The sequence below is a fragment of the Phyllobacterium sp. A18/5-2 genome (genome assembly GCF_025452215.1).
Taxonomy (GTDB): Bacteria; Pseudomonadota; Alphaproteobacteria; order Rhizobiales; family Rhizobiaceae; genus Phyllobacterium; species Phyllobacterium sophorae.
The window spans coordinates 428529-485193 of the sequence record NZ_CP104968.1; the positions used below are offsets into that span (position 1 = coordinate 428529).

Here is a 56665-nt window from a genome sequence, read left to right on the forward strand (position 1 = left end):
CAGCGGCAAGCTGGATTCTTTCTTCTTTGCGCACCTCTGTCGGCTTTGCAGTGGTCGGTGCGATTATCGGCGAATATCTTGGCGCGTCGGCGGGCCTTGGCTACCTGATCGCCCAGGCAGAAGGCAATTTCGATGCAGTCGGCGTCTTCGCCGGTATCATCATCCTGGCAGTGTTCGTTCTCGTGATCGACCGAATACTGGATGTGGTAGAAAATCGCCTCATCAAATGGCGGCCCAATGCCTCGGAGGAACGGGCAGCTTAGTTGGAATAGTTGATGCAGCTTTAAACGGTGGCCGCCACATGAAGCGGCCACCTGTACAAATTTATATTCAGGCAACAACCGTTCCTTTGAAAATACCGATGATAGCACTTTGCGCCACTCCCACCGATATCCAATGCCTCGGGCGCAAACGTTAGCTCAGCGCCTGCCATAACGTAGCGCACATACCTGTAGTCATGGATGAACCTGATCTCATCGCCGCGCCAGTCCCGCGCCAGATTCATCGTGCATCTTTCGGATTTCACTACGGATCGTTCAGCCACGCCGAGCCGAGTGGACGAACCCTTTCTCGAGCAAAGCGTTGCGACGCCAGAGCACGTCGGTTATTTCTTCCCGCGTGGTGCGGACATTTTTGGCATCAATGTGCTAGGCTCTGTCTCGATCCGCAAATTCCTCACGAGCCGCCGCGTGGTGCGCGCCATTCGGACGTTCAACCTGACGCACATGAACCGGGGGCGGAACGCCTATCAGGCGAGCCATTGCTACAGCGTGGCGGATTACATGCAGGCAGATTGAGGGGGTCTTTAATGCGCGCCATCTTGGCGAACTCGCAGGCGCCGTCGCCGCCCATTTCGCGAGGTCGAAAAGACAACGGAGGCGCACTTGCACTTGACTGTCTCGGCCTAACGACGGCGCCAACCTCGGCCAGTGTGCGCCTTCAATGGCGCCGTTCGAGCTGCGTCGACCGCCTTCCAAAAGCAGACATAGTTATGCCGCCGAAGTTCAGCCGACTATTTTTCGGCGCACGCGTTCGAACACTGCCCCGTCCGTCACGGAAAACCCTCCTACACCTTCCGTCTCTATAGGGGCGCTGCGGGACAGGCTGTGCAAAAACCTGATCAGGAGATGGCGCCGCCACGGCCGCTGTCTGGTAAGCCGACCTCCTGAAATTTGCTTGGGGTGGAAAGGGACGTCGAAGCCCTCGCCGCTTCCGGACCTCGGATTATGGCGTGGACTCTCATGGACGGGTCCGGGCAAGCAGCACCTCTGACAGTGGACAGTAAATCCGTTACTGCGCCTTCTTGAACAGGTCCTGGAAGATCAGCTGGCCCCAAATACTGCCGCGTGCATGCACCAGCGCGCCACCCTCGTTGAGCTTTCCCAGCTTGACGGGCGCGAACCCGAGTTGTTTGGCCAAGGCCGCCACGGGAGCGGTCGCGTCCTCGTCGTCGCTCGAAAGAAAGACGACCCGGTGGCCGCCCTCGACGATCGGATCGGCGGCCAGGGTGGCCGCAATCAGGTGATTGAAACCTTTGACGAGCTTGGCGCCGGTGAATGCCTTCGCGATGACGGCGGAGGACGGGAGACCGTCCAGCTCTTCAGGGACTGGAAACACGTTCGCCGCGTCGATGACTGTCTTGCCTTCCCAGCTCGGCAGAGCCTTCGCAACCTCGCGGTGCTCCCAGAACGGGATTGCCAAGATGATTGTGTCGGCCTCGAGTGCATCCCGCAGCGACTTGGCGACGACCGTGGGTCCAATCGCCCGAGCCTGCGGCGCCAACGCCTCGGGCGGCCGGCGGCTCGCGACGGTCACGTCGATGTTTTTACGGGCGAAGGCGTGGGCGAGGGCCTGGCCTATCTTACCGAATCCTACAATCGCGTAGCTCATAATGCTTCTCCGATCCGTGTTGGTATTGATTCCCCGGCCTTCAACGGCGCTGGGTTATCCGTTCTGCTGTGTGGCGATCTTTGCGTAGACGTCCCGCCGTGAACGACTTCCGCGCGGCCGGCCCGACCGTTCAGCGCTGCTAGTTCCCGCCGATCAGCCGCTTCCCGCGATCCGGCTCGATTTCAGATGGCCGAGAAGCCGCCGTCGACAGACAATTCCACCCCATTCACGAAGCTCGAATCGTCTGAAGCAAGAAACAGCGCAGCCGCTGCAATTTCCTCAGGACGACCCATCTTTCCCCGCGGGATCAGGGATTCGAACATCTGCTTCGCCTCCTCGGTGAGGACTTGGTCCTGCATCGGTGTTGCGATCGGCCCCGGGTGCAGCACGTTCACCCGGATATTCCTGCCCTTCAGCTCATTGAGCCAACCGCGTGCGAATGCGTGCAACGTCGCCTTGCTCGCCGCATAAACGCTGTAACCAGGAAAACCTTTCACCGAAGCAACTGACCCGGTCATGAAGATCGATCCGCCATCGTTGAACAGCGGCAACGCCTTCTGAACCGTAAACAGTGTGCCGCGCGCATTCAGGTTGAAGGCCGCATCGAAGTGTTGCTCGGTAATCTCGCCCAGTGGGACGGCTTCGCCCGTGCCAGCGCTCGCGTATAGGACGTCGATCTTGCCCTTTTCGCGCTTGACTGTATCGAACAGGCGGTCGAGGTCGTCGAGATTGGCCGCGTCGCCGCGCACGCCAGTCACGTTCCGGCCGATCAGCTGGACGGCCTCGTCCAGCGCGTCCTGTCTCCGGCCCGTGATGAAAACATAGGCGCCTTCTTCAACGAAGCGCTTGGCGCTCGCCAGCGCCATGCCGCTCGATCCGCCCGTGATGACTGCAACCTTACCCTCAAGCTTTCCCATGACTTCTCCTTTCGTCGTGTCGGACAGCGTCTGCCTCCGAGAACCTCGAAATGGGTCCACCGGCGTCAAATGTTGAGTGCGGAAGCGCGCACATCGGTGGTGCGAAATCGATCCGGCTGGACAACTGACGCCAGCCGTGACGATCGGTGTCCGCCGTTCGGAATTGGGCCGCGCTCGTCGACATGGGCTATAATGACCGCCCGTACTGCTATTCGATGTGTTAGATACGGGCTTTGGAAGGCGCACCGCACGGTGCGGGATTGCACCATGATTGACTGGGATGACGTTCGCTACTTTCTTGCCGTCGCGCGCGGGGGCTCGGTCCGAGCCGCCGCCGAGGGCCTCGGGGTGAACCACACCACAGTGCTGCGGCGCATTGCCCAACTGGAGGAGCGGCTGGGGGCACAGATGTTCGAGAAGCTGCCCTCGGGCTACCGCCTGACGGCTGCGGGCGAGGAGGTCCTCGAGTTCGCGAACCAGATGGAAGCGTCGTCGCACCAACTGGAGACGCGCGTCTTCGGTCGCGACCAGAGCGTGCGCGGGCTTCTGCGGGTGACGTTGGCACCGACCCTTGCGACACACCTGCTCATGCCCGACTTCGCTGAGTTTGCGCGTCTGCATCCGGACATCGAGATGGAAATCTTGTCGTCCGGCGAGTTGGCAAATCTGACCAACAGAGAGGCCGATGTCGCCATCCGCGTCGTCTACGACCGCAAAACCCTGCCGCTCAATCTTCACGGCCTGAAGGGACCGGAGCTGTTCGGCGGCGTCTACATGTCTCGCGATCGACTAGCCGGGTGGCGTGCGGGTGCGCCTGATCCCATCCGGTGGATCGTCATAAGCATTCATGGAATTCCGGATTGGGCCAGCGAGGGTGAGGTTCGTACCACGGGGGTTCCGTTCAGGACCACGGACGGCGAGGCGCAGATCGTTGCAGTACGGCGAGGGCTCGGGATGACGACATTGCCGTGCTTCGTCGGAGATGCCGACCCGCTACTGGTGAGGGTGCCGGGCACCGACCTGCACGTGTATGGAACGCTCTGGCTTCTCACGCAGGGGGAGACACGCAAGACGAAGCGCGTGCGGCTCTTCACTGAGTTCGTATCCCGCAGGCTCGCCGCGTACGCGCCGCTTCTCGCGGGGCTGTCTGTCTCGCGCGACTGATGCGCAGCAGGGCGCCGGGCGACGCTTGCAGTGACAAGTGCCTGGAAGCGGACATCCCCAGCGAGCGACTTGGGTCGATAGCGCCGCCCGCCTTCCGCGATCCGGACCTTCACGAGGTTCGGAGACATCCATCCCGCCGAAGGGGCCTCTACACTGGCGGCTTTATCCCAAGTCGCTCCCGAAAGTCGTCGTTCCGGTACCGGCCCCAAGTTCGCCCGGAACGACTACAATCTAGTGGTCGGGAAAAGTCGTCAGTTCAGTCGAATCCTGTGTGTCTCACATGGGCCGAGGTTGTCGAGGTTTCCCAACCTTGCACTCGAGCGCAGCCCTGTCCCAATCACCAAGTTCAGCAGCGGCGCGATACGTGCTTTCCAAAAAGGTCATGAGCATGTCTTCTGGATTGTTGGCAAGCCGGACCGCATCATAGGGCAGCAGAAATTCTCCGAGGTTTTCATCGTAATATGCGGCTTCAGGAGAAATTCTAGTAGCTGCAAAACCGGTCGGCATCGGGTATGCATAGGAATAGAATGCGGGAAAGTCGATTGCACCCCCACCTGGCCAGAAGCCAGCTGACGAGACTTCGTGGCTGTAGGCCTCGCGGGTGATCTCGTCAGGCAGGGCCGGAATACCACCTGGATGTGAGGGCGCGTGTCGACCGGAGAAGCGTGTCACGGCAATGTCAAAACTTCCCCAGAAGAGATGCACCGGGCTCACCTTGCCGAGATACGCCGTACGGAAGATCTGGAGCACGTTCGTCACTGCCACACACGCCCTGAAGAACCGTGTCACAGCATTGGCATCGTAGGGGCGTTCCATCCTGTCTTCGGCAAACGGAATAGCCTCCGGAATCTCGTTCGGCCTGCCATGGAACTCCGGCGTCCCACCGAGAGTACGAATGAGATCCAACACGCGCCCATGAAAGAAGGCGACCGACATCGGCTCAAGCGAGAACCGGGCAATGCGTCCATCGGTTGCTCGTCCGACCACCTCATGGTTGATCAGATCGAGGCTCAATTCGATCCCGCCCGGTCCATCTGGCACTAGGCCGGTCGTGAAACCGCGAGCGTCAGTGTAAAGGGTCGCATGCCAGGAATGGTTCACCCACGGTGAGCGGGCGAGCCGATATTTCCCTATGATCTGAATATAAAGATGCAGCGCGGAACACGTACTGCGCCAAGGACGGTACGGTATATCCGGCCACCTTTCCTGGATACGTTCATTCATTGAGCCAACCTAACTCGATGGAGCTTGAATAGAATCTCATTACCGCCCGTATTCATATCACCATAGATGCTAGCAAAGAGGAAGCTTCTTGCTGGCGGCGACGGCGTGGGGGGCAAGGGGAGACGACCTCTCGGGGCAACGTAGTGGGCCCGGCCTGCCGCTGCACGAATGTCGCCTTCCGAGACGTAGCTGTACGATCCCCACTTCGACGTCGCATCTTTCTGCTTGCCGCCGTATTTCACCAGGGACGGGGCCGCCGGAATGAAGGCCCAGCTTTAGGGAACCGGCAAGGAGCCAGTCAGCGACTGACATTGGGTCGTTTGCCGAATGTCCGCTTCAGCCAAATGTATTTCGAAAGCGGACCGGCAGATTTCGGCCCAGACTGGAACAGCTATAGAAGGCTCAAGCGAGAACCGGGCAATGCGTCATTCCCGCAGACACACGAATGACGCAAGCGCGCACAGAAGCGGACATTGATCCAGTTAGTCGCTCGGTGTTATGTCGCTTAGGGCACAGGTCTTGTCAGCGGTTGGTTTGATCTATGTCAGCGGCAGGTTGCAGGCCTTTCTGGTTTGGAGTCACATCAGCATGGAATCACACGACGACGACCTTAAAAATTTCGAGGCGCATGGCGCTGCGCCTCTGCCCGTTACGAGCGATCAGGGCTTCGTGGATCACGACGGCGCTCGAATTTGGTACGCGACATACGGGTCCGGCTCTCCCGTGATCCTGCTGCATGGTGGCCTCGGCCATAGCGGTAATTGGGGCTATCAAGTTGCAACGCTGGTCAGCTCCGGCTATCGCGCCGTGCTCATTGATAGCCGCGGCCACGGCCGCAGCACGCGCGATCAGCGGCCTTTTACATATGAGTTGATGGCATCCGACGTGCTCGCCGTGATGGACGCGCTGCAGTTGGAAAAGACGGCCGTTGTGGGCTGGAGCGACGGCGCGTGCATCGCTTTAATCCTCGCAGTGAAAGCACCCGAGCGGGTTGCCGGTGTATTCTTCTTTGGCTGCAACATGGACCCCAGCGGCACAAAGGAATTCGAGCCCACTCCGATCGTGGACCGGTGTTTCAGACGGCACGCCAAGGACTATGCCGACCTATCGGCCACGCCGGACCAATTCAATGTATTTGTCGAAGCGGTCGGCCAGATGATGAAGAGCGAACCTAACTATTCTGCAGGCGACTTGACCCATATCCATGTGCCCGTTGCGATCGTGCAAAGCGAGCACGACGAGTTCATCAAGCCCGAACATGCCGAATATCTCGCGCGGAGCATTCCGGCAGCGGAATTGATCATCCTGTCCGGCGTGAGCCACTTCGCACCCCTGCAAAGGCCAGAGCAATTCAACGGCGTGATGCGTGCTTTCCTCGGCAAGGTTCTTTCTTGAAGGAAGATGAAGCTGGTCGGCGGCTCGCAAGTCAGCTTTCGGGTTACGGCTTGCTGTAGGATTGCTCCGCAGTAGGGGCAGAGAAGGGACAACACCGGCCGTCTGGATGCCTAAGATGCAGAGATTACCTGCTATCATCCATCTATCCCATTGAGAACAGTTCAAAACCTGTCCAGGTCGAGCCGCGGCGCGATGCGCTGCGGCTCAGATAGCCGGTTGTCCCTTAGAACGGCCCTCGGCATCTGCAGCGGCTCTTGTCCACGCTGGACGATGGCGCGTAGCCTACATAGTGAACAAGGGTCTTGCTTCAAGGCCGGGGTCATCGCCTAAAAAATTGCCCGAATCGGAATCTTACAAGACGATGGCGTTCTTTGTCGCGAAACTATGGGTTGTGGATTGCCAATAGTTGCGCGATCGCACGCTATCCCCAGATCCCAAAGGAGCATCAGCATGGCGGAACATGAGGTGGTAATAGCGGGAGCAGGACCGACCGGCCTAATGCTGGCCGGTGAGCTGGCGCTGGCGGGCGTCGATGTCGCAATAGTCGAGCGGCGTATTAACCAGGAAGTTGAGGGCTCACGCGCAAGCGGACTGCATCCTCGATCGATTGAAGTGCTCGACCAGCGCGGCATCGCCGACCGGTTCGTGTCGCAAGGAGAAAAGCACCACGCCGTACCGTTTGCTGGGATCGTTCTCGACGCCAGCGACCGCCCGACCCGCCACAACTACACACTCGCGCTGTGGCAGGTCAAGATCGAGCGCGGGCTCGCCGACTGGATTTCTGAGTTGGCGGTGCAGGTCTATCGCGGCTGCGAGATCACGGGCTTCGTCCAGAGTGACGCTCACGTCGATATCGAGTTGGACGATGGCCGGATAATGAGGTCAAGATACCTTGCCGGATGCGATGGCGGCCGCAGTCTTGTCCGCAAGACTGCGGGTATCGACTTCCCGGGATGGGCGCCTTCTCTCAGCTATCTCATTTACGAGGCCGACATGATAGATGAACCGCCATTGGGCATGCGCTACGGCGAACGGGGCCTCTATGCCCTTGGCAGGCTGGACGACGGAAGTCGTGTCCGCGGCGTCGTGACCGAGCAACGTCTCGAACGGGACTCTAGTCCGACTGGCGACCAGCTTCGCGGAGCCCTAATCGCGGCTTACGGATCGGATTTCGGCGTCCACAATATCACTTGGCTCTCGCGATTTACCGATGCGGCACGACAGGCAGCCTCCTACCGGAAGGGACGCGTATTGCTCGCCGGAGATGCGGCCCATGTGCATTCCCCAGTCGGCGGACAGGGCTTGAACATCGGCCTACAGGATGCCGTTAATCTTGGGTGGAAACTGTCGCAGGTAGTCAAGGGCATCTCACCCGACGCTCTGCTGGATACCTATCATGGGGAGCGGCACCCGGTCGGAGCGGCCTTGCTCAAGCAAACTCTGGCGCTCACGGCGCTAAACCGAGGCGACGACCAGACGAATGCCTTGCGCGAATTGATGGCCAAGGCGATGCAAATGGACGAACCTCGCAAATGGTACTCCGCGCTGATGTCCGGTCTGGACATTCATTATGACCTCGGGGAGGGACACCCGTTGCTGGGCCGTCGCATGCCCGATCTCGACCTAGACACCACCGACGGACCGCAGCGAGTTTTATCTCTTCTCAATGATGCTCGACCGTTGCTGTTGAACTTTGGCAAGCCTGGAGAGTTCGACATCACACCTTGGGCAGATCGGGTCAAACTTTTAGACGTCAAATATGATGGACAGTGGGATCTCCCTGTCCTTGGTCCGGTCAGTGCCCCCCACGCTGTCATGATACGACCTGACGGACATGTTGCTTGGGTGGGCACTGAGCACAAAGACGGGCTTGTCGACGCACTCACCACATGGGTCGGCTCGCCCGCCCCGGCGTAAGACAATCGTTACGAACGACCCGCCCGCACTTCAATCGGGCGCCTGGTTGCATCTCGAAAAGACATGCAACCAGGCTATCTTTCGCCAGCACCCTCGTTTGCTGAAAGGCATTGAAAGGGGGATGTCACTTTGTTTGAACGACAGGCGTGTTAACCGCCTTACGCAGAGTTTCAGGCGAGTTGGCCGCTGACGGCTTTCCACTGAGCCAAAGCTTGCAGCCGGGATTGCGAATTTGGGTGGTCGAAGGTTTTGTGTGATCAGGAACGAAGAGGTTGCGGACGGCGGAGACATCGAAACGAAATGCTGTAAGCTTCCGATTGAACGAAAGCCTTGGCGCATGTGCTCCCGTTTTCGAAACGGTACGTGCGAGTTCTCGGCCCGGTTGTTCAAGCTTGTGGGAACGATGTTCAACGCCTGGAATGATCTGACGCCTTGCCGCGCCGTATGAGCGCAACTTGTCCGTGATCATCCGTTTCGGCAACATGCCCTGCTTTTTAGCAGTCGCATCAGCAAACGCCTGGCAGCCTTGGTGTTGCGGCGGTTCTGCGCGATTTCGTCTAGAACATAATCATCTTGATCAACTGCCCGCCACAACCAGCATCGCTTGCCATTGATCCGCACCGCAACCTCGTCGAGGTGCGCCCGGCTGGGTCGCCGGGCACAGATGAGATTAAAAGCCGTCGATTAGTGCGCGATCATCTCGTGCACGATCTCTTTCGCATCCAGGGAGGACGGATAGTAAGTCGGCCAGTTCGTCCCCTCTTCCAGCAAGGCAGCGCGATCATTGCCCCAGTAGAGGTGATAGTGGTCGGCGGCATCCGGGGCGATCTTGTGGTCGCTGAACTGGATGTATTGCGGAGCCTCCGCGTCACCTTCGGCCTTTTTGAAGATGAAGCGTACCCCGCGGTTACCCGCCTCGTATTTCAGGATTTCGTAGCCGTCACTCGCATAGCGGGCCTTGAGCGGCTTCCCATCCGTGAAGAAGGTCACGGTGTCGCCACCGATCTCAATCCGCTCGACATCGGTCCGATAGCCGATTTCATAATAAGCCTTGTATTCGTCGGCCTTCTTGTCGCCGTGCTCTGCCTTATGGGCCATGACCGGGTCGAGCGTGCCATCCTGCAGATAGGGATAAACCGACTGCCAGTCCCCCACCCAGTCCGTCAACGCGCGTTCCTTGACCTGTGCGTCCTCAAAGTAGCCTTTGTAAACCTGGTCATCGCCGTGATCGTGAGCATGAGCGTGGCTGTGCTCGTGGGCGTTGGCCTCCTCACTATCGTGGTCGTGGACCATGCCGCTTCCGCCAACTGCGACGATGTTGAAGGGCTTGCCTTCGACCGCGATCTCGCCGGCCTTCTCGAAGGACACAGCTTTGACCAGGTGGAGTTTGCTGTTCAGAGGATCCGTGACGACAACGTTATCGCCTGCGACAGCAATACGGGGACGTGGGTCGCTCCAGTGACCATCCATGGAGTAAGGCTCGGTCAGCTTGAGCGAATGAACGATTTCGCCTTTCAGGATGTCAACCTGGTGGAGCTGGCCGTCTTCCGTGAAGACGTAGGCAAACTTCGCCCGGATAGGATCACCAGCGAAATGGACACGGCGTGTCGGAAGCTGCACCAGCCGGAAACCACCATCGGCTTCGGATGGATCAACCAGCACAATGCGGTCCGGGCCATAATTCCCGACGAAGTACTGCAGTCCCTTGCCGCCGATGAGTGTGGAGGCGCTGCCTGCCGGAAGGGAAGATGCGTAGGGCAGATGCTTGATGGATGGCGTATCGCCATTTTGGGTAATCAGAAGCAGCCCGGTATCGCAGGCAAGTGCATAAATACTGCCGGAACCAGCAGAACCGTGCAGACCGGGGCATGCCACGTCTTCACCGACCGTGTTGCCATCGAAATCAACCACCCGCGCGCCGATAGGCCGCTTGGAAGCGTCGTCGGCGTTCGGGATCGATACGACCGCATGTTTGTCGTAAGGAACGGCGACGCCGTGATGAGGCGCGACGATGTTTGCACTTCGCACCTCCAACTTGCCGCCCAGAACAGCCTTCTCGGTGAAGATGCTTGCCGTGCCCTCCCCGTCGAACCACTGGGCGACGTTCCCCTGCTGTTCGACGAAGTGTCCGGGTTTCTTGCCCGAAATCTCAACGTCCAAAAGCATCGGATCGTCAACATCGATGTCTCCATGATCGCCGTGATCATGGAAGGCAATCCCGGTGGAGATTGCCGACACGACATCAGCGTCGCCCTGAATTGCGAAGACTGTTTCACCACTGCCGGTGCGATATAGAGAGGCCGGACCCTTGATCTTGAAGGTGCCGAGTTTATCGCCGTCGAGCGCATCGATGACGTTGACAATGGGTTCGGCGTGATCGGAAACAAACAGTCTCCATGCGGTCACCTTGTCGTCATCGGCCAGCGCAACACCGCCGCCCATAAAGACGGCCAGGGCAAGGGCTGACGTGCTTAAAATTAGTCGGTTCATAGGTCTCTCCTTTGTTAAGGTATAACATTACCACGATCGAGAGCGTTTGCCCTGTCGTTATCATTTGGTCAGTCAGCCTTTGTGGCCGCCCGGATCGTATTGACGTTGTGGCGCATCATCTCCACATAGGAGGTCGCTGGCCCATCTGCAGTCGATAAAGCATCCGAATAGAGTGTGCCGCCCACCGTGAGTCCGGCCTCGGATGCAATCTGCTCGACGAGGCGTGTGTCGGAGATGTTCTCCGCAAATACCGCGGCTGCCCGTTTCTCCTTGATCTCCCGAACGACGCCGGCGACATCCGCCGCGGAGGCTTCGGAATCGGTGGACACGCCTTGCGGCGAAAGGAACGTTATTCCGTAGGCACTCTCAAAGTACCGAAATGCGCTGTGGCCAACGACCACTACGCGCCGGTCTTGCGGGATATCGGCAACCGTCTGGCGGATTTCATCATCGAGCTTGGTCAATTCAGCCTGATAGGCGGGAGCATTCGCCTTGTACGTGTCGCACGCTTCGGCGTCTGCCTTGCAGAACGCACCGACAATATTCTGGACATAGATCTTTGCGTTGCGGACGGATTGCCATGCGTGCGGATCAAATGGTGCTTCATGAAAGACGGCCTTGTCACCGTAATAATGGTAGTGCCCGCCGTGCGGGTCACGCAGGATTTCGGCATCCTTGGTTACTTCGACGACCATCGCCGATGTTCCGCTCGCTTCTACCAGGCGCGATAAAAACCCTTCAAGCTGCAGCCCGTTGACGAGGATCACATCAGCACTCGCCATGGCAAATGGCGTCCGACGGCCTGGGTTCATAGACATGGGCGTCGCTATCGGGGCCGACGAGCGTACGCAGTTCAATGCGATCACCACCGATCTTTTGAGCAAAATCTCCAAGAATGGAAAAACTCGCAATGACATTGAGCTTTTCGCCTTCTGCCATGGAAGGAGACCCGGGAAGAAATGTTATTACGGACCATGCAATTGCGAGCTGTAGTTTTCTGATCATTCAATCAATTCCTTATTTATTCGGGCGTACTGGCGACGGAGCGTCGACAGGCTTCGCTGGCGATGGGGGCGACGAATGCGCCTCGCTTCAATGCATTCCGGTTTTGAGACATTGTGTTTGAACTGCGGAGGCTATGTATCGTAGGCACGACGTAGTTCCCGCAATGGAGGCATATGTATTGGTTCTTACGTCGTGAGATTGCCTCTGAGATATGAACTCGCTCTAGGGAGAGATCCCACTCACGCCGAAGCGCCACCGTCATAGGAGTAACAACTTTGCTCTTAAGGCGGTCGGCTTCACTCATAACAAGAGAGGTTCCTCGGCCATTGGCTACCGGGGTGAACTCGAAACATTTGTGACGTACGAGAAGCGCGAGCTCTCGTCGACCGCCGGTGAGTGCGCAATGTGAATTTAATACCAAAGTCGATGATACAAAAGTGAGATGCAGACAAAGATCGATGATGCTCAGCGCGACGCACAAAGAAAAGTAACAGCAGCAAACAGCGAATACAGCGACGCGGTGGATAGCTTCAATAGATCAGTCCAAAATTGAACTTATAGTGGTGGCCCGTTTCAGCAGCCCCGCGTCAATGAGGGTATTGCAATGCACACAGGCTCTTTCTACATCGGATGTAGTCGACGCGGTTCTCCTCCCATTTATCCGCGTTGGCTGTTCCCCTCTGGAGGTTTTTAACCTTCACAATTAGGCCGGGCTTTTTAGTCCGGCTCGCCCGTGGCTATCCCGCCTGCACTGCCTTAGGCGATATTGCCCAATTGTGCTGCGACCGTGGTTGCCTTTATCCAACCAACATACTGCGCAAGCGAGCGAACATGTTCTGTCTCGCGATAAGTTTGCGGAGATAGTGGGCGGCTGTCGCGGCGCTCACAGTCGCGCCGAAATGGCAATAGCAGATAACTTTGTGGAGCTGATTGTCGGTCAGTTCGAAGAACCGCCTTGCTTCGCCGTAACTGTCATTTTTCAGACCGGCTGCCCGAAGGAGGGTATCTTCGAAAGCAACCGAGATCGGTGAGCTGTCGGCCCGCATGGCCGCGCGCTCTCTTATCGGCTGATACTCGGTCTGATGCAGCGTCGCAAGACGCCGGGTTGGGTTCTGTTCAAGGAGTTCCGCCCAACGTTCAAGCCGTTTGTTGCGCGACATGGCGTGTTCCGGGTAGTCCTGACCAACCTCGGCGATGACCTGCAATTGTTCGAGTGCATGGTGTTTCATTTTAGCCTCCTGTCGAGGATGCGACAGCAACCGACTGGGATGAAAAATGTTCCGGTTTCGAGCGGTGACGATGAAATAATTCGAGGGACAAACCAGTGTGAGACCGACGACCCACCATCGGTGGTTTCTTCACGCTTTTCTGGCAAGACGGTATGCAGAGATGCAACACGACGAATGTTCAATGTCCGTGGCGCTTCGTTAAAATCGCAAAGTTAGAGAAGTCTTGCCAAGATTGAGTGTCTTCCGTGGAGCCGCAGCACGCGACTTCTCAGATGGAGGCGGGACCTGACGTGGAGAGTCTATGTCAAGACATCGTGGCCTGGAACGAGGCCGCTGCCGATCTGTTTGGCGACTACGCACTGATGCCTCGGGAGCGCCGCAATGTCCTCATGCCGGTACACGCGGCGATCGCGGTGCACCGCCATCTGAAAACCGGCGACCATGTCGCTATGTCACTGCCAGAATTCGCGATGGTTCAGCGGGGAGCGTAGATGCGAAGCATGGTGCCATCGTCGTAAGCGGCTGTCACGAGAACGTTTAGCTTGAGCGCGTCCGCCAAACCGCTGAATAGGGGTTTGCCACCGCCATAGGCGATCGGCCGAGTCAGGATGACGTACTCATCAATCAGCCCGGCCTTCGACAACGCCTGAGCGAAGCCTGCGCCGCCCCATGCAATGATTTCGCCGCCGGGTTGCTTTTTCAACTTGGAGATTTCCTCGTGTAGATCGCCTTTCGCAATAGAGGAATCTGGCCAGGTCGCCTCCTTCAACGTTTTCGAAAACACGACCTTAGGGATGTCGTTCATCGGCGCGGCATAGGCATCCTCGGATTTTTGCCAGTACGGCCCCATTTCCTCGTAGCTCACGCGGCCCATGATGTGTGTGCCAGCGCGACGAATGCGATCGAGTTTCCAGCGCTTGAGCTCTGCCGGTTCAGGAAAACCGCCTGTCGACATTCCTTCCGGCGCCACCACATATCCATCGATCGACATGGTCATGATCAAGACAACTTTTCGCATAATAGTCTCAGTTCGATTACCTCCGCCGTAATCCGGCTAGCCACAAGTAGATGGGTTCGGCGGGACCCCGATGGCCGTCCGCACTTCGAAGGAAAGCGCGTGCCCTGCTTTACCAACAGCGAGGAGGAATCCGCATCACCCGCCGCGAATGCCTCAACGGCCTCGCCGAGAAGCGTCGCTCGAAACTCTGGATCGCGCTCAGCCCGTGCCTTCACTGTATCCTTGAAACTGCGAGACAGTGCCATCGCCTTCACTCCTTTGTTTTCTTGCGCTGCTTGTAGTCGGTCCATCGTTGGAGAGCCCGAGCAATATCAGCGTGTTGTCGGCTTTTGGTTCCTCACCGCAGATTGCACTTGTGACCGTCAAGGACTCTCGGATCCCCGTGCCATCTTCGATTCTTTGATCACTGCCCTGCATGGCATCAATTGCCCTGCGCGCCTCTGCAGGCAATTCGGCACTATCGCGGAAGAAACCTCTTGCTATTGATCGCCAACACCCGTCCGGGTCCGTGTACTGCTGCAAAGAGAAGGCCAGCGGTGAAGGTAAAATGGTCGACAAAGAAACCAAATTCAGACTGGTTCCCTGTCCAGTGCGAAGGACCGTGGAACGCAAATGCGAGGAACAAAACATAAGCGGCAGCCACAAGGGCAGCTTCAGAAAAGTAGGCGCCGGTCAAGAAACATGCAACAAGTCCTAGCTCAAGCAATGCGGCAAGCCATGCCAGAAGCTTGGGCAGAGGGAAACCCGCCGCAGCGATATAATCTCCCGTTGCCGCAATATCTATGAACTTGAAACTTGCAGCCATTATGAAAACGAGCGCGAAAATTAGTCGCCCTGTCAGAACCGCAGCCGTTGTCCATCCCGCCTTATTTGATCCTGTCACCATCACCATAACGTCCTCCATATCACTTGATCTAAGTCCGAGCCGAAACTAGTTGGCTCGCTGCAAGGACGAACAATGGGGCCCTTTCCCGACACGCGTACTTATTATAGTGCCTATAAAGGTCGAACCACGTGGGACTGGAGGCGATTTTTCGCTGCGTGGCAGCAACGCGCGGCGGGTCACCTGCGTTTCACACGAGCATTATGCAAGGGAATTTGAAGAGGTTGCGGACGGCAGATCAAACGAACAGCTGCGGGCTGCTCGGCGCGAAAGCCCTGCATCACATTCGCCGTTTCGGAACAGCATGGATTGCGATTAGCATCGTTCTCATGATTTTCTTTCCGGTTCGGGAGTGTAGTGCTTTCCAGAAACGCACCGTTACGAAAGCGGTTCTATCCAACCCGACTAGTGGTGATGCCCAATTCGTCCGATCGATCGTGCGGACTTGCGGCTAGCGCCTCCCCAGTCTCCGACTGGTCAGACTACGGAAATCAAGGTAGCCGACTGACTATCATGCGCAACTGAGACAACTGGTCATGGTCCGTTCGACCTTAGGTACGATTTCGAGCAACTCTTGTTCTGACCCCAACTTCGCCACCCCCCGTAAGCCATCTTGCATCGAACCATCGGTCCGCCGGCCCGTCATAGGGCAGCCGCGTGACATCCCAGTGGCTGACGAAGCGTGCGTAGGCGTCCCAGACCGGTGGGCCGCCGCCGATGAAGACGATACGGCCAGCAAAGCGCCTGAGTGTGTCCTCGGGATCCATGCTGGAGCGAACGACGACAAGTTCCCGATCCGCGCGAGCAAAATCCGGAACGCTCGCGATCGTCTTGGGGCCGGCGAGCAAGACGTGTCCTCTCGTGACGTCGAAAAACCGCGCAACGTCAGCGACGAACTCAGGCGACCGGTCGCCTTCCCATGGAAGACCGCCTTTGAGGCCGAGCTGCCCCGCTTGGCCGATGGCACAGACAACTCTAACGACAGTCTTCTTCATGAGAACTCCATCCATAGCTGGCCCGCTCTGTTCGCGCCTGTCATCGGCCCTGTCCTTGGCAGATGGGGTGGTTGCCGCCTCCCCTAACGGCATCGCAATGTGCCAAGGTTACGTGGTGTAGGCCACAGAACAGAGAGGACGGCGGATGAAGGATACGATGATCGGAGTGGATCTGGCAAAGAATGTTTTCGTGCGACCTGCAAGTCGCGTGAATTCTGTTTCACAGGAGGAGATATAGCCTGAAGAAACCGGCTGTTCCATCAGCCTACCCGGACATGCGCAGCCGGTAACAGCTCGGTGTGAAGCTTCGGGGACATCCCTTAGGACGGCGGACCATTCTCGCTCGACCTGTCACGGCGTGATACGGCGTTCGCTGTTTCCAGCTTCTCGGCCTGAGCTTCCGCCGCGCGCGTTTTGGCCACCGTAAATAGATTGCGAATGACACTTCGCCGCCTTAAAGGTTTTGGAAGCGGCGATCAGCCGTGAAAGTGTCGAGGAACGGTTAAGTTTTTCAATGGAGACAAAGGTTTTGGCTTCATCACGCCCCACAATGGCATCGCCTGACGTTATCGGGGGTAACCACCCTTACCAGCCATCATTCTATAGTTTGGCCTGGGGCGATTGCGCCGCGATTACCCCATGTGTTTGTACACGTGGCTGCTTTGGAGGGCGGCAGCTCGCTGAGTGAAGGACAGAAAGTGAGCTACGACATCGGTCAGGATCGCAAGACCGGGAAATCGAAAGCTGAAAACGTTCGCGTTTTTTGATTGTGATCGTTCCGTTGTTAGATCGGATACCAGCTACGAACCCAACGAACCCAAGGGCTAGAGCCCCAACGAGTCCGTGGCTCTCCCAGCTAAACGTGGCCCCCACGCAGGTCACGATTGTAATAATGGAAATTGTCCAAACAACCTTGATCACCCTGATCAGGCCACTGAGAGCTGTTCTGTTTTCTTGGGTCACGTTCAAATTCAACTTTCGCAACCTTGCTCGGTATTAAACATGTAAGTCGCAGGCCACAATTCCCCAAGCCGGCCGCGGCCCTGCAAGAAGTTTAAGTGCCCGAAATAATGCCCGTGCCAGCCATCTCGTCCAACATTTTTTGGGCTACATCATCGTTATTGTCGGCGGCTTTTTTCATCCATTCAGCAGCCAGACTATTGCTCTGCGCTATACCCCTCCCATGATAATACATGAGGCCGAGGTTGCGCTGGCCAACTGTATCACCAAATGCGGCTGCCTTTTTGAACAAGTCCAACGCCAATGCATCATCCTGCTTCACGCCCTGTCCCATGAGGTATAGATAGCCGACTGATGTTTGCGCAAACGCGACGTCCTGGACGGCCGCCTTGTTAAGCCATTCGAACGCCGCCTTGTCGTCTTTGGGAACGCCTCTACCTTCCAGGTAGAATATGCCGAGACTCGCCTGAGCTGGGCCAAATCCCTGTTCGGCAGCTTTACGATACCAGTATATCGCGAGGTCCTGATACTGGGCCACGCCTAAGCCGCCCTCATACATGTAGGCAAGGTTCCTTTGCCCCTCAGGGCTACCTTGGAGCGCAGCCTTGCGATACAAGTCAGCGGCCAATTTGTCATCTCTTGGTACGCCGGCGCCATTGCTCAGGACACCAAGATTGACTTGCGCTACAACATAGCCCTGGTCGGCAGCCTTACGGTAATAATCAGCGGCCAAGGTTTTGTCCTGCCGAACGCCCTCGCCTCTGTCGTACATTATTCCAAGGAGTGTCTGAGCGGGAGCCATTCCTCCTTTGGCCAGGGGCTCCAGCAATCTGAGAGCCTCTGGGTAATCTTTAGGCATCCCGGCCCCTCACGAACGCGTTGAAAAACAGCGAGTACCCGGCCAGACATGCCGCCAGAACTCCGGCAACAATCCAGCGAGTCCGTTTTGGTTTTCGATGCAATGAAGGATATCGGGATTATAATCTATGATTCCGTTTGCAGTCGCTTCTTCGCTCAATTTTGCCCCCCGGCTGATCCCCAGCCTACAACACACAGCCGACCCGCCCGAGCCTATCAAATCTTTGCGTTCGGTTTCAATTCCACACAATTATCGGGCCTCGGAAGCGAATTCCGAATACCTCGATTTTCGTTCGCTCGCTCATTTGTGCGCCGGCATTGATTATCTCTTCGGTCCACACGGTGTACTGATGATCGATGTCGTCTCACCGGGGACCGGCGAACCAAGAGGTTCCTATGATCCAGCCAATCCCTACATTCGCATTGAGCCGTTGCCAAAACCCGCTGGATAAATGCATCCGAGGCCTTGGAATAAGGAAGGCATACGGTTGAGACGAAGGTCGCGTCCTAGTGGCGGTTGCAATCGCCCCTACTATGGCGTGAATAACGCATATTGTGAGTAGGTCCTACCCAGGGCCCGGCTGTATCTGGTCTGTTCAAACTCAACCCTGGTTAACAACCGTTCGCTTGAAAATGCCGATAATCGCGGATTTTTCCATGGAATCCGATTGGCTCCTGGAATTCTACAATCACTTTTTAAAGCATATCGGGATGAGTGATTTTCCAATGAGCGGCTTGAAAGGATCCAAACCGGCTACCTCGCGATCATCTAGTTATCGCATCGAGATCCCAGAATATCCGGCCACGACCCCATCACAACCGCTCAGACGGGTAGATGTTCCACGTCCGTTGCCAAGAGAGCAGCCTCCTTCTCCGGTGGCATTCCGGCCTTCAGTGGCACCGAGCGGCGCCCACGGTCCCAAGTCAGGATCTGCACAAGTGTTTCATCCAGCGGTCGTATGTGGAGCCCGTTCGCAAAAGCCTTTTCGACGCTGATCTCCAAAAAATACCGGAACGCCTCGTTGGAATACGGCAGCCAGAGTGGAACCTCACTCCAGGGTTCAAGACCGGCTGCCAGGATCGCTTCGTCCGAACACCAAATGAAACGCGCATCCGATTTCGCTACGCGGCGACATGACTCCAAAAGGGCGTTCATAGGGAAGGGATGGCCCGTGAGATTGAACACCCCGCTCAGTCCTCGCGCCGCACCCTCGACGATAAAGCGCGCGGCATCGTTCACGTCGATGAGTTGCACGAGGCGTTGAGGATCTCCCGGGGCCGCGGTGAGCCCACCTTGATCCACACGTCAGGCGATCCGTGTAATCGCCCGCTCCAACGAGGAGGCCAGCCCGGTGGATTACTGCGCGGTCGCCGAGACGATCGATAGCGACAAGTTCACATTCGCGTTTCAGTGACCCATAGGCCATGCCGTATGATGCGGCGCTAGAGCGTTGCTCCAGGGGCATCGATCGAGCGAGATCCCAACTGCTCAAGGGTCGCGCGGTTCGAATGCGATCCTTCCATGATGCCTGGCACTGAGAAATCTCTGTAAGCCGAGACGCTCGACACAAGCGCATAACGGCCGATCGCTGGCGACAGAGCATCGAGCAAACCCGCCACCGCATCGGGCGTGAAAGCACAGGTATCGACCACAAGATCAAAGGTGCGGCTTTGGAGCGCCGAGAGGTCGCGGTGCCGGTCGCCGATCAGCATCTCAATATCAGCAGAAACCGGCGTATTGACGGTCTGACCCCGGGTGAAGACAGTGACCGCATGGCCCGCCGCCAGCGCGGCGTCAGTAACCGCTCCACCCAAAAATCCCGTTCCACCAACCACAAGTACATTCAACATCGATTACCGCTCAAGCACGCCGTTAATTTAGTATGAGTTTCGGCCATGTCAGGTTAACGTTTCGTCATCGATTTGGGATGTTATCGCCAGGACGAATGTTCCTTCCATTCCTTACAAGCGCCATCGATCCCGCGTCAACGATCAGCCCCACTTCATTTCGCCGGTGGCGACCTTGGAGCCGATGTCGAGCGCGACGGCCATGCCGAGACCTGGGAAGCGTGCTTCCATCGCGGCCTTGAGTGCAGCGGAATCCTTTGCCTTGGCCAATTCTTCCTCGAAGGCCTTCAGGTAACTGATAGTATGCTCCACACCCGAGAGATCGGTCTTGGCATCGGGCATCATGTGTCCCGCCACGACGACCGCTGGCTTACGTGCCGCGATTTTTTCGAGATTGGCGACCCACGCAGTGCGGAGTTCGGCACTGTTGGTGTCTGCCGTCCAGACATGAACCCCGTTGAAGATCATCACGCCGCCGAACACTGCATTCACGGACGGGACGGAGAGATAGCGCCGATTGGGCATGCCTTCCGCGTCGACGATCTCGATCGTTTCGCCGTCAACCGTCAGTATCTTGTCGTCGAAGGCTTCGGGAATGACGACATCGGCAAGTGTCTGCGGGCCATTTTCCTTGAGCTGCGGACCCCAAACGGCCAGCTTCTTCTCGACACTGTCCTTGATGGCGGCAACCGTCGCAGGCGCGGCAATCACCTTGGCATCCGGGAAGGCAGCCTTGATCGGGCCGAGGCTGAAGTAGTAATCAGGATCGGACTGGCTGATGTAGATCGTTGTGAGCTTCTTGCCCGCAACCTTGATCGCTTCGGCGACGGCCGTGCCGTCGGGGAGCGTGAAGCCGCCATCGATCAGCACGGCTTCCGTCGCGCCGGAGACCATAACGGGTGCACGGAAAAAGCCGTTCTGCCCAGCGGGAAAGTGCTTCCAGATAAGGCCACCGGCGGCATGGCCAAGGCCAGCGGGAGCAAAGACGGCGGTGGCGCCTGCGGCGAGAGTAGTTTTTATGATGGCTCTCCTTGTAAACATGGGTGTCTCCTGGTGTTCGTGCGATATTTGGAATTCAAGTCGTCAAGATTGGGCTGCCAGTCCGATCGTGAAGGTTGCCTGCAGGGTGCCGTGATGCCGAGCTTTTCGACATCGAAAGTTGAACTGATCGACCTCTGCTTCCGAAAATGGTTCCTCGTGTCTCGCCGCATCGGCATAATTAGCATCAGAACTAAAGATCATCGTTCAGCGCGTCATCGAAGAGAAACTGCGAGATCAGCAGTTCACGACCATCGACCAGAACGCGCAGTGAAGCCCGCGATACGCTAGTCATTAGACAACGCAAAGGCAGCAAAATTGCACGTACATCGGCCGGCGCCGGCGCCCGAGAACAAGCCTGTTGGCGCGAGCGCGACAGTCAGGTGCGGAAGTGCCCGAGCCGTCGCAGTACGGTGGATGCACCAAAGCACCAGCGGCAGAGGGGATCGAAGAGATAGTTGTCTGGGCCTTGTCGCTCATGGGTCGCTCCTTGTGAAACAACAGATCGCACGAGAAGATTGAAACAAGACGACCGGCAAATATGACAGAATGTATGCTAAAAACTAACAATTGCACGGGAGCGCCCTTCATGCAGGAAGCAACAAATCTCAATCGACTCGCCTATTTTGTCGCCGTCGTCGATGCGGGATCCTTCACCCGGGCGGCCGAGTATCTCGGCATCACCAGGCGGTCGTCAGCCAGCAGGTAGCAAGGCTTGAACAGGAGGTCGGTACAACATTGCTAATGCGCACGACGCGGCGGCTCCAGCCGACCGAGGCGGGGCGCATGTTTCACGCCCGATGCGTATTGATCCTACGCGAGGCCGAGGATGCCTTGGGAGAGCTGGCTCAAGCCAGGACCGAACCTAAAGGTCTGCTGAGGATCACAGCACCCTATGACTATGGCACCTCAGTCATCGTGCCTTTGGTCACCGCTTTCACGGCCCGTTATTCGGATTGTAAGGTAGAGCTTAACCTGAGCGACAAAATGATTGATCTGATCGCCGACAACATGGACATCGCCATTCGCGGCGGCTGGTTGGCCGACTCAAGCCTGCAGGCACGGCGGATCGGCTCGTTTCGGCAGTTCCTGGTAGGACCGCCTCAGCTCGCCGACAAAATAGCCGAATTAAACGATCCCGCCGACTTGCCGTCCCTGCGCTTTGTCACCAACACCGCGCTGCGAGAGCCTTTGGAATGGACGTTCACACGCGGCGGCGATAGAGAGACACGGACCGTGCGTTTCAAGCCGGACATCGCGATTAATGCTACGCCAGCGGTTATGGAAGCGGTCAAGCAAGGCGGCGGATTGTCGGTCTTGCCGGATTTCCTCGCGACCGCCGACGTGTCAAACGGACGCTTGATTCATATCCTACCTGAGTGGCATCTACCATCGGGCGGCGTCTACACGGTCTATCCGGCAGCGCGATTTCGTCCACCTAAAGTTTCAGCGTTTGTCGATATGCTGACAGACGCCCTTAAACGACAGCTATTATTTCCGCTATGACACGCTCAACGTGCCAGTCGTGCATCTAGCGCCAGCCGTGATGTATCGTGACCGTCAAACATTCGAGACAAGCGGACTATTCTTTCTGGGGCCCGGAGCACCTACAGAAGCTTGTTCCGGTTGAGCCATTATGCGACATTCGGGGCACAGATCGGGAACATCTCCCTGACGACTGCCGACTTCGTCGGTTCCGATCTCAAGCAGAGTTCAGCGGGGCGACAGTGCCGCCGCGAGCATCGTAATGGTCGAGGCGGCGGCTTTAGCCTTATCGCAGCCGGATAGCAGCAACCTCGAGGGGTTCGTTCCGTCCTCTGATTACGTGGAATCCTAGGTTCTCGGCGGTGAGATCATGTGGCAAGCCTTGTATGCTACCGAGCAAATCAGCAGAGACCAAAATGGGCTCGCCCAGCGTCTTGGACAGTGATTCAAGGCGTCCGGTGGTGTTCACGACATCGCCAAAGTAAGCGATTTTATGCCGCTCAAGGCCAACTTCAGCTGTGACCACCCAACCGCAGTGCAGGACAGCGCGAAACTGTGGCACCTGACCAGAATCGAGCCTGCCACGCGGAAGATTGAGCTTTGATTGTGGCAGCGAAGTCGAAGACGCAACGAAGGCATGCAGCGTCGCGCATTCCACGGTGCATGGGCCATGTGACCATCGCCATATCTCCTATATAATCGTCGATTGAACCTTGGGTTCGTCGAACGGGCGCTGCGAGTGCGTTGAATATCTGACCTAGGTAGGCTTGGGTCTCCAGATCACCATATTGGTCCGCAAAGTGCGTGGAGCCGGAGACATCAAGGAACAGAAAGATGCGTTCCTCCTTGGTGGGACGGTGATAACGGCCGAGCAGCAAGCTGACGAAAAGGCTTGGCCCTATAAGGTCACTTATGCGGAACACGAACGCGACCACCGCGGATACGGCTAGCGAATATAGTAGACCCGAGTCCGACATTACCATAGCTTCCCGTGCGGTCCGCATATACCCGAACAAATGGTGAAGAGCGGTGCCAGCAGCAGTGTTGCCAATCACAATCATCAGCCCGTAGCTCGCGATTGTGGCAAGTACGAAGACTGGTGTTGCCGCTTCTCGAATTACGTTGCGCCATCTACTGAAGAGGGCGCCACGCTCGTATAGAATTATCGGGGTTCCTATAAACGCTCCACGTATTGCTGAGTGAGCGGTATCGACATTGAAAATCAGCGAGTAAACGACGCCGGCAAGAGCCCCCATAACGGGGGCAAGGAGCCAGAACAGGGGGCGGCGAAAACTATGCTGGTCACGCCAAATATTCATCTAGGCGCCTCACATCTGAGGGCGGAGCGATCTGAACGCCTCGCGGAGCTCGGATGCGAAGAGTTCCGGTTCTTCCCAGGCAGCAAAGTGGCCACCCTTTTCGACCTGATTGAAGTAGATGAGGTTGTGATAGCTCTTCTCGGTCCAGCTTCTTGGGGCGCGATATATCTCGCCTGGAAACACCGTTACCGCTGCGGGTATGGAGATGTCCACTGCATTGAAGTTGTTAGCGTTGTTCTCCCAGTAGAGCTGCGCCGACGAGATCGCGCTGTTCGTCAGCCAATAGAGCGTGATGTCGTCTAGCATCTCGTCCTTGGTGAGCGACCGCTCGGCATCGCCGCCGCTATAGGTCCATTGGTTGAACTTGTCGTACATCCAGGCAGCGAGGCCAGCGGGCGAGTCAGTCAGGCCGTAGCCGACGGTCTGCGGCCGAGTTGTCATCATCGTGCCGTAGGCGCCGTTCTTGGTGAAGAAAGTGCTGAGTGAATCGTATGCGGTCCTTTCCTCCTCGGTGAGTCCGGCTGGCGCCGGTTCGCCTGCGTTCATGGCCTTCGCGACATCGGGTGGTATCGTTGCAGGCATGTTAATGTGGATACCAAGCAGACCCTTCAAGTTCTGACGCGCCATCTTGTCCGAAACAACCGAACCCCAGTCGCCGCCTTGAGATACATAGTGCTCGTATCCGAGACGCGTCATCAGTATGTCCCAGGCGAGCGCAATTCGGTCGGCATTCCAGCCAGGTTCCGTCGGCTGTTCGGAGAAGCCGTAACCGGGCATCGAAGGTATGACGACATCGAAGGCGTCCTTCGCACTTCCGCCGTGGGCCGTGGGATCGGTAAGCGGACCTATGGCCTTCAGGAGTTCGAGAACGGAGCCCGGCCAGCCATGGGTTATGATCAGCGGCAAAGCTTTCGGGTGCCTGGAGCGGACGTGGATGAAGTGAATGTCGAGGCCGTCGATCTCGGTCACGAACTGCGGCAGCGCGTTGAGCTTCGCCTCGGCCTTGCGCCAGTCATAGTCCGTCCCCCAGTATCGGACGAGTTCCTGTAGCTTGGCGAGTTGGACGCCCTGGGACTGGTCGGCGACGGTTTCCTTGGCGGGCCACCGTGTCGCCAACACGCGTCGACGCAGGTCCACGAGATCTTCTTCCGGGATGTTGACATGGAACGGACGGATGGCATCGCCTTCGGACGCCGCGGCTTGCCGGACTGGCAGCAAGCCCATGGCGCCTCCAGCGGCAAGAATACTCGCTGACGTAACAAGAGCGGACGTCGCAAGAAAACGGCGCCGGGTGGGCGATGGCGAAAACGCAGACATGAATGTTCTCCTGGTTGGAGGCGCATGTGGACAAGGTCCGGAAGCAAAGCCTCTTGTGAGCTCCTGCATTGAAGCAGGGGCTGCGGGGAAACACCCGTTATGGGTTGTTATCGGTTCATAGCCTACGAAAGGACGTGGTTAGATCCGGTGCGGCAATGCACCAATCGACGCCAACGGGTCGAAACAGCCTGCTGTCAAACACGGCAGCCTGCGGCGGTGGAAACGCCAGACACATCTCGTATACATGCCCGCAGTGCTCTTCCCAATCCGCGGACACGAACATCTGCTAACAGGATTTCACAAGCCATAACGGGCATTTCCCGCAGCCTGCCCATAAGCGCAGGATCGGCTTCGGCGGTCCTACGCGGCGGCCCATAATCGAATTCAGCAAGGTTCCATCATGTCTTCAATCACGCTGTCTCGCTTGGCCTGGTCGACACCGGACGGCCGCAGACTCTTTTCCGATCTCGATCTCAGCTTTGACCATAAGCGCGCGGGCCTAGTCGGAAGGAACGGCGTCGGCAAGTCCACGCTCCTGAAACTCGTCGCGGGCGAGCTCCAGCCGCAAGCCGGCAGCGTCTCGGTGAACGGGACGCTTGGCTTGCTGAGGCAGATGGTTCAGGTCTCTCCTGGAGAGACCGTGGCCGACCTGTTCGGCGTCACGGAATCATTGGTGACGCTGCGCCGTGCAGAGGCCGGCGATGCCAGCATCGACGAACTTGCCGACGCCGACTGGACGGTCGAGGACCGTGTCGCGGCGGCGCTCGCCGGTGTGGGATTGCAAGTCAGTCCGGCTACCCGTCTGGTGGAGCTATCGGGCGGCCAGAGGACACGGGCAAGCGTGGCTGCGGTCACCTTTACGAAGCCGGACTTCCTGTTGCTGGATGAGCCCACGAACAATCTCGACCGTGCTGGGCGAGAGGCCGTGGTCGAGCTTGTCGCCGGTTGGCGCGGGGGCGCGATCGTCGTCAGCCATGACCGCGAAGTCCTGGAGCATGTGGATGCGATCGTCGAACTGACTTCGCGCGGCGCTGCGCGCTATGGGGGCAACTGGAGCCGCTACCGGGAACGCAAGTCGATAGAGCTGGAAGCGGTAGAGCACGATCTGGCGCGTGCGGAAAAGAAAGTCGTGGAGGTCAGACGTAAGGCCCGGATCGCAACCGAGCGGCAGGACCGTCGTGACTCCGCCGGAACTCGCAATGCTGCGCGAGGGGATATGCCGCGCATCCTCGCGGGCGCGAGGAAGAGCAACGCCGAAGCAAGCCGGGGGAGAGTGCGAAACTGGCAGCGCGCCAAGGGACGGCGGCGCTGGAGGCGGCAGCGGAGGCGCGGGCGCGTATCGACATCCTGCAGAGGCTGTCGGTCGTCCTGCCGCCCACCGGGCTCCCCGCCAGCAGGCAGGTCCTGAGGCTGGAAGGCGTGACGGCAGGCTATCAGGCCGGCCGTCCGCTTATCCGTCACCTCTCGTTGTCCATGGCGGGTCCGGAGCGCGTAGCCGTCATGGGCCCGAACGGATCTGGCAAGACGACCCTGCTGAAACTGATCGCCGGCCAGATGAAACCCCTGCTTGGGACGGTGTCCGTCACGGTGGATTTCGCCGTGCTCGACCAACGCATGAGCATTCTGGATCCCGAAACATCGATCCTCGAAAACTTCAAGCGGTTGAACTCCGAGGCCAACGAGAACGCATGCCGGTCGATTCTCGCCGGTTTCCTGTTCCGGGCCGACACGGCTTTGCAGACGGTTGGCACGCTAAGCGGCGGGCAAATGCTCCGCGCCGGCCTCGCATGCGTGCTGGGCGGGCCGCGGCCGCCGCAACTGCTCATCCTCGACGAGCCGACCAACCATCTGGACCTAGAACTCGATCGAGGCTATCGAGGCTGGTCTGATGGCCTATGATGGCGCGCTTCTGATGGTCAGCCACGACGAGAGGTTTCTTGCCAATATCGGCGTGGACCGACGACTGAACCTCGCAGACCTCGCCCGCCGATGACGAGATAACGTCACAGAACGTTACGGCCAGAGCAATTCATGGGTTCCATCTAACCACGAATTGTTCTGCGTAAGGTTCGCGATTGCCGGGCAACGCGCTCCAACGCTTCGCACGACAGGCAGACCAATCAAGGGATAAGCAGCAGCTTGCCGGTCGTTGCCCTGCTCTCCATGTCGGTATGGGCGCGCGCCGCCTCGGCAAGGGGATAGATGCCGCCGATCCGGACCCTCAGGTCTCCCTTCGCGATCCAGTCGAACAGTTGTCCGGTGCGAGCGCGAAACAGCGCCGGTGTGTGGATGTGATCGAAGAAAGTGGCGTAACCGACCTTGATGCTCTTCGGCAGGCTCATGATGTCGAGCGGACCGGGACCGCCCAGCACCGGGCCGTACCAGCAGAAGGTGCCGGAACGGCGCAACGAGTCGAGCGATCCTTGAAAGGTCTTCGGCCCCGAGCCGTCATACACCACGTTGACGCCTTCGTCACCGGACAGGCGAAGCACCTGCTGTGCGAACTCTCCCTCGACATCCACGATCACATGGTCGGCGCCGGCTTCCTTGGCGATTGCCACCTTGTCCCTCGAGGAGACACGACCGATCACATCGCCGCCTCTCAGCTTGATGATCTGGGTAAGCAGCAGGCCGAGGCCGCCGGCCGCCGCATGCACGAGCGCCAAGTCGCCCGGCCGGACGGGGTAGAAGTCGGTCGCGAAATGACTGGCGGTGAGCCCCTGCATCATCACGGCGGCGGCCGTGCGGTCGTCTATCGCATCCGGCACCGGCACGAGCGCATCCGCGGGGATCACCGCACGCTCGGCATAACTCCCCGGTGCGTAGACCCAGGCGACCCGGTCGCCCGGGGCGATGCGGTCGACACCGTCGCCTTTGGCGAGTACCCGGCCAGCGCCTTCCACGCCCAGAACCTTCGGATTCGGCATCTCGGTCCAGGCGAGGCCCCGCCGCACACCCGTATCCATGAAGTTCACGCCGGCGGCGGCGATCTCCACCAGCACTTCCCCGGGGCCCGCGACGGGCTCGGACTGCTCGACCAACTCCATGACGTCCGGCCCGCCCTGGCGGGCCATCACGATCGTCTTCATCTCTATTCCCCCACGGCCGCGTTCTCGATCATCTTCGCGACAGGCGCTGGATCTGAAACCATCACCACATGCGAGGCTCCCTTGACCACGACGGTCTCGCGGGCGTGCGCTCGATGGGCCATGAATGCGAGCGCTTGCGGCGGAATGTTCTTGTCCTCGTCGCCGTAGATGAACCACGACGGTATGTTCTTCCAAGCCGCCCCGGTCCGGGCCTCGTTCAGCGCCGCTTCGGTGATGGGCCGCTGCGTTGCGGCCATAAGCTTGGCCTCGGTATCGGAAACGTCCGCTGCGAACTGGTCGTGAAACTTGTCCTGCCGGATGTAGAGATCCTTGCCGCCGCCTGAAAGTGAAACCGGCGGAGCAATGGCCGGACCGAGCGTGCTGCCGGGAAACTTGCCCGCCAGTCCGGCAGCCGTTTCACCGGCTTCTGGGGCAAATGCCGAGACATAGACCAGCGCCTTGACCTTGGCATTGTCGCTGGCGGCTTCGCTGATGACCGAGCCGCCATAGGAATGCCCGACCAGGACGATAGGCGATTCAATACTCGAAAGGATATCGGCGACGTACTCGGCGTCATTTCGGACGCCTCGCAAGGGATTGGCGACGGCTACGACGGGATAACCGTCATTCTCGAGGATGTCGATGACACCGTTCCAACTCGATGCGTCGGCGAACGCGCCATGAACCAGGACGATGGTGGGTTTGTCCGTTTGCGCGTATGCGTTGCTGAATAGGGTTCCGGCTATTGCCAATCCTGCCAACAATTTCTTCATCTGACATTTCCTTTGAAAGTTTCTGAATCTGTACGGACGGCTGTCGGCCGCCAGAAAGCTTTGGACTGTCCACAGATCGATCAGTCGTCTGACCTTCCGCCGGTGATGAGCCATCGTTGCGTCATGGTTTGCTCCTTCTCGACCGATTCCCGACCGTGGATATCCGTTCCGATCCGCTAAGGTGCGAACCGCGTGAAAACGAAATCATGTCCTTTCACGCGGGCTTCGTGGCACGCGAAGCAGGTCTGATGCTGCGCCTCATCGACCGGCTTGCCGCCGACAAATCGACCGAACCCCCAACCGCCGGTCTCGGCGTACTTTACCGAGTCCTTGACCATGACCTGAACCGTTGTGGCGGCGCCCGGAATGGAGGCGGGTTCGAAATCGGGCGACTGGACGTGCTTCCAGGCAAGCTTTGCAAGAACGGTTCCGTCGGGGAACGGAAGCGTCCCTTCTCGGTACGCCTCGATCGCCACAGCGTTCCCCAGAACCGCGCGAAGCTCGTTCAAGGGCTCTGCCTCCAAGGCGGGCGCTATCAGTTCCCATTGCCGATATCCCTCGGGAATCGTGACGCCGAAGATAGGCGATGCATTCTTCGTAATCGCACTGCTTTCGGCTCCCAGCGCCGCGGCCATTGCAACGGATGCCAGGGCGACCCCGTAGAGCAGGACGTGTGACGGTCTCATCGGATAGCTCCGTTCTGCTGACGCTCAGAAGCGATCGACATCGATGACTGCCTGAGCAAAGTCTTGCGGCGCTTCCTGTGGCAGATTGTGCCCGATGCCCCCCGTGATCAGCCGGTGTTCGTATTTACCGGAAAACTTCTTGGCATAGGCTTCAGGATCAGGATGCGGCGCGCCATTTGCATCGCCTTCCATGGTGATGGTCGGCACGGTGATGGCGGGAAATCCGGCCAGCCGCTTTTCCAACTCGTCATATTTCGGTTCGCCCTCGGCCAGTCCGAGACGCCAGCGATAGTTGTGGATCACGATGCTGACGTGATCGGGATTGTCCAACGCCGCGACGCTGCGCATAAACGTCTCGTCGTCGAAATCCCATTTTGGCGAGGCAAGCTCCCAGATCAGCCTGGCAAAATCGTGCCGATATTTGTCATAGCCGGCCCGGCCGCGCTCAGTCGCGAAATAATACTGGTACCACCACTGCAGCTCCGCCTTCGGTGGCAAGGGCATCTTACCGGCTTCGGGACTGCCGATCAGGTAGCCGCTAACCGAGACCATGGCCTTGCAGCGGTCCGGCCACAGCGCTGCAATGACGTTGGCCGAGCGCGCGCCCCAATCATAGCCGGCGAGGATCGCTTTTTGGATCTTCAACGCGTCCATCATAGCGACGGTGTCGAGCGCCACCGCAGAGGGCTGACCGTTGCGGAACGTATCGCTAGAGAGGAAACTCGTCGTACCGTGGCCGCGCAGATAGGGGGCGATCACGCGAAAGCCGGCCGATGCCAGCAATGGAGCGACATCGGTGAAGCTGTGGATGTCGTAGGGCCAGCCATGCAGCAGGATGACCGCCGGCCCGTCGGCAGGCCCGGTCTCCACATACCCAACGTTAATGACGCCGGCGTCGATCTGCTTCAGCGAAGCGAACAAGGCACTCGCTGCGGCAGATGGCGCGCGCCTGCCGGATCCGCCCGCCTGCGCACCGGCAGCGGTAACCCCGATGAGCTGCGCTGCAGCGATGGTCGCGGCCGCGCCAAAAAACAGCCGGCGACCATGATCGACTTCTTCGGGGATATTGGTCGTGTCCATAGGTAAACCGTCCTTGATCGTGTTGTCAGTGAGATGGCCCCGCCCGAACAATGGTCGGGCTAGACCAGATTGATTGCGACATCGATGTTGCCGCGCGTGGCTTTGGAGTAGGGGCAGGTCTGGTGCGCAGCGTCCAGGACAGCCTGGGCAACTTCGCGATCGACGCCAGGCAGGCTCACATTGAGGCGGGCACGCAGGAAGTAGGCGTCATCCGCAACGTTCAGGTCCACCTCGGCATCGATCGCCAGCTCGGCGGGCAGCTTGACGTTCATCTTGCGGGCGGCGATTGCCATCGCATTCTCAAAGCAGGCCGACCAGCCAGCAGCGAAGAGCTGCTCTGGATTGGTGCCGCTGCCTAGGCCGCCGGGCGTCGAGAGTCTGATGTCCAGCCTGCCGTCGGAACTGCGGGACGCTCCTTCCCGGCCGCCGATCGTGCGGACCTTGGCGGTGTACACCAGTTTCTCGATGGCCGTCATGTTTGAAGCCCTTTTCAATATAATATTAGTCGATCAGCGACGCCGCCTCAGAGCGACCCGAACATCCTCGGTGACGAACTGCGGCCCGCCACACTCAGCAAGATGTCGGCCGTTGTCTTTCCATGGAAGTGTAGGAGTTGAACGAAATTGATGATTCGGGCATGATCTTTCTTCCTTGGTTCGGTCGGCAGCGAGGCTTCCTGCTGCCTGGAAACACATAGAGAGAGATCGCCTGAAGCGCCCGTTATGCATTGTGATGGGATGTTAGCGCTCGCCAGCACAACGAAAGAGAAGTCATGACACGGCCACTGGCACACGAGAGCAACACGATCACGTTCGGTCCTTTCACATTGGCTACGAATGAACGGATGCTACTGCGGCAAGGCGCTCCCGTCGGTCTAGGCACGCGCGCTTTCGACATCCTCGCAATTTTGGCTTCACGCCCCAACGAGATCATCAGCAAGAAGGACCTGTTGGCTTTCGTCTGGCCCGACGTCACTGTCGAGGAAGGCAGCCTGCGGTTTCATATGGCCAATCTGCGAAAGGCGCTGGGGGACGGCAGGGACGGCGCACGCTATATAGCAACTTTGACGGGGCGCGGCTACAGCTTCGTAGCGCCCGTGTCACAATCGGGCAGTCGAGGAGACGTGCAGGAAGACATCGCCGCCAGCTACCCGCATGCCAATCTGCCGAGCAGGCTGACTCGCATGGTCGGGCGCATCAACGACAAAATCGCGCTTTCGAACAAACTGATTGCCATGCGCTTTGTAACCGTCGTGGGCACTGGTGGCGTCGGCAAGACCACCATTGCGGTGGCGGTGGGGAACGATCTTATCGAAGCGTTCGCCGGCGCTGTGCACTTCGTCGATCTCGGGGCACTGAGCGATCCCAACCTGGTTGCGACCACCGTAGCCTCGATGCTCGGCTTATCGCTTCAATCCGATGATCCTGCGCCTGCTCTGATCTCCTACCTTGCGGACAAGCGTATCCTTCTGATCCTCGATACTTGTGAGCACGTGATCGACGCGGCGGCAGATTTGGCGTTCCGCATCTTCGCCGCCGCGCCGCACGTTCACATTCTGGCGACGAGCCGCGAACCTCTTCAGGTCGAAGGCGAGTACGTGTACAAGCTGGCGCCGCTCGCATGCGCGCCGGGCGATCTGGAACTCACCGCGACCGCCGTCCAAACCTTCCCGGCGACCCAGCTGTTCGTGGAGCGCGCTGCGGCGAGCGGCGCCCGGATTGACCTCGACGATTCCGATGCCACAGTCGTAGCCGGCATTTGCCGGAAGCTTGATGGCGTGCCGCTCGCGATCGAACTGGCGGCCGGACGGGTTGCGAGCTACGGCCTTCGGAAAACCGCTGCACTTCTCGACGAGCGCCTGACGCTGTTGTGGCGGGGGCAACGCACCGCGCCGCCGCGCCAGAAAACCCTTCAGGCCACTCTCGACTGGAGCTACCGCCTTCTGTCCGAGTTCGAGCGCCGGCTGCTTCGCCGCCTTGCCGTGTTCATTGGCCATTTTTCGATCGAGGCCGCTCTGGATGTCGTGACAAGCGCGACCGTCGACGACGCTCATGTATTTGCCGCCATTGACAGCCTAATCGCCAAATCCATGGTCGCGACAAGGCCCGCCGGGGCAACCATGCGTTACCGCCTGCTCGACACGACGCGGGCTTATGCCCTCCAACTCGACGTCGACGATGCCGAGCTTGCGAGCCTGGCCGCACGTCATGCGACCCATTATCTGCGCTGGCTGGAAGAGGTCGGCGCCGAATGGCCGACCCTGTCGAGCGCAACGCAACGGTCGTTTCACCTTGCTGGCCTGGCCAATGTGCGTGCGGCTCTGGGATGGTGCTTCGGATCCAACGGCAATTCTGACATCGGCATCAGGCTCGCCGCCGCTGCAGCTCCGGTTTTTCTGTCGATGTCCTTGCTCACCGAATGCCACCGATGGACGGCTCAGGCGGTTCTTGCGCTCGACAATAGCACGCGCGGGGGCGGGAGGAGATGCATCTTCAGGCGGCGCTGGGCGTATCGTTGATGTTTACGCACGGAGGAAGGGATGCAGCGCAGATGGCATTAAGCAGAAGCTTTGCCATTGCCGACCAGTCTGGCGACGCGCTCGATCAGCTTCAGATTCTAGGCCCACTGCAGATGTTCCACCTGCGCACCGGAGAGTTCAGGACTGCGCTGCACTACGCGGAGCGCTGTTCCGTCATCGCAGGAACCCTTGAGGACTCCGTCTCCACTACGTTGGCGCATTCCTTGATGGGGATTTCGCTCCACCTCAGCGGAGAGCTTGGCCGTGCCCAAACCGCGCTCGAAGCCGCGCTGCGACATGGGCCGCGTTCCGACCGGACCACGACGAATTATCTCGGCTTCGATGGCAGAATCCTCGCCGGTGCGATTCTAGCAAGGACACTTTGGCTGCAAGGTTATCCGGATCGGGCAGTGGAGCAGGCTCTGCAGACGATCAAGGATGCCGAGACCCTAGACCATCCATTGACGCTCTCCATCGCACTTATCTGGGCTGTCTCGGTTTTCCTCTGGGTCGGAGACGGCGACAGTGCAGAAGATTACATCAATCGCCTTTTTCTCCCAGGCAGAAGTTCATTCTCTTGGGCCCTATCTCGCAGTGGGGCGCGGCTTCAAGGGGGAACTCGCCATTCGCCGAGGCGACGCAAGCAGCACTGTCGACGGGCTTCAGCGCTGCCTGACGGAACTCCATGCTGCGCCCTACAAGCTGCTCTCCACGCCGCTCAATATCGCGCTCGTTCAAGGTTTCGCCGCAACGGGCCGTTACGCCGAGGCTTTCGCGCTGATCGAAAAGACAATCCGCATGGTCGAGGCCACTGGGGAACTCTGCTATCTCCCGGAGTTGCTCCGCGTCAACGGCAGTCTTGTTGTCGCAGCGCCGCGACTCGCCACCGACGAGGCGGAACTGTATTTCAAGCGAGCGCTCGAACTCAGTCGCCGCCAAGGCGCGCGAGCATGGGAACTGCGCACGGCCACCGAGTTGGCCAACCTTCTGGCCACTCGCGGGCAACGTGAGAGCGCCAGAGTACTTCTCCAGCCAGTCTTCGAGTGGTTCGCAGAAGGTTTGGAGACAGCCGACCTGAAGTCAGCCGCACGCCTGCTGGCGATGCTGAATCAATAGGGAGTTGATAGGGCCGTTGGCCAGTGGAGCGTGGTCTTGGCACTCTGAGCCGCCAATGGGAATGACCCAACGCGAAGCAATTTTTCCTGCAGACAGGCACGCTCTTTACGAGGAACACGGCTATTCCGCCGCTATCCGATCCGGCGATCTCCTGTTCGTATCCGGGGCAGGTCGGCAGCCTTTCCGATGGAACGGTTGAACCTGACTTCGAACGCCAGGTCCAGTTGGCGTTCGAAAACCTCAAGGCGACGCGGAATGCGGCAGGCTGCACGTTCGACGATATCGTGGATGTGACGACGTTCCAGACTGACCCCGAGAACCAGTTCGGAACGCATGGCTGTCAAGCAACAGATTTTAAGCAAGACACCCTACCCGAACTGGACCGCTCTAGGCGTAAGCTGGCTAGCCGGCTTCGACTTCGAGATAAAGGTCTGCGCCCGCACTACCACTCGAACTACTATGCAGCGTTCGTCATTGACCGGGACGGGCACAACATCGAAACGGTTTGCCACGAACCCGAGGCCGAACCCTTCCATCGGGGACGTCCACAAGCGGGCTTCGCCCACTTGCGCCTGCCCTCAGGACAAACGTTGAAAAAGCCAACATACCGGATCAACGCCTTGAATAGGTTCAACACAATTGCTCGGTCAAACTGAGTCTTGAATAGGCCCCAAGTCAAAGCTCTCGAAAGGAACCGAACCGCAGAACAACTCAATGCGGTTTTCTCAGGTGCGGTTCCAGAGGAGTATTTATGCGACTTTCTCAGACATATCGAGAACATCTGCACAGCGGGCCACAAAACCGCTCTTTCGAGCGATCCCCTGTCAAAAGTTAATGGCTAAGAGTTGCAATCGGTAGCAGATTTAGGTGACTACCATGGCGGGCCCGGCATGAAGCGCGCACGACTTTCGAATTTCCTCTGGCAGCGACGGTTGGTCCGAAAGCTTGATCGCCAATCGGCCCGTCGGAGTGGAACCGTGGCTTGGATGTATCGCGATTACGTCTGCACCTTAGCGAAAGACGCAGAAAGTGGTCTATTTGTTGGAGGTATCGCAGGGATCGATCATGGCCCGACCCTTTCCGGCGAAAATGCGAACAGCAATCCATCATGTAGTCGAACCCATTTAAACGTTGATACCACGCCTCAGGATGGCAAGATCGGTTAAACATGTGCTTGGCCAGATCCAAGCCAATGATGTTAGGTTTCCTGTCGAACGTCTCGTCTTTAGGGGCGATTGCAGTCACCCCTACTATGGCGTGGGTAAAGCATGTTGTGAATACTGGGGCCGGACTGAATCTGGCCTGTTAAAACTCCACACCGATAAATAACGGTTCTTTTTGCCGATTTGGATTGGTGCCTAAAAGTCTACAATCCAGCACGAAAGTCCGCTCCGTGCCGCCCAAGCGGTAGTTCGTTGCGAGCAACTAGGCCGAAACCTGGAAAGTGCTCTGATGTCGTTCCCATTTGGATTGCAGGACGAACCAAAGATCCGGCATGATCCCAAGCGATCGCTCAATGCGGAGTGCGATTTCGTACGTGATCGGATGCCGGCCAGCGATAATGGCGTCGAGTGTCGCTGTTGGTATCGCCGTCCGCCGCACAAATGCCTCCAGTGACAAGCCACTAGATTGGATGCATTCAAGCAAATGCTGCCCCGGGTGGATCGCCCAATGCGGCGTCCACCGATTTGCTGATGTGTTCATTTTGCTTTGCCAATCGAGTTTCGTATTAGATGCGCAAATCATAAACTAATTGCATGTCAGGCGAATGAAAAAACCATGGCGTCAAAGCGGCTCCGCCTTGTTTCCGCCACCAAGGCTTCATGAAATGGTGTTGATTGTGACCGTTTTTTTAAGGATATGTGACAGTATGGAGTTGTGAACCAAATACCGGAAACCGCCCTGCGCCTTAGAGAACTGCAGGAAATTCGATACGAAGAAGAGACCGCAAACCTCAAGCTTTCGGGCCTCAACGCCTTCAAGCTAGCCAAGAGCGTCATTATCTCCATCGACAATCCCGAAGAATTCCTCAACGCTATCAAGACCGCACTGGCCGATGCCGAAGACAAGACTATCAAGTTTGGCAAGGCCAAATAGGTCTTGCTGCATTCAAGCGCCCTGACAATAGATCCGCGCTATTTTCGTCAGAAGTGGGTAATCGACTAAGATATCGGCTTCTTTCGCCGCCTCGACAAACGCCGCTCGTGCATCGGTAATTGCCAACCGGCCATCAAGGGCCTCCAAGCATTTTTGCCGCGCGATTTTCAGTTTGGCACCGTCATGAATGGGCCAGTCCATCGTGCTGAACCCGCAGAGTGGTGATCCATGACTATCCCTGCTACTCGCCACGAACCCGCTGCGAAGAATTGAACCGATGATGGCGATTCGCTATCCTTTTCTAAACAAACCGCGCGTGAGAGCGCCCCGGGTCGTCGTAGCCCCAGATCGATCCTCGACGGGCAAAGCCTAACGTCCGTGGAGGCTCAATCCGACCAGCAAACCAATTCCAGCGATGGCTGAAATGATTGCAATTGTTGCGATTGGATTGTCTTTAGCCTTGTCCGTCACCATCTGCGCCTCATTACCCACGAACCGTGCAGCAGTTCGACCGCTTCTTTTAACGCTTTCATATGCAGAACTTGCTTGATCCAGGAAACCATAACCCTGATCAGCAAGTGACTTTTTGATCGTTCGATAGCTCCTTGCATAGCGTTGCGATCTGGGCTTCCAGATCGTCCTCAGGCTTTTCCCGAGCTTCCGTTGGATTCGTGGCCATTCAAATTACCTTTTGTTTGTCGCGGCCGAACAGGAGAAGTTCATTTATACCGCTCGGTTTCCCCGAAACATTCTTGCGATAGCGATAAGGATGCATGCGCCTATGACGCCGGCGAGTAGATAGCCTGCCCAGCCTGTTAATATGACCCCAAAAAACGAGAGAAGGGCGTTGGCAACGACCGCTCCAATCATGCCCAATAGGATGTTCATGATCATGCCCATATTGCTCTTCATGAACATCTCGGCAAGCCATCCGGCAACGCCGCCAATGATGATCGCGGCAATCCATCCAGCGCATTTTGTTGCATTGAACCTGACGGCTACGATTGACAGCCGCCTGGGTGGGTAGAATTGCCCCAGTTTACGGCGAGGTGAACGAGCTAAATCGTTTCTGACGGCGGATGCAGGCAAGCCATCGCCAGACGGCTGACATTGATCGGTTATGAACGGCTTCGTGCTCTGGGCCCCACAATACGTCGTTATGGGCGTGCTTTCGAGACGGAGCCGGGCCAGTCGTCGTCGAAGGCGTATGTGCCACTTTCATATCCGCGAGACCGGGCACTCAGTGAGATTTAACGCTAAGACCCACTTCTGTTCTGGAGATAGATTGGCTACTCGGCGACGTTTTCACAGCCAACCTGGAACAGACAGCTAATCTGTGCGTTTGTGCTTGGCTGCACGCATCGTGCCGCTTCCAGGAGCAATCCATTTTGAAAACCTTATTCACGACGACTTTTCTCATAACATTGATGACAACAGGGGCCTTCGCACAAGACGGAAGGACGTCTCTAAACGTTTTTGGTCATCCATCGGTGGCGCTACGAGATCACGATCGCTATCTCGTCGCTTCCAAAGGGCTCGTCCTCACATCGGGCCTAGTCGGACAAACAGTTTATAATGGTCCGGCAGACGACGCTGCCACGATCGGCGAAGTGACCGATATTGTGCTCAGCCCAGACGGAAATGCGGTGGCGGCGCTCATTGGCGTCGGCGGCTTCCTTGGCGTCGGCCAGAAGGATATTGCCGTAAGTCTCGATCAATTGACATGGGTGACTCGCGATGACAACAAGCGGTGGCTGGTCGTTGCGAGCAACAAGGAGGAACTCGGCGGCGCTCCCACGTTCGATCGCAATAGTTTGGTCAGGGACGGGGCATTCGATCCCGCCAACGGACAGGCTACGGGAGTCGCAACGAATATCAAACCGGAAAGCGCGGTGAACAAGGCCGCTTCGGACATCAGGAGCGCGCTCAAGGCTGTTCCGACGGCATCGATAAGTTCCGAAAAGTTGATAGGTTCAGCGGTCTATGACCCCGATGACAAGCAGCTTGGCAGCGTGGCAGATACATTGATGGCAGGTGACGGCCAGGTCGACGCTTTCGTCGTGGACGTCGGTGGCTTTCTTGGACTAGGCAAAAAGCCGATCGCAATCTCGATTGAAAACCTCGATCTGCTCGCCGATGACAATGGAAAAATTTCCGTGTTTACGCCGTTTACCAAGGACGAACTTGAGAAGCATCCGGCCTATTCGGCAGAGGCATATAAGGCCGACAGCGAGAAGATTCTGCTTCGCGGTGAAGCCGAATAGAGTCAGATGCCGACAGCCGGCGTTTAGGCCCTTTCGTCAACATCCTTGCCGGGGTCATGGTCCTTTTCTAGTCTTCGCCTCATGACGATGTTCGGATCGGGACCTGGACGCAACTACTGCTCCAATAACGCCCAATTACGCGAGCGTGTGGGCTGCCTCGTCGGCCCACACCTTGAATTTGGTCAAAACGTTTGGCCCGAATATATTTGTCAAAGGCACGTCTGCAGCGTCGCGGCCATGGGCGACCTCGATACGCCCGATGCGGGAGGCATTGTTGCGCGGATCGAATGCGTGCCATTGACCACCAGAAACACTTCCATCCAGGCACAAAAGTCCATCTCCGCATAAGGGGGCGGCAGACCGATATCGGTAATGTATCCGGTACAATATCGTGTCGGATATTCAGGCATCGACAAAGCGCAACGGCGAGATGCGTATAATCCCGGCAAACACCTCGGCCTTCGCCAAATGCCCCATAAGCCGTGCGTGTCGGATTGGAAAACTCGTATCCAAACTGGATATGGTGATGCAACTAGTTGCAAACCGCCTGAACACGCTGCCACCCGGGCGGGCTACGTTCGAAGAGCTTCCAAGCTTTGTCACTCAACAAATCCGTTTCGCAATAACGGCTGCCCATGAGATAGACGAGTGTGTCGTCCGGAAGGTCCTGCACGAAATGTTGAACGGCATCAAGCACGACAGGATCAGGTCGGCCGCTGTCGTTCACTATGGCGTTCGTGCTGAGGCTGAATGCGCCTGCTGGTGCGACAATCCGATTGCACCAGTTTCCAAACTGATCGTGGTACCCGCTGGCTTGGATAGCGGGTGACGTGGTGAATGTTTCGACGCCGATCAAATCGTCAACACGGGAATGGTGAACGTTCAATATCGCAATCAGCGGTGTTTCCTGCGGAAACTCGAATGTCAGCTCACACCCGACATGTAATCTCATATGCGGCACTCCGTGGGTTTCCAATGATACGGGCGAGCGAAGTATAGCAGATGCTCCTCCCGCTTGAATGCAAGATATTTTGGACGGACATTATCGCCAACCTGCCATCGAAGAGTCGGGTCCCTAGCTCCCTCGCAAGAAGGTCTCTGCCTGAGATTCCATAACAAAGCCATACAGCATTAGAGACAGATCGATCCTGGCCTCATTGACATTTTTTAGCCAAGCCGATTAGGGCCTCTTTTCCGCGACGTAAATATCGGCTTCCTTGGCAGCTTCGATAAATGCTGACCGAGCGGCGGTGCACATGATCCTGCCGTTCAATGCATCAATGCAGGCCCGCTTCGCCTCAACAAACTTCTCGCCTGTCTTGATCGGCCAATACATTGCCAGGAAATCCGCCGCTTCTTCTACCGACGAAATGTTCCGCGTGCCGCCGAGGGATTCAGTCTCTATCGTAACGCATGGAAATCGCAAGTCGCGCATACCCAAAAACGCGGACATTTATGTGAAGTTCCATGGAAGACCGGGTTTTCCCTTTGCGGCCAATAGCGGATCAATCAACTTCTCCGCGCTTTAACGATTATCTGCTTATCTCTGAAATCAGAAAGCGGAATGGACATGCCCGTTGTACTGAGATCCTAGCTGAGGGCCACGCGCTGGATCGGCGCAATGAAATGCCGGCATGGTCCCCTGAGCAGGGTCGAACCTTGCTCCTGCACCTTGATAAGCCCTCAGAAATTTGAAAAGATTGTTTGTGGTGGGGAGTTACCATGGCCTCAATTTCCAAACGGTCAACTGCCAGTATGGCGCAACTGCGGCGCGCAAGGCAGCAAGGCCGCGGTCGCCGTGCGCATGCGCCTTCTGAAATTCCGATGAAGGGTTGGAAGGATATTCTCTACAGAGTGTACGACTCATTGTGGGAAGACCGGATCATGTTGATTGCGGCAGGAGCAACATTTTATTTGCTGCTCGCGCTGTTTCCGGCACTTACAGCATTCGTGTCGGTGTACGGTTTCCTCGCTGACCGCGCCACCGTTGCAGGTAACACCTCGCTCCTCGCCGGTATTCTTCCGGCGGACTCGGTCAACCTGATCCGATCCCAGCTTGAGGCTCTTGCAGCGCAGGATACGAAAGTTCTCAGTCTCGGGTTCTTCATCGGACTTTCGGTGACACTGTGGAGTGCGAACAATGGCATTAAGGCAATATTCGAAGCGTTAAACGTTGCGTATAGCGAGAATGAAACCCGCAGCTTCGTGCGCGTTAATCTGGTTTCGTTTGTTTTCACGTTCGGCAGCATGTTATTTGGAATTATCCTGATCACCGCACTGGGTGTTATCCCACACGTGTTGGTGCTGCTTGGCCTGGACGGTTGGAATGCGGTGCTGATTAGCTTGGCCCGCTGGCCCTTAATTGCCGTCGTTGTCGCTGCCGCCGTCTCCGTCTTTTACCGCTTCGGGCCAGACCGCGAGCAACCCAAATGGCGCTGGCTGTCGTGGGGAGCCATTCTTTCCACATTGGTGTGGCTGATCACATCGGCGGGCTTTACATTCTATCTCGCCAATTTTGCGGATTACAATGCCACCTATGGCGCGCTCGGTGCGGTCGCCGGCCTGATGGTATGGACATGGATCTCGGTGATCATCCTCATCCTCGGCGCTGAACTGAACGCTGAACTGGAACATCAAACCGCGATTGATACGACGATCGGAGATCCGGCTCCCATGGGAGAACGCGGAGCCGTGGTTGCCGATACACTTGGCGAATCTGCTAATGAGACGAGGCGCTAAATAGCTTAAAGCGGCATTCCCATGCCGCGGAGATGTGCTGGGCCGCGCGTAAACCGGAGCGTGAACTTCGTCCTGTTGGCCCTACCCTTCCAAAAAATGCCCTATCGAATTCAGCGGAGCAATCTCATCGCAGATGATCTTTAAAATCGCCAACATGGGAACGGCGAGGATGGCGCCTGGCACGCCCCACATCCAGAACCAGAAGATCAGCGACAAAATTACCAGGACTGGATTGAGCGTGAAACGCCGGGCGAGCAGCATGGGCGTAACGATTTCGCCTTCGATCAAATGGATGAACAGATAGAGCCCTGCCGGCAAAAACGCTGTCCAGGTTCCATCGATGCCAAGCAGACCGACAAATACGAATATGGCCACACCAGCGAAAGGGCCCAGGATCGGCACGTAGTTTAGGATAAAAGCTAAAACACCCCATAAGATCGGATCGCCCAGGCCCGTTGCCCACATTGCCGTTCCGGTTGCAAGGCCCACCAATCCGTTCATAATGGTGATGGTCACAAGATAAGCAGAAATATCTTGCTCAATCTGCTGTGACAGGGCGACCATCTGGCGCTTGTCGCTGAAACGGGGAATGATCTCGACGGTTCGCCGCAGGAAGGTGTCGCCGGAAATCAAAAGAAAGAACAGGATCAAAATCGTCTCGAACAACCCGCTTGCGAAGTGCTGCGTCCCCTGGAGCAGGATACCGGACAGATTGAATCCGACATCGGCTTGACCGCCATCAATCTGATGCATGAAGTTCTGGAAGGTCTGGATCGGTTTGCTCAGAAAATGAAGACGTTGTTGCAGCCTCTCGATACCGTCGGGCAAACGGCCTGCCCATGACGAAGCCGGCCCCGACACGGCAGCGCCAAGACCCACGATAAGGCCAAATAAGGTCAGAATGACCGTGAGTGCCGCCACCGGCCGGGGGACGCGGAGGCTTTCCAGTTGCCGCATTGCCGGCTGGAACAGAAGCTTTAGAACGAACGCAAGAATAATTGGCAGCAAGATCTCTGCGGCGACATAAGCCGCCGTCAAACTCGCGAGAATCAAGAGGCACGTCAAAATGACAAGCTTCGGATCGGCGTTTAAGGGTCCAGCTTCTTTTGTCAGATCGGAAATGTCGACCGGCGTCCCTTTGCTGGTAGGACCAGTCCCAGAAAAGATTGACTTCTTCATCGATGCCCTCCTCAAGCACGATACCTCCCGGCACCTGCAATGGCCGCTCCGCCTCTAGATCCAATGTGAAGAATGAAGGCCTTCATCATCGTTCTACGGTGTTTTGTCACCGGGGAAGCTTGTCGCAGACCGGTGGATCCCAGTCGTACAATTGAACCTTGGATGAAAGCGTATTTGTTTTATTCTCTTCATCCATCGCCTCAGGCGATTAATATTCTTCTCATAATATTATCTCGGGATGGCCAACGAAATGCTCCCGATGATGTTGCTAAAACGCGCTGTCGTGACCGCGGTTCCAACGGGACCGTCGCCTCTGACGCTAAATCGCAGCGACCCTGTTGGCTATTGACAATGTCCCTGCCCAGTTCGCCGGGCACGGGCCGCCTATTGTCACACTATTTCAATAGGATGAGCTAATTTCCAGGTGGAACCAAGGGGGACGTTGACCGTTTAGCTTTTGTGAATGAGAGCCGTCAAGGAGTTTACCATGGGTAGCACAAGCGACAAAGTTTCCGGAATGGCCAATAAGGCAGCCGGCAATATCAAGCAGGCTGCCGGCAAGGCAACCGGTTCCCGGGAAATGCAGGCCAAAGGCAAGATGCAGGAGATCAAGGGCGAGGCACAGCAGGCCAAGGGTAAAGCCAAGGATGCTGTGAAAAAGCTCGTGGATAAGGCGTGATCGCCTAGCTGGATGATCTGACCCTTGAAGACAACGGACCATGCCAGCAAGTCGAAGGTTGAAATATATCGGTGACTTCACCGACCAGATCGACGGCCAGATCGAGCGACCGCAGCTCGGTGCAACGTGAAACCGAAATGACGAGCGCATCATAGACTCAATCGTGGCCCACAATGATCCATGCACTAGCGCCGACACAGCCGAAACGGTTCGCGACATCTGTGAAGGGAAGGTGTATCTTTGGAACCATACGTCGGCTGCATGGCGGCGTGACCAAGATTGGATCAACTTCCTGCCATGATGGACCTGCAAAACATTGAAGATGCGCAAAAGCTTGCGCCGGCAATCGTGAACACGATTCCCGAGCCGTTTATCGTGCTTGACGGTGAAATTCGTGTGCTGGCCGCCAGTCGCTCCTTTTACGAGACGTTCAAGGTTGATCCGGAGCAGACGCGGGGCCATTTGCTCTACTCGCTCGGGATGGCCAATGGAATATCCCTGCCCTTCGTGTCCTGTTGGAGACAATCATTCCCGAACGTGCCGCAATGGCTTCGAGGTCGAGCATGATTTTCCCAATCTCGGACGCAGAACCATGCTGTTAAACGCTCGGACCGTGCTCTATGACGACAATGCCATTTCCACGATCCTGCTTGCTTTTTCCGATGTCACCGACCGCCGGACGATCGAACGGGAGAAGGATGCCCTTCTTAAGCAAACTGAAGAGCTGCTCCGCCAGAAGGATGTGCTGCTTCAGGAAATGCAGCACCGCGTCGCCAACAGCCTGCAGATCATTGCCAGCATCTTGCTATTGAAGGCGCGGGCCGTCACGTCGGAAAAAACACGGCTGCACCTGCAGGACGCCCATCAGCGCGTTATGTCGGTGGCCGAGGTGCAAAGGCACCTGCATACTTCCAACAGTATCGACCAGATTGAAGTCGGTTCTTACCTGACGAAGTTGTGCGGCAGCCTGGCGGCCTCGATGACCGGTGAAGGCAATCCCATCACGAGGTGCCCAGTTCTTCCCATCGGACCTTGCGCAACCTCTTCGCAGCTGGCTCACACGAGACCGAATGGTGTTCGAACCCCCATCAGATCGCCCATTTCATACAAATTAAACTTCAAATACCAAGAATGAACTCAAATAGAGGACGAACTTAACTGCTCTTCCCGGGCGCGATCTGCGCACGTCAAGGGGTACGCCGAACCGCTAAAGCAACAAGAGCAGGCTTGTCGATGGAGCGCCACTGCCCGGCTGGCAAAGCGCCCTTTCATCCATGCAGCTCAAGCTCGCTCCGGAACAAAACGGCTTGAGCGCCGTTGCTTACCAGCTCCATTTCAAGGAACATTTCAATGGCCGACGCACCTGAACCTGCAGCCCCGAATGCCGACGATATCCAAAAATACTTGGAGAAACAGATCGCAGCCCTCCGAAAGGAGATCACGAAAATCAACAGAACCATTGCGGAGCGGAGCACCAAAGTTTTGGACAATGCGCACGAGCAGGCCTCGGACCTGTCTGACGACGCATCGTCGCTGGCATCACGGGCAACGCAGCAATTGCGGACGCAAGCTCAAGCGGTTTCCGAGATCGCCCGTGCAAACCCCGGCACCACGACTTCTGTACTTGGCATCGTCGGAAGGCGCGTTACAGCAACCTTGCAATGGAAGTGCGAGTTGGCAGGATGTGAAGGATAAGGCAATTGGTGTTAGCGCTGCCCGCGAAGCTTTCATCGAGGCGGCGAAAGAATCAGAGAAGAGCGCTAATAATTGCACTTCAAGCGTTTTTGAAGCAGCTTACACACTTTCTGGATTTCTCGTCCTGCAACATTCCGGACAATCTAGATTCCGCTGCAATGACCCACGCCATCAAACGAACCACCAACTCATTGGCCCTCTCACAGTACAGCGCCGATCGACCATTCGTTGGACGATTATCATGAGGAACATACGCTTTAAATCGGCGTTAAGGTGGAAGATATGCGGTTTGCACCTGTATGTTTGAAGGTCGAAGGCGGGCGGCCCCGCATCGTCAGGTCTGTTGAGCATGCGGTGTTTGACTTGGAACACAGATGGCCCAACGATCATCCGACGCGCGAGAAGGCATTGCAGATCTGCAGGTACGCTTTGAATGGAAAAGCAAGCGCTGCCGCTGCCCGCGACAGCTTTGGTCTACGCCGCCGTCAATGCTGATATCTACATCGATGCAGCGTTGATCGGCCACCCCGACGGGTGCTAAAAAGGGGGCGAACGCCTGAGTGCATTCTCGATCGCGGGATCGTTGCGTCAACCGCCGCCGACCTTAATGTGGAGCTTCGAACGTGGATCTGCGTTCGGTATGCAGTCGCAAAACTCGAGGTGACTATCTCGATGAGCGCGACGCCGCGACGCCGCTCATGAAATCTTGCGACTTCATTCTCACATTAAATGCAGCTGTGAAGCATGAACGGCCGCGTTCTTATCTTCCCTCTTGAACGGCTGCTTAATCCAACAGAGACCCAGCAGTGATCAATTTGCTCCAGCGCCGGGTTGATCCGGCGGTGGAGTTTGTCCGGGTTGGTCCTGCGTAGGTTCGTCCCGCGATAGAAAGGCCAGTGCCCCTAATAGCGCAAACATCGCGACTAACGCAGGAATCATAACGGATTGATGTCTCATAGAGCACCTCTGGGTGTTTGAGATAGGCCGGCACTACGGGGGACAGTTCCGCACAGTGCAGAGGTTATTGTCCAGTTTATGCTCGAAACAATAAGCGATGAATTCGTCGCGTGTCATCGGGCCATGGCCGTCGACATCGACATCGACATCGACGACCTCATGTTAGAGCGGCGCAAGCCTCTCGCGTATTGTCAAATTTGAGAACGGCTTCTCAGGATCTCGTGTGGGACAATCAATCGGACGCTAGATACTTTTCCCCAACGTCGGAAATATCTCTTTAAAGCTTTCTTCCGGCAGCGCACGCTTTTTGGTTTCCGCGGCAGTGCGGCAATCAATGACATCAGGAGCAGAGGCAGCATGGTAACTGTCCATCTCAATGGTCCCTCGAACTCCGGTGGGGCTTGCTCTGTATTCAGAAGTTACCAGCGCAAATAAGGATTGTTCCACTACAGGCTGTTGCGCCGAATATCGGAACAAAATGCGCCTCTGACCTGTTGCCTTGTTCAAGGAGGTAAGGTCATGACAAACAAGTCTCACAATTCCGATCCAGAGAAGGACGCAAGGGGACAGTTTGCAAGGACCCGACACGGCGCTGATAATGACGGCGTTTCAAGCGCAAATCCGCGAGGCAAGAACGACGGTGACGCTACCTTCAAATCGGATGCTAAGGAAAAAGAACGAGATCGACAGGCCCCGAATCCAGCGCGGGAATAGCCGGCCGTCCCTGCAGCGGGCTGCGGATCGCTGACCTCATCTTGATAGAGCGTACCCCACTGCGGCACCAATTGCTGTGCCGACTATAATCCCCATCGAGATGCTATCAAACAATGTGTTTCCAAGCATCGCTCCCATACCGATACCTAACCCCATTCCAAGAGCCATGTTCAACGCTCGCTTACGGTTATAACGCCACCTCGGCTCCATCGACATCAATCACGCTCACAGCCCGCTATGTTTCTGATGAAGGGTAGACCTTCGCCGCCCTGAACATCGCATCTTTGCTGAGTAGAGCTTCTCTTTCTGCGGGGCCTTGTTTGGATCTTTTTTAATGCGCTGCCAGATATCCGAAAGCGTCCATAGCTCGGGCAGTCGAACTCTCGATAGTCTCCCGTGCTGGACAGCACTTCAGCGGGTTCATTTGAAATCGGACATTTCTCGTTGTTTCCTTTCATAATCCCTCCCGAGGTAACCCCAATGCCAATCCTAAAGAACGCACGGCATGAGAAGTTCGCTCAGGCAGTAGCTAAAGGCAAGAGCGCAACAGAATTGTGGATTTAAGCGGCTTGTCGTCTGTGTTGCAAGCGCCACCGTTTGATGGTGTCGCGTTTGATCCTTTCTCTTTGTAACAGGATGGTGCCGTCTGAAATAGACGTCGGCCGGAGTTAGATTGCTGATGCTCTCATGATATCGGCGGTGGTTGTAATGATCGACGAATGCGGCGATTTGCGATTCTGAGGTCTTCTGAGAAGAAGTAGTTCTCGAGCAGGATGCGGTTCTTCAATGGTCTGGTGCCAGCGCTCGATCTTGCCTTGGGTCTGTGGGTGTCCGGGAGCACCGTGAACCTGTTTGATAGACAGCTTTTCGAGCCATTCGACCAGCTCGCCCGCGAACTCCTTCGACCAACTGTAATAGAGGCTCTCCGCAATGCCCTGGAGTCGGCATCCGCCGAACGGATCGGGCGGCAGGCGTTGACATTGGGTTTTAATAACTGTATTAATACCGCATTGAGTTTTGAATCGTTTGACTTTTGTTTCTTCGCGCCTTGAGCGTGCTCTAACGAACTTCCCCTTCAAAAATCGAGAATAGCGGCAAACGTGCATTTGCGCGGTGCTTATCTTTTACTGCTACGAAAGGGTTTGTTATGACCACTGGCACAGTTAAATGGTTTAATACTACAAAAGGTTTCGGTTTTATTCAGCCCGACAATGGCGGTGCGGATGCCTTCGTTCACATCTCGGCAGTCGAGCGCGCAGGAATGCGCGAAATCGTCGAAGGTCAGAAGATCGCCTACGAAATGGTTCGCGATGCCAAGTCGGGCAAGATGTCCGCAGAACAGCTTCAGGCTGGCTAATCAGCGTTGGCTTCCCTGGTGACCACGGATGTACTGGCACCGCGGGGAAGTAAATGCGAATGGAAGGTCAGGCTAAAAGCCTGGCCTTTTTTGTGACCTGCTTTCGCTTTGGGCGAGCCGAACAAGGACACGACAATAATGGTAGAGAATTCGAAGAAGACACGTGATGCTGCTGAGTTGTCATTCAGCAAAACCCAGACCCAGGCCCTAACACGAAGCCGTATAATATCCGAACAGGATGCTCTCATCCAGGCGCGCGACATCAAAACCGCTCGATTGAGAGAATTGCGACTGGATAAAGAAGCTGAGGACGCAACTCACGTTGACGCCAATCCCGGTTCGAAACGTTCCGGCCGACGCTCGCTGGACCCAAACTAGTATCTGAGGTTTGGAAGTTCTTCCACGACGGTGATTTGGAATCACACGCCCTCAGATCTGCATAAAACTTGCCTCCTTTAAAAACTTACACAATAGGACGACCACCGATTGAAACATGTTCAGGACTTCGCCGATCGGCGCAATGCGGCTGCTGAGGCCAAAAAAGCCCTCCTTAAAAAGTTTGTGACTGCGCCAAAAGCCAATGATCCCCAAATGGTCGCCAAACGCACGGAGCGGGAGGCACTTTCGGCAGCCCGTGCGGCGAGGCGAGCGGAGCGACAGCGCTTGTTCCAGGAAGAGCAAAATCGTCAGCACGTAGAGGCAGCAGCCGTCATCGAAGCTGCAGCGGCGGAAGCCAACGCGCGGGAAGCTGATGCCAAGAACCGCATCTCCCGCGACGAAGCCGAGCGCAAGACTGAACGTGACCGGCGCTATGCGGCGCGCAAAGCGCGGCAAGGCTGGCGCCCGATATCAATCTCTGGTTTCGATTTGGTCTAAATCAGTGGGAACGCCCCGCCCAAAGGATATTATTACGCGATCAGCGGGAGATAAGACGTGTTACCATACCGACCAGTTCGGTCATTGCTAAACGGTTTCCTAAGAGAGCCGTCCCAAATATCGTGAACGCAATTGCGTGTGGAAAAGACAATCGGAACGGCGAGTGCGTCGGAAACACGCTAAGCCACACGTCTACACGATCGTTCCGCGGACGAATTGTTTCTCGCCGCTAGGCGTCAAGGCTTGTCCCTGGTTTGGCTGGATATTGCGGGTCATGGGCTTGGTAAAACCCGCGTCAAGTCTCTGTCAAACGCATGGTCCGGCATTCAACAACAGTCCAGCCGGATTTAGGTTCCAATCATCGCGTAGCGCAGCTGACTATTCGGTTCCCGCCTCACGCGTCGCTTGCTCCAATTCACTTCCTCGCGAGGGCGGCTTGGCGTTGTCATAGCTGATATCTGGCGAACAATCGTTTCTTGATCCCGAATGCCATGTTCGAGCGCATCCATGACCAGCACAGCAAGTTTATCTCTGTCTTTGCTTTGGATGACACCCAGCATCTTTACCAATTGATCGAAAGATGATCGAGCGAGGGCTAGGTCCTCGGGCGAATAAGCGCCGATATATTTTGCGGTATCCATGATGCCCTCCTGAAAAATGGGGCGGGACATGTATGGTCTCTAAAGCGTCAGTGGCCAAAAATGCCTGCCGACGATACCAGTTTATATCAACGCACTTTTTTAGCAAACAAACGTTGGGCCACCACTGCCGGACGAGGACAACTCCTGATCACGCGTCCGTCGCAACACGTGGTTCCAGATAACTGTCGAAAGTGGGGGCAGTTCACGCCTGCCCTCTTCCGTGCACGGTCAGCCTCGTCTGACAGTTTTACCCCCAGCTACCGAATTTGCAGGAGGCGCATTCAGTCGGTGCTAAACAGTGGCTCCGGTGCATGACCGCAAGCTCATTGGCTCTGAAGGTACCGACCGCACTCAGCCGTGTTGGCTGCCAATGTCGATCTAACATGTCTTCTCGTAAATTGCTCCGTATTGCGTGCAACTTCCGCATCCGCCTACTGCTTCTCGGCCCTGCATCAACCCTCGTAGTCGCACGGAAATTAAGACGCGTTCTCCTGCTCACGTGCTCGATACAAAGCTTCGATCGCAGCCTGTATTTCCACCACATTCTTGAGTGGTCCTGGATCTGCACCGTTTTGCGCGATCTGCAGGATATCTTGTCGGCGTGACGATACGAGCTCCTTTATCGCCGCGTCGATTTCATGAACATGCTGCGCCGCCATTCTCTTCTCCCCAATTTAGACCGCGATAAGAGGCTGGCACGACGGTCGAAGGAAGTCGATGCTCATCCCTTTCGGCAATCAGTAAGGCCCGACCCGCCCAATACCGAGCGCGCCGGGCCGTTGCTGCTTTCAACCCCTCGTCGGCGATGTGATGTCAAGGATGGCGGCATCTTCGGCGATAGCGTCAACGTTGCCGCGCGTCTGGAGGCGATCGCTGAGCCGGGTGGCATCTGTGTGACGCGGGACGTGCGCGAACACCTGCGCGACCGAATGGATTATGAGTTCGAGGACCTCGGCGAACACCGCGTCAAAAACATTAGTCGACCCGTGCGTGTCTTCCGCGTCTGGTTTCGATCCGAACGATAGGGCGGAACTGGCCCAAACAGGGCCGGTTGCTTCGAAAGAAGCCATTCACCTGACCAAGACTCGAGTACCAAGCTATCTGGCGCAGTTTCCGGAAGGAGACTTCGCAGCTTTGGCTGAGGCTCGTCTGGCTAAACCGTCGACTTTCGGACAATTTTCATTGAAGACCGCACAGTTGAACTCGAGTTCTGGAACTCCATGAAAATGCCGACCGCCTCGAAAGAGAAGTTATGAGTTTGTTCGAATACGGCCACGGAACCCTGACATTATTGCAGCCATAGCCGCTCAAAGCGAACTGGTAGGGATGCCGCTGCTTGCGTCACGGAGGTGATGTTACGGAGCTGGCCGATCCTCGTCGTTTCAACCGTCACCGCAGGGAAATGAATGTTTTCCATGGCTGTGAAACGCGCGCCGCTACAGGCTGGATGTTGGCTTGATCGTCGCCAACCGCCCCCTACTAGAATGGAGTTGTACAGTGTCGCGAGGATCGGCCTTTTAAAAGCATTGTTCAGAAAATGTCTATGCGCTGCGTGGTATCCGTGCATCGCCTTCCTCATCTTCGACTTCAGGATCGCGGGCGAACTCCGACACTTTCACCTGATGCGGGAATAAACTTTCATTCACGGGATTTGTCGACGCTGTAAGATCGAGCACGGACACGCCCGCTGGTCATATCGCGCTTGCCAACCCGAAGATCCTTATCTTCTTTGAGGTCAGGTATTGTCTCGTCGACGTCGTCCGGAGTTTCGTTCCCGGAAGCACTGGCGACGCCTGCCATTCCCGAAATCTTTGGATCCCCGGTGCGATCATACTCAGACGGTGCCAGGTCCTCGGTTGCTGGTGGCGACCAACCTTCGGAGCGCCAGGTCGCAGCACGTTCATCGATGTCTACGCTGCCTTCATCGTCAAGAATATCGAGCGCCGTATCCGCCAGTTCGGCAGCTATACCAGTCACCGTGACTAGGTAGCCGCCGCGGCGAAGGCCCTCGGAATAGACCTCCCGCTCAGCACTCGGCAAGAAGAAGTCACCCAGCGATTCCCAAAAACCCTTTTTGTCATCGCTCGATCTTGCTCCCGGGCTGACAGTATCGTTGCCCTCGACCAGGCGAACGCTATCTCGACCAATTCCCGCATCAACTAGACGCTGCACAGCCCTTTCCGCCATTTCGCGATCTTCATAAAAAGCAGTCAATGTGTTCGATGGGATTGAGTTGTAGTCCCTCATTTTGGCGTCTCCTCATTGTTGGGTTTTGAAACTCTGGTTATTGCGAGGTGCTCCTCGAGACTCTTCGAAGCCGCACAATTCTGCGGTATATTCTTAGGCCACCACTCACCAGGCCGTCTGATCAACAAACGGCTTCACTGATGGTTCCGGCAAGGAGCCAAAATATTAATTCGGAGAGCAAATGCACGGCTAGAGTTTCGACAGTTCGTGGTCCTGTCGAGCTTCACTCGTGATCATTGGAACTAAGTTCTGATAAGATGCGTTGCTGATTAAGGTAATGTCAGCTGTGTCAACCGGACATGATGGCAGGACGGACAAGGGAGTTTTTCCGGTTTCCGATCTTGGCCAATGGCAGGCGAGCGTCTATCCCATCTGGACATTGCTTCAACATTAAACAGGATTGTCGTGACGAAGAAAATCAGTGATGACGCGACGCAGGGGAACAAGGCCTTCCGATGCTTGCGTTCTCGCAGTCTCATTAGGATTGGCGGTTATTGTTTGAGGCCGTAGAAACTTTACGGTGAGTTGATCGCCCCCTAGTTGCAGCTAAGAAACGCACACTGCAAGCGATGCCACGGAATGCTTTGCGATTCCATGGGCCGCGTTGTGGAAATCGGCACCCCAGCTCAATATCTAGGAAAACCGCCTCCGGCATCTTTGATGGGTATGATCATGAATCTGCTGTTTCGTCGTGTCTTCGCCCTACCGCCGTGCAAGCGTCACGTCGAACTCAATCGAAGGGAAGATAATGGTCCGTTCAACATGCCACGGAAATTGACGATGCACTGAGAGAGCTGGTTTCTGTCTCGCAGACAAGCCTGACAAATCACCGGGGATGAAACGAAACTGAAAACGTATTTTACTTGAAATCCGCTAATGCTATCTGAACCCAAAGTATCCGAGTACGAAGAGAACGATAACGACTGCACCGACCAGCCAGATCAGGTTGTTCATGCCGTGCTCCTTGTCATCAACTATGTGGCTTCGTGACGGCAATTTCGGATAAAATCGTATCCGACATTCCACTCGAATCACGCAGGGAGGGCGTTGCTTCAGTACCAGCGTCCGCGGCCATAACGTTCCGCACCGCTTATTGTTCCAATGGAACGAACCTGAGATCGTTTGAACGAGCGCATGTAAGGCAAACCAATTTAATGCTAAGATGAGCAACGATATTCGTGTTTTATGCTAGTAATGGACGAGAGATCTGGCCCACACAAACGTGTTTGGTTCCTCTGCGAAGAATGTCTCTCTCGTTATACATCACATCCTGGCGTTGATTGCCCAACAAGATCGAGCTTTGAAATGCCGACAATAACAATCAAGTCCGAAGAACAGAAGCACGCTGAAGCCGATGTTGAGCGTGTTCATGACGACCTCGGTCCCTTCGTCGTTGCCGCCGAGACGACGCGAATGGCCATGGTGTTTACGAACGCGAAAGAACCTGACAATCCGATAATTTTTGCCAATGACAGCTTTCTTTCTTTGACCGGGTACGATCGGGAGGAAGTGCTCGGTCAAAGTTTCAACTTTCTGACGGCACACGCCTCCGATGCTAGATCGCTGGCAACGATTGCATCCGAATTTGAGGGCAACTCGGCAGGGGGATCGGAAATTCGCTACCGCCGCAAGGACGGCAGCGAATTCTGGGCAGCAATCTTCATTAGCCCGGTTCGGGATGAACGCGGGGACGTTGTCCAGCATTTTGCCTCCTTCGCTGATCTCACCAAACACAGGGAGGAGGAAGCACACTCCAGACGGCTCATCGATGAACTCAACCATCGCGTCAAGAACACTCTGTCGACGGTGCAATCGATTGTCTGGCAGGTGTTGCGGGCAACGTCTGATCCCAAGGCAATCCGAGACGCTATCGAGTCGCGTCTATCGGCGCTATCCCGGTCGCACGACTTGTTGACCCGCAAGAATTGGGAAAGCGCGGGGTTGCTCGATGTGGTCAACGATGCCTTGCAACCATTCGGGGTCACGGGCGGTCGGGCACAGCGCATTGTCATTACGGGCGAGAACATTCTTTTTCCGCCAAAAGCAGCCTTGGCCCTTGGCATTGCGTTCAACGAACTTGCGACCAATGCCGTGAAGTATGGTGCGTTTTCGAATGGCGCTGGGTCAGTGCTGATCGATTGGAAGATCCAGCCGGCTCCGCAGGGCAGCCGGCTGATCCTGACCTGGCAGGAGAAGGACGGTCCGCCTGTCGTGACACCCTCAAATAAAGGCTTTGGCTCGCGCATGATCGAGAGCGGTCTGGCCCAGGAACTGGAAGGCATGGTGCACCTCGACTATCTGCCAGACGGCGTGGTCTGCACGATCAACATTCCCGCCCCACAAGATGCTCGTGGAGGATAACTTGCTTACTGGCCGCAGCGTCCTCGTGATCGAGGATGAAATGCTGATCCTTATGATGATTGAAGACATGCTGGCCGACCTCGGATGCGAGTCCGTGACCTCCGCCGCCACCATCGATCAGGCCATTACCCTGATTAATGGGCAGGTGTTCGATGCCGCCATGCTGGATATGAATCTCAATGGCAAGAACAGCCGCGCTGTAGCCGACGCGCTTGCGGCACGCGGTGTTCCGTTTGTCTTTTCCACCGGCAACAGCGTTCACGATGTTTGGGACGGCTACAACGGCCATGCCATCCTCAGGAAACCGTTCAGCAATGACGAACTGGTCGATATGCTTACACGTCTTCTCTTTCCGAATGGCGTTGCCATTCCGGGTACTTCCTGACGACTTCCGGACGTACAAGGTTGGTCAGTCCTGCGTGTGATTGGGACGGAGCGACGCAGAATCATCCAAATCCGTGCCTGCTGCGTATTTGCCAGACTGAGCGAGAAGTGAGCAGTATCTCGAGACTATCTACGTCGCGGAAAATTGAGAAGCGGATCTACGTCTCTGCCAGAAACCGCAGGAGTTCACGCGCGAGTTCGTCTGGAGCTTCCTCCGCCGTATGGTGTCCGCAATCAATCCCACGTCCACGTAAGGCAGCCGTCCATGGCCGCCATGTTGCTGGAATTAGTCGAACCAAGGGGTGTTTTGATTTAACAGGTTGAAAAGCCGAAACCATTCGGATGCCTCACAACGGAGACTATTGGCACGCCAACACGCATTACCTCGTGATCGTTTTGCTAATAATGCACCCAACTGGTGTTCTCGACATTATATCTCTGCTTCCTTGGCAGCTTCGACAAAGACCGACCGTGCCATCTCGCCGGTTGCGCCGCCATCCTCCGCCTCCAGGCAGGCCTGTTGCGCCAAACCATGAAGCCTTCCGCGTTTTCCCGGCCATTCATTTGCGAGAAAGTCGGCCGCCTTAGTCACCGAACTGATGTTCCGGAGTTTGCCGGGTTGTGCCGATTCAACGGTCACCGATTTGAAATATATGTTTTCCATGAGCGAGCAACGCCGCAGGATGAATTGTGGTTCCAAATCAAGAATCGGATTTGGCGTTTTGTCCGGGAGAACATTTAATTGCGCGTACGATTGACGAGCGTAATGTGACGCGCATCAGTGCCTCTTTCCTGTGTACCACTACCGTGTCTCAGAAATTGGTCGGCTGTGCAGAGTGACATTCAACTATGGCAATTTTCTCCGTGCGGCACATTACAGTATATCGCTACCAGCGACCGGTGAACTTCGGCGAACATCGGCTGATGTTCCGGCCTCGGGACAGCTACGACCAGAGGCTCCTCGGCGCAAGCCTGATGGTGGATCCGCAACCCGGTGATGTTCGCTGGATCCACGACGTCTTCGGCAATTGCGTCACGCTCGTTGAAATTCCTGTCCCGGCCTCTGAATTACGCTTCGAAACCCGCATCCGCCTTGACCATACACCCCAGGCGGCCCCGGATCTTCAGATAGACGCCGAAGCTCTAACCTATCCTTTCACCTATAGTTTCGGACGAAATCTCGGATCTTGCGTGCACCATCGAACGTCAGTACCTCGACGACGATGAGCCCGGCAATTTGTTCGGGTCGGACGGCCAACCGACACCGGCGCGCTGTTGATGACCTTGTGCTATGCCATCCACGAGAGCTTTGCCTATGCGCGTCGTCTGGAGACCGGAACCCAGCCGCCGCTGATCACCTTGCGGCTGCGGCGCGGTACTTGTCGCGATTTTGCGCTGTTGATGATGGAGGCGGTGCGATCGCTCGGCCTGGCGGCGCGCTTTGTCACCGGATACGTCTATGTTGCCGAACGCGACGGTTCGGACACGCGCGGCGGCGGAGCCACCCATGCCTGGTGTCAGGTCTACCTCCCCGGTGCCGGATGGGTGGAGTTCGATCCGACCAACGGCATCGTCGGCAATCGGGATCTGATCCGGGTCGCAGTGGCCCGCGAGCCGCGCCAGGCCATCCCGCTAACGGGAAGCTACGCCGGCGTTGCGGCGGATTATGCGGGAATGTCCGTGCAAGTAAATGTGACGACGGACGGCACCAATCAAGTTTTCGATGAGCAGCTCGGCGTGCCAACGGAACCGTCCGAGGCGGTCAGCGTTCCTCCCTAGCTTTTGCCAAATCGTCAAAGACCGCTGAGACAAGGGGCTACAATGAAAATCCGTGCCGGTTTCACATTGGGCTACGAATGCCCGCAACCAACCCCTATGCTGCTCATCCTCAGCATTCATCCGTCGCGCCGCGGCGATCTCTTGACCGATCAGATCCTGACCTTCGATCGTCCGATTGACGCACGGGACTACACCGACGGCTTCGGCAACGCATGCACCCGGATCGTGGCTCCCGCCGGCCTGAGCACGATATCGACCGACTTCGAGATCTACGACAGCGGTCAGCCCGATATTGTCGCCGAAGATGCCATTCAGCATGGTATCAATGATTTGCCGGACGACGCGCTGGTGTTTCTGCTCGGCAGCCGTTATTGCGAGACCGATCGCCTCGGTGATTTTGCCTGGTCCCAGTTCGCTTCGACGCCGCCCGGATGGCGCCGAGTTCAGGCGATTTGTGACTTCGTGCACAATCATATTACCTT

49 protein-coding genes and 15 pseudogenes (2 of these 64 only partly in view) are annotated in these 56665 nt (G+C 56.9%); 29 read left to right on the forward strand and 35 right to left on the reverse strand.

Going from position 1 to position 56665, the window contains the following annotated elements; genetic code table 11:
* A protein-coding gene (locus N8E89_RS28430; protein WP_262263476.1) for an ABC transporter permease crosses the window boundary here: on the forward strand, nt 1–263 show its end. The gene continues 514 nt to the left of window position 1, outside the view; 263 of the gene's 777 nt are visible here — the last part of the coding sequence; the start codon falls outside the window, past its left edge; its stop codon occupies nt 261–263.
* A 192-nt stretch (nt 264–455) separates the two neighbouring features.
* Nucleotides 456–797, forward strand: a pseudogene (locus tag N8E89_RS28435) (hypothetical protein); the annotation flags it as partial.
* A 493-nt stretch (nt 798–1290) separates the two neighbouring features.
* Here N8E89_RS28435 and N8E89_RS28440 read toward each other — a convergent pair.
* Complete coding sequence (locus N8E89_RS28440) at nt 1291–1890, reverse strand: NADPH-dependent F420 reductase (RefSeq protein WP_262263477.1); 600 nt, start codon at nt 1888–1890, stop codon at nt 1291–1293.
* 182 nt (nt 1891–2072) lie between these two features.
* Entirely contained in the window at nt 2073–2807 is a 735-nt protein-coding gene (locus N8E89_RS28445) for an SDR family NAD(P)-dependent oxidoreductase (RefSeq protein ID WP_262263478.1), read from the reverse strand.
* Between the two features lie 267 nt (nt 2808–3074).
* Here N8E89_RS28445 and N8E89_RS28450 point away from each other — a divergent pair, with 267 nt between their 5' ends.
* Complete coding sequence (locus N8E89_RS28450) at nt 3075–3971, forward strand: LysR family transcriptional regulator (protein WP_262263479.1); 897 nt, start codon at nt 3075–3077, stop codon at nt 3969–3971.
* A gap of 276 nt (nt 3972–4247) precedes the next feature.
* Here N8E89_RS28450 and N8E89_RS28455 read toward each other — a convergent pair whose 3' ends face one another.
* Nucleotides 4248–5183 carry a DUF5996 family protein gene (locus N8E89_RS28455; RefSeq protein ID WP_410010489.1) on the reverse strand — a complete coding sequence of 312 codons (936 nt, stop codon included), beginning with the start codon at nt 5181–5183 and terminating at the stop codon, nt 4248–4250.
* 600 nt (nt 5184–5783) lie between these two features.
* On the opposite strand from N8E89_RS28455, the gene N8E89_RS28460 reads away from it, so the two are divergent.
* Both N8E89_RS28460 and N8E89_RS28465 read left to right on the forward strand, forming a co-directional pair.
* Nucleotides 5784–6590 (forward strand): alpha/beta fold hydrolase, encoded by an 807-nt coding sequence (locus tag N8E89_RS28460; RefSeq protein ID WP_262263481.1) that lies wholly within the window; start codon nt 5784–5786, stop codon nt 6588–6590.
* A gap of 450 nt (nt 6591–7040) precedes the next feature.
* Nucleotides 7041–8507, forward strand: a complete 1467-nt coding sequence (locus N8E89_RS28465; protein ID WP_262263482.1) for an FAD-dependent monooxygenase — start codon at nt 7041–7043, stop codon at nt 8505–8507.
* A gap of 170 nt (nt 8508–8677) precedes the next feature.
* Here the strand turns inward: N8E89_RS28465 and N8E89_RS28470 are convergent.
* The 5 genes and pseudogenes from N8E89_RS28470 to N8E89_RS28485 all read right to left on the reverse strand — a co-directional run.
* Nucleotides 8678–9173 (reverse strand): annotated as a pseudogene (locus N8E89_RS28470) (IS6 family transposase); the annotation flags it as partial.
* A gap of 18 nt (nt 9174–9191) precedes the next feature.
* Nucleotides 9192–9674: a ZinT/AdcA family metal-binding protein gene (locus N8E89_RS29655; protein ID WP_410010490.1), complete on the reverse strand. Its 483-nt coding sequence runs from the start codon at nt 9672–9674 to the stop codon at nt 9192–9194.
* A gap of 69 nt (nt 9675–9743) precedes the next feature.
* Nucleotides 9744–10997, reverse strand: a pseudogene (aztD, locus tag N8E89_RS28475) (zinc metallochaperone AztD); the annotation flags it as partial.
* Between the two features lie 68 nt (nt 10998–11065).
* Nucleotides 11066–12002, reverse strand: a pseudogene (gene aztC, locus N8E89_RS28480) (zinc ABC transporter substrate-binding protein AztC).
* 797 nt (nt 12003–12799) lie between these two features.
* Entirely contained in the window at nt 12800–13231 is a 432-nt protein-coding gene (locus N8E89_RS28485) for a hypothetical protein (protein ID WP_262263484.1), read from the reverse strand.
* 290 nt (nt 13232–13521) lie between these two features.
* On the opposite strand from N8E89_RS28485, the gene N8E89_RS28490 reads away from it, so the two are divergent.
* Nucleotides 13522–13722, forward strand: a complete 201-nt coding sequence (locus tag N8E89_RS28490) for an MmyB family transcriptional regulator (protein ID WP_262263485.1) — start codon at nt 13522–13524, stop codon at nt 13720–13722.
* On the opposite strand, the gene N8E89_RS28495 is transcribed toward N8E89_RS28490, so the two are convergent.
* The 3 genes from N8E89_RS28495 to N8E89_RS28510 all read right to left on the reverse strand — a co-directional run bounded on the left by N8E89_RS28495 (nt 13707) and on the right by N8E89_RS28510 (nt 16127).
* Nucleotides 13707–14249 (reverse strand): dihydrofolate reductase family protein, encoded by a 543-nt coding sequence (locus N8E89_RS28495; RefSeq protein WP_262263486.1) that lies wholly within the window; start codon nt 14247–14249, stop codon nt 13707–13709. The two genes, N8E89_RS28490 and N8E89_RS28495, sit on opposite strands and share 16 nt — an antisense overlap.
* 457 nt (nt 14250–14706) lie before the next feature.
* On the reverse strand, nt 14707–15141 hold the full coding sequence (locus N8E89_RS28505; RefSeq protein ID WP_410010478.1) for a DoxX family membrane protein: 435 nt from the start codon (nt 15139–15141) through the stop codon (nt 14707–14709).
* Nucleotides 15142–15683: 542 nt separating this feature from the next.
* Nucleotides 15684–16127: a thymidylate synthase family protein gene (locus tag N8E89_RS28510; protein ID WP_262263487.1), complete on the reverse strand. Its 444-nt coding sequence runs from the start codon at nt 16125–16127 to the stop codon at nt 15684–15686.
* Nucleotides 16128–16646: 519 nt separating this feature from the next.
* On the opposite strand from N8E89_RS28510, the pseudogene N8E89_RS29660 reads away from it, so the two are divergent.
* Nucleotides 16647–16691 (forward strand): annotated as a pseudogene (locus N8E89_RS29660) (hypothetical protein); the annotation flags it as partial.
* Nucleotides 16692–16765: 74 nt separating this feature from the next.
* Nucleotides 16766–16894: pseudogene (locus N8E89_RS29665) on the forward strand (cold-shock protein); the annotation flags it as partial.
* Between the two features lie 287 nt (nt 16895–17181).
* Here the strand turns inward: N8E89_RS29665 and N8E89_RS28525 are convergent.
* The 5 genes and pseudogenes from N8E89_RS28525 to N8E89_RS28540 all read right to left on the reverse strand — a co-directional run bounded on the left by N8E89_RS28525 (nt 17182) and on the right by N8E89_RS28540 (nt 20834).
* Nucleotides 17182–17820 carry a tetratricopeptide repeat protein gene (locus tag N8E89_RS28525; protein WP_262263489.1) on the reverse strand — a complete coding sequence of 213 codons (639 nt, stop codon included), beginning with the start codon at nt 17818–17820 and terminating at the stop codon, nt 17182–17184.
* A gap of 9 nt (nt 17821–17829) precedes the next feature.
* Nucleotides 17830–17946, reverse strand: a pseudogene (locus tag N8E89_RS29670) (sel1 repeat family protein); the annotation flags it as partial.
* Between the two features lie 822 nt (nt 17947–18768).
* Nucleotides 18769–19200, reverse strand: coding sequence for a Rossmann-fold NAD(P)-binding domain-containing protein (locus N8E89_RS28530; protein WP_262263490.1), 432 nt, complete (start codon nt 19198–19200; stop codon nt 18769–18771).
* A 188-nt stretch (nt 19201–19388) separates the two neighbouring features.
* Nucleotides 19389–19796, reverse strand: coding sequence for an NAD-dependent epimerase/dehydratase family protein (locus N8E89_RS28535; protein ID WP_262263491.1), 408 nt, complete (start codon nt 19794–19796; stop codon nt 19389–19391).
* Nucleotides 19797–19937: 141 nt separating this feature from the next.
* Nucleotides 19938–20834 carry an MBL fold metallo-hydrolase gene (locus N8E89_RS28540; protein WP_262263492.1) on the reverse strand — a complete coding sequence of 299 codons (897 nt, stop codon included), beginning with the start codon at nt 20832–20834 and terminating at the stop codon, nt 19938–19940.
* Nucleotides 20835–21401: 567 nt separating this feature from the next.
* Here N8E89_RS28540 and N8E89_RS29675 point away from each other — a divergent pair.
* Nucleotides 21402–21557, forward strand: a pseudogene (locus N8E89_RS29675) (hypothetical protein); the annotation flags it as partial.
* A 108-nt stretch (nt 21558–21665) separates the two neighbouring features.
* A complete protein-coding gene (locus N8E89_RS28545; protein WP_410010491.1) occupies nt 21666–22337 on the forward strand; it encodes a substrate binding domain-containing protein in 672 nt (223 codons plus the stop codon).
* A 265-nt stretch (nt 22338–22602) separates the two neighbouring features.
* Here the strand turns inward: N8E89_RS28545 and N8E89_RS29190 are convergent, their stop codons facing one another.
* Entirely contained in the window at nt 22603–22974 is a 372-nt protein-coding gene (locus tag N8E89_RS29190; protein WP_315975754.1) for an adenylate/guanylate cyclase domain-containing protein, read from the reverse strand.
* A gap of 670 nt (nt 22975–23644) precedes the next feature.
* Nucleotides 23645–24952 carry an epoxide hydrolase family protein gene (locus tag N8E89_RS28555; RefSeq protein ID WP_262263493.1) on the reverse strand — a complete coding sequence of 436 codons (1308 nt, stop codon included), beginning with the start codon at nt 24950–24952 and terminating at the stop codon, nt 23645–23647.
* Nucleotides 24953–25349: 397 nt separating this feature from the next.
* Between N8E89_RS28555 and N8E89_RS28560 the strand changes: the two are divergent.
* Nucleotides 25350–26945 (forward strand): annotated as a pseudogene (locus N8E89_RS28560) (ABC-F family ATP-binding cassette domain-containing protein).
* A 127-nt stretch (nt 26946–27072) separates the two neighbouring features.
* On the opposite strand, the gene N8E89_RS28565 reads toward N8E89_RS28560, so the two are convergent.
* From N8E89_RS28565 to N8E89_RS28585, 5 genes are all read right to left on the reverse strand, one after another.
* Nucleotides 27073–28041 (reverse strand): quinone oxidoreductase family protein, encoded by a 969-nt coding sequence (locus tag N8E89_RS28565; protein ID WP_262263494.1) that lies wholly within the window; start codon nt 28039–28041, stop codon nt 27073–27075.
* Nucleotides 28042–28043: 2 nt separating this feature from the next.
* Nucleotides 28044–28814 (reverse strand): alpha/beta fold hydrolase, encoded by a 771-nt coding sequence (locus tag N8E89_RS28570; RefSeq protein ID WP_262263495.1) that lies wholly within the window; start codon nt 28812–28814, stop codon nt 28044–28046.
* A gap of 176 nt (nt 28815–28990) precedes the next feature.
* Entirely contained in the window at nt 28991–29500 is a 510-nt protein-coding gene (locus N8E89_RS28575; RefSeq protein WP_262263496.1) for a cytochrome P460 family protein, read from the reverse strand.
* A 24-nt stretch (nt 29501–29524) separates the two neighbouring features.
* Nucleotides 29525–30580, reverse strand: a complete 1056-nt coding sequence (locus N8E89_RS28580) for an alpha/beta fold hydrolase (RefSeq protein ID WP_410010479.1) — start codon at nt 30578–30580, stop codon at nt 29525–29527.
* A gap of 59 nt (nt 30581–30639) precedes the next feature.
* Nucleotides 30640–31056 (reverse strand): organic hydroperoxide resistance protein, encoded by a 417-nt coding sequence (locus tag N8E89_RS28585; protein ID WP_262263497.1) that lies wholly within the window; start codon nt 31054–31056, stop codon nt 30640–30642.
* 296 nt (nt 31057–31352) lie between these two features.
* Here N8E89_RS28585 and N8E89_RS29195 point away from each other — a divergent pair, with 296 nt between their 5' ends.
* The 3 genes and pseudogenes from N8E89_RS29195 to N8E89_RS28595 form a co-directional block, all read left to right on the forward strand.
* On the forward strand, nt 31353–33098 hold the full coding sequence (locus N8E89_RS29195) for an ATP-binding protein (RefSeq protein ID WP_315975755.1): 1746 nt from the start codon (nt 31353–31355) through the stop codon (nt 33096–33098).
* Nucleotides 33099–33623: 525 nt separating this feature from the next.
* Nucleotides 33624–34214, forward strand: a complete 591-nt coding sequence (locus N8E89_RS29200) for a hypothetical protein (RefSeq protein ID WP_315975756.1) — start codon at nt 33624–33626, stop codon at nt 34212–34214.
* A gap of 61 nt (nt 34215–34275) precedes the next feature.
* Nucleotides 34276–34655, forward strand: a pseudogene (locus N8E89_RS28595) (RidA family protein); the annotation flags it as partial.
* 984 nt (nt 34656–35639) lie between these two features.
* On the opposite strand, the gene N8E89_RS28600 reads toward N8E89_RS28595, so the two are convergent.
* Nucleotides 35640–35918 carry a helix-turn-helix transcriptional regulator gene (locus tag N8E89_RS28600; RefSeq protein ID WP_262263498.1) on the reverse strand — a complete coding sequence of 93 codons (279 nt, stop codon included), beginning with the start codon at nt 35916–35918 and terminating at the stop codon, nt 35640–35642.
* Nucleotides 35919–36092: 174 nt separating this feature from the next.
* Between N8E89_RS28600 and N8E89_RS28605 the strand changes: the two genes are divergently transcribed.
* The gene (locus N8E89_RS28605) at nt 36093–36311 is read left to right on the forward strand and encodes a hypothetical protein (protein WP_262263500.1); all 219 of its coding nucleotides are present in this window, start codon (nt 36093–36095) and stop codon (nt 36309–36311) included.
* A gap of 12 nt (nt 36312–36323) precedes the next feature.
* On the opposite strand, the gene N8E89_RS28610 is transcribed toward N8E89_RS28605, so the two are convergent.
* Nucleotides 36324–36512, reverse strand: coding sequence for a DUF982 domain-containing protein (locus N8E89_RS28610; RefSeq protein ID WP_262263501.1), 189 nt, complete (start codon nt 36510–36512; stop codon nt 36324–36326).
* A 522-nt stretch (nt 36513–37034) separates the two neighbouring features.
* Entirely contained in the window at nt 37035–37265 is a 231-nt protein-coding gene (locus tag N8E89_RS28615; RefSeq protein ID WP_262263727.1) for a GlsB/YeaQ/YmgE family stress response membrane protein, read from the reverse strand.
* Here N8E89_RS28615 and N8E89_RS28620 point away from each other — a divergent pair.
* On the forward strand, nt 37204–37338 hold the full coding sequence (locus N8E89_RS28620) for a hypothetical protein (RefSeq protein WP_262263732.1): 135 nt from the start codon (nt 37204–37206) through the stop codon (nt 37336–37338). The genes N8E89_RS28615 and N8E89_RS28620 overlap by 62 nt on opposite strands.
* Nucleotides 37339–37699: 361 nt before the next feature.
* Nucleotides 37700–38575, forward strand: coding sequence for a PRC-barrel domain-containing protein (locus N8E89_RS28625; RefSeq protein ID WP_262263502.1), 876 nt, complete (start codon nt 37700–37702; stop codon nt 38573–38575).
* 135 nt (nt 38576–38710) lie between these two features.
* Here the strand turns inward: N8E89_RS28625 and N8E89_RS28630 are convergent.
* Both N8E89_RS28630 and N8E89_RS28635 read right to left on the reverse strand, forming a co-directional pair.
* A pseudogene (locus N8E89_RS28630) lies at nt 38711–39527 on the reverse strand (transglutaminase-like domain-containing protein).
* Nucleotides 39528–39755: 228 nt separating this feature from the next.
* Complete coding sequence (locus N8E89_RS28635) at nt 39756–40028, reverse strand: DUF982 domain-containing protein (protein ID WP_262263503.1); 273 nt, start codon at nt 40026–40028, stop codon at nt 39756–39758.
* 269 nt (nt 40029–40297) lie between these two features.
* Between N8E89_RS28635 and N8E89_RS28640 the strand changes: the two genes are divergently transcribed.
* Nucleotides 40298–41314 (forward strand): YihY/virulence factor BrkB family protein, encoded by a 1017-nt coding sequence (locus N8E89_RS28640; RefSeq protein ID WP_262263504.1) that lies wholly within the window; start codon nt 40298–40300, stop codon nt 41312–41314.
* Nucleotides 41315–41395: 81 nt separating this feature from the next.
* Here the strand turns inward: N8E89_RS28640 and N8E89_RS28645 are convergent, their stop codons facing one another.
* A complete protein-coding gene (locus N8E89_RS28645; protein ID WP_262263505.1) occupies nt 41396–42493 on the reverse strand; it encodes an AI-2E family transporter in 1098 nt (365 codons plus the stop codon).
* Nucleotides 42494–42980: 487 nt separating this feature from the next.
* Here N8E89_RS28645 and N8E89_RS28650 point away from each other — a divergent pair, with 487 nt between their 5' ends.
* From N8E89_RS28650 to N8E89_RS29680, 4 genes and pseudogenes are all read left to right on the forward strand, one after another.
* Complete coding sequence (locus N8E89_RS28650; protein ID WP_262263506.1) at nt 42981–43172, forward strand: CsbD family protein; 192 nt, start codon at nt 42981–42983, stop codon at nt 43170–43172.
* A 297-nt stretch (nt 43173–43469) separates the two neighbouring features.
* Nucleotides 43470–44175 (forward strand): annotated as a pseudogene (locus N8E89_RS28655) (histidine kinase dimerization/phosphoacceptor domain -containing protein); the annotation flags it as partial.
* 347 nt (nt 44176–44522) lie between these two features.
* Nucleotides 44523–44867 carry a hypothetical protein gene (locus N8E89_RS28660; protein ID WP_262263507.1) on the forward strand — a complete coding sequence of 115 codons (345 nt, stop codon included), beginning with the start codon at nt 44523–44525 and terminating at the stop codon, nt 44865–44867.
* A 282-nt stretch (nt 44868–45149) separates the two neighbouring features.
* A pseudogene (locus N8E89_RS29680) lies at nt 45150–45278 on the forward strand (DUF982 domain-containing protein); the annotation flags it as partial.
* Between the two features lie 789 nt (nt 45279–46067).
* On the opposite strand, the gene N8E89_RS28665 reads toward N8E89_RS29680, so the two are convergent.
* Nucleotides 46068–46331, reverse strand: a complete 264-nt coding sequence (locus tag N8E89_RS28665; RefSeq protein ID WP_262263508.1) for a hypothetical protein — start codon at nt 46329–46331, stop codon at nt 46068–46070.
* A gap of 767 nt (nt 46332–47098) precedes the next feature.
* Nucleotides 47099–47431 (reverse strand): annotated as a pseudogene (locus tag N8E89_RS28670) (integrase core domain-containing protein); the annotation flags it as partial.
* A 254-nt stretch (nt 47432–47685) separates the two neighbouring features.
* Between N8E89_RS28670 and N8E89_RS28675 the strand changes: the two are divergent.
* Complete coding sequence (locus tag N8E89_RS28675) at nt 47686–47895, forward strand: cold-shock protein (RefSeq protein ID WP_100001963.1); 210 nt, start codon at nt 47686–47688, stop codon at nt 47893–47895.
* A 486-nt stretch (nt 47896–48381) separates the two neighbouring features.
* Entirely contained in the window at nt 48382–48771 is a 390-nt protein-coding gene (locus N8E89_RS28685; protein ID WP_262263510.1) for a DUF6481 family protein, read from the forward strand.
* A gap of 347 nt (nt 48772–49118) precedes the next feature.
* Here the strand turns inward: N8E89_RS28685 and N8E89_RS28690 are convergent, their stop codons facing one another.
* The gene (locus N8E89_RS28690; protein WP_262263511.1) at nt 49119–49412 is read right to left on the reverse strand and encodes a hypothetical protein; all 294 of its coding nucleotides are present in this window, start codon (nt 49410–49412) and stop codon (nt 49119–49121) included.
* A gap of 476 nt (nt 49413–49888) precedes the next feature.
* Complete coding sequence (locus N8E89_RS28695) at nt 49889–50071, reverse strand: hypothetical protein (protein ID WP_262263512.1); 183 nt, start codon at nt 50069–50071, stop codon at nt 49889–49891.
* On the opposite strand from N8E89_RS28695, the gene N8E89_RS28700 reads away from it, so the two are divergent.
* Entirely contained in the window at nt 50051–50437 is a 387-nt protein-coding gene (locus tag N8E89_RS28700) for an adenylate/guanylate cyclase domain-containing protein (protein WP_262263513.1), read from the forward strand. The genes N8E89_RS28695 and N8E89_RS28700 overlap by 21 nt on opposite strands.
* A gap of 613 nt (nt 50438–51050) precedes the next feature.
* On the opposite strand, the gene N8E89_RS28705 is transcribed toward N8E89_RS28700, so the two are convergent.
* On the reverse strand, nt 51051–51659 hold the full coding sequence (locus N8E89_RS28705) for a hypothetical protein (RefSeq protein ID WP_262263514.1): 609 nt from the start codon (nt 51657–51659) through the stop codon (nt 51051–51053).
* Nucleotides 51660–52964: 1305 nt separating this feature from the next.
* On the opposite strand from N8E89_RS28705, the gene N8E89_RS28710 reads away from it, so the two are divergent.
* Entirely contained in the window at nt 52965–54020 is a 1056-nt protein-coding gene (locus N8E89_RS28710) for an HWE histidine kinase domain-containing protein (protein ID WP_262263515.1), read from the forward strand.
* Nucleotide 54021: 1 nt separating this feature from the next.
* Nucleotides 54022–54405: a response regulator gene (locus tag N8E89_RS28715; protein WP_262263516.1), complete on the forward strand. Its 384-nt coding sequence runs from the start codon at nt 54022–54024 to the stop codon at nt 54403–54405.
* Nucleotides 54406–54834: 429 nt separating this feature from the next.
* Here N8E89_RS28715 and N8E89_RS28725 read toward each other — a convergent pair whose 3' ends face one another.
* Nucleotides 54835–55068 (reverse strand): DUF982 domain-containing protein, encoded by a 234-nt coding sequence (locus N8E89_RS28725; RefSeq protein WP_262263517.1) that lies wholly within the window; start codon nt 55066–55068, stop codon nt 54835–54837.
* Nucleotides 55069–55253: 185 nt separating this feature from the next.
* Here N8E89_RS28725 and N8E89_RS28730 point away from each other — a divergent pair.
* Nucleotides 55254–56183: pseudogene (locus tag N8E89_RS28730) on the forward strand (transglutaminase N-terminal domain-containing protein).
* Nucleotides 56184–56225: 42 nt separating this feature from the next.
* A protein-coding gene (locus tag N8E89_RS28735) for a transglutaminase-like domain-containing protein (RefSeq protein ID WP_262263518.1) crosses the window boundary here: on the forward strand, nt 56226–56665 show its 5' portion. The gene runs 373 nt beyond the window's last position; only the first 440 of its 813 coding nucleotides appear in the window; its start codon is at nt 56226–56228; its stop codon lies beyond the right edge, outside the window.

What these genes read in the sequence shown, in the direction of transcription:
- N8E89_RS28440 (WP_262263477.1), bottom strand. Translation starts at nt 1,890, where the DNA reads ATGAGCTACGCGATTGTAGGATTCGGTAAGATAGGCCAGGCCCTCGCC.
- N8E89_RS28445 (WP_262263478.1), bottom strand. Translation starts at nt 2,807, where the DNA reads ATGGGAAAGCTTGAGGGTAAGGTTGCAGTCATCACGGGCGGATCGAGC.
- N8E89_RS28450 (WP_262263479.1), top strand. Translation starts at nt 3,075, where the DNA reads ATGATTGACTGGGATGACGTTCGCTACTTTCTTGCCGTCGCGCGCGGG.
- N8E89_RS28460 (WP_262263481.1), top strand. Translation starts at nt 5,784, where the DNA reads ATGGAATCACACGACGACGACCTTAAAAATTTCGAGGCGCATGGCGCT.
- N8E89_RS28465 (WP_262263482.1), top strand. Translation starts at nt 7,041, where the DNA reads ATGGCGGAACATGAGGTGGTAATAGCGGGAGCAGGACCGACCGGCCTA.
- N8E89_RS28485 (WP_262263484.1), bottom strand. Translation starts at nt 13,231, where the DNA reads ATGAAACACCATGCACTCGAACAATTGCAGGTCATCGCCGAGGTTGGT.
- N8E89_RS28495 (WP_262263486.1), bottom strand. Translation starts at nt 14,249, where the DNA reads ATGCGAAAAGTTGTCTTGATCATGACCATGTCGATCGATGGATATGTG.
- N8E89_RS28505 (WP_410010478.1), bottom strand. Translation starts at nt 15,141, where the DNA reads ATGGTGATGGTGACAGGATCAAATAAGGCGGGATGGACAACGGCTGCG.
- N8E89_RS28510 (WP_262263487.1), bottom strand. Translation starts at nt 16,127, where the DNA reads ATGAAGAAGACTGTCGTTAGAGTTGTCTGTGCCATCGGCCAAGCGGGG.
- N8E89_RS28535 (WP_262263491.1), bottom strand. Translation starts at nt 19,796, where the DNA reads ATGTTGAATGTACTTGTGGTTGGTGGAACGGGATTTTTGGGTGGAGCG.
- N8E89_RS28540 (WP_262263492.1), bottom strand. Translation starts at nt 20,834, where the DNA reads ATGTTTACAAGGAGAGCCATCATAAAAACTACTCTCGCCGCAGGCGCC.
- N8E89_RS28555 (WP_262263493.1), bottom strand. Translation starts at nt 24,952, where the DNA reads ATGTCTGCGTTTTCGCCATCGCCCACCCGGCGCCGTTTTCTTGCGACG.
- N8E89_RS28565 (WP_262263494.1), bottom strand. Translation starts at nt 28,041, where the DNA reads ATGAAGACGATCGTGATGGCCCGCCAGGGCGGGCCGGACGTCATGGAG.
- N8E89_RS28570 (WP_262263495.1), bottom strand. Translation starts at nt 28,814, where the DNA reads ATGAAGAAATTGTTGGCAGGATTGGCAATAGCCGGAACCCTATTCAGC.
- N8E89_RS28575 (WP_262263496.1), bottom strand. Translation starts at nt 29,500, where the DNA reads ATGAGACCGTCACACGTCCTGCTCTACGGGGTCGCCCTGGCATCCGTT.
- N8E89_RS28580 (WP_410010479.1), bottom strand. Translation starts at nt 30,580, where the DNA reads ATGGACACGACCAATATCCCCGAAGAAGTCGATCATGGTCGCCGGCTG.
- N8E89_RS28585 (WP_262263497.1), bottom strand. Translation starts at nt 31,056, where the DNA reads ATGACGGCCATCGAGAAACTGGTGTACACCGCCAAGGTCCGCACGATC.
- N8E89_RS29195 (WP_315975755.1), top strand. Translation starts at nt 31,353, where the DNA reads ATGACACGGCCACTGGCACACGAGAGCAACACGATCACGTTCGGTCCT.
- N8E89_RS28600 (WP_262263498.1), bottom strand. Translation starts at nt 35,918, where the DNA reads ATGAACACATCAGCAAATCGGTGGACGCCGCATTGGGCGATCCACCCG.
- N8E89_RS28610 (WP_262263501.1), bottom strand. Translation starts at nt 36,512, where the DNA reads ATGGACTGGCCCATTCATGACGGTGCCAAACTGAAAATCGCGCGGCAA.
- N8E89_RS28620 (WP_262263732.1), top strand. Translation starts at nt 37,204, where the DNA reads ATGCCCATATTGCTCTTCATGAACATCTCGGCAAGCCATCCGGCAACG.
- N8E89_RS28635 (WP_262263503.1), bottom strand. Translation starts at nt 40,028, where the DNA reads ATGTCCGCGTTTTTGGGTATGCGCGACTTGCGATTTCCATGCGTTACG.
- N8E89_RS28640 (WP_262263504.1), top strand. Translation starts at nt 40,298, where the DNA reads ATGGCCTCAATTTCCAAACGGTCAACTGCCAGTATGGCGCAACTGCGG.
- N8E89_RS28645 (WP_262263505.1), bottom strand. Translation starts at nt 42,493, where the DNA reads ATGAAGAAGTCAATCTTTTCTGGGACTGGTCCTACCAGCAAAGGGACG.
- N8E89_RS28650 (WP_262263506.1), top strand. Translation starts at nt 42,981, where the DNA reads ATGGGTAGCACAAGCGACAAAGTTTCCGGAATGGCCAATAAGGCAGCC.
- N8E89_RS28660 (WP_262263507.1), top strand. Translation starts at nt 44,523, where the DNA reads ATGGCCGACGCACCTGAACCTGCAGCCCCGAATGCCGACGATATCCAA.
- N8E89_RS28675 (WP_100001963.1), top strand. Translation starts at nt 47,686, where the DNA reads ATGACCACTGGCACAGTTAAATGGTTTAATACTACAAAAGGTTTCGGT.
- N8E89_RS28690 (WP_262263511.1), bottom strand. Translation starts at nt 49,412, where the DNA reads ATGGATACCGCAAAATATATCGGCGCTTATTCGCCCGAGGACCTAGCC.
- N8E89_RS28700 (WP_262263513.1), top strand. Translation starts at nt 50,051, where the DNA reads ATGAACATGCTGCGCCGCCATTCTCTTCTCCCCAATTTAGACCGCGAT.
- N8E89_RS28695 (WP_262263512.1), bottom strand. Translation starts at nt 50,071, where the DNA reads ATGGCGGCGCAGCATGTTCATGAAATCGACGCGGCGATAAAGGAGCTC.
- N8E89_RS28705 (WP_262263514.1), bottom strand. Translation starts at nt 51,659, where the DNA reads ATGAGGGACTACAACTCAATCCCATCGAACACATTGACTGCTTTTTAT.
- N8E89_RS28710 (WP_262263515.1), top strand. Translation starts at nt 52,965, where the DNA reads ATGCCGACAATAACAATCAAGTCCGAAGAACAGAAGCACGCTGAAGCC.
- N8E89_RS28725 (WP_262263517.1), bottom strand. Translation starts at nt 55,068, where the DNA reads ATGGAAAACATATATTTCAAATCGGTGACCGTTGAATCGGCACAACCC.